This is a genomic window from Methanomassiliicoccales archaeon (genome assembly GCA_036504055.1).
In the GTDB taxonomy this organism is placed as follows: Archaea; Thermoplasmatota; Thermoplasmata; order Methanomassiliicoccales; family UBA472; genus DASXVU01.
The window spans coordinates 1-56892 of sequence record DASXVU010000047.1 but is presented as its reverse complement, the minus strand read 5'-3'; the positions used below and the strand labels follow the sequence as shown (position 1 = coordinate 56892).

60 protein-coding genes and 2 tRNA genes (1 of these 62 only partly in view) are annotated in these 56892 nt (G+C 52.5%); 22 read left to right on the top strand and 40 right to left on the bottom strand.

From position 1 onward, the window contains the following. Positions 1-1087, bottom strand: the 5' portion of a protein-coding gene (locus VGK23_11720) for a CHAD domain-containing protein (GenBank protein HEY3421208.1). It extends 425 nt beyond the left edge of the window; only the first 1087 of its 1512 coding nucleotides appear in the window; it begins with the start codon at positions 1085-1087; its stop codon lies off the left edge, out of view. Continuing rightward, positions 1074-3227, bottom strand: coding sequence for a polyphosphate kinase 1 (gene ppk1 / locus VGK23_11715; GenBank protein ID HEY3421207.1), 2154 nt, complete (start codon positions 3225-3227; stop codon positions 1074-1076). Before ppk1 ends, VGK23_11720 begins: the two co-directional genes overlap by 14 nt. 136 nt (positions 3228-3363) lie before the next feature. Here ppk1 and VGK23_11710 point away from each other — a divergent pair. Together VGK23_11710 and VGK23_11705 are read left to right on the top strand one after the other, a co-directional pair. After that, positions 3364-3450, top strand: a tRNA-Leu gene (locus VGK23_11710). Positions 3451-3518: 68 nt separating this feature from the next. Continuing rightward, entirely contained in the window at positions 3519-3971 is a 453-nt protein-coding gene (locus tag VGK23_11705) for a flavodoxin family protein (protein HEY3421206.1), read from the top strand. A gap of 11 nt (positions 3972-3982) precedes the next feature. Here VGK23_11705 and VGK23_11700 read toward each other — a convergent pair whose 3' ends face one another. Genes VGK23_11700 through VGK23_11690 form a run of 3 tightly spaced genes read right to left on the bottom strand, consistent with a single transcriptional unit; the run spans position 3983 to position 6549 of the window. Continuing rightward, positions 3983-5314: an MFS transporter gene (locus VGK23_11700; GenBank protein HEY3421205.1), complete on the bottom strand. Its 1332-nt coding sequence runs from the start codon at positions 5312-5314 to the stop codon at positions 3983-3985. 60 nt (positions 5315-5374) lie between these two features. Then, positions 5375-5704 carry a DUF1634 domain-containing protein gene (locus VGK23_11695; GenBank protein HEY3421204.1) on the bottom strand — a complete coding sequence of 110 codons (330 nt, stop codon included), beginning with the start codon at positions 5702-5704 and terminating at the stop codon, positions 5375-5377. Next, on the bottom strand, positions 5704-6549 hold the full coding sequence (locus VGK23_11690) for a sulfite exporter TauE/SafE family protein (GenBank protein ID HEY3421203.1): 846 nt from the start codon (positions 6547-6549) through the stop codon (positions 5704-5706). Before VGK23_11690 ends, VGK23_11695 begins: the two co-directional genes overlap by 1 nt. Before the next feature lie 113 nt (positions 6550-6662). Here VGK23_11690 and VGK23_11685 point away from each other — a divergent pair, with 113 nt between their 5' ends. Continuing rightward, entirely contained in the window at positions 6663-7529 is an 867-nt protein-coding gene (locus VGK23_11685) for a THUMP domain-containing protein (protein ID HEY3421202.1), read from the top strand. A 124-nt stretch (positions 7530-7653) separates the two neighbouring features. Here the strand turns inward: VGK23_11685 and VGK23_11680 are convergent, their stop codons facing one another. From VGK23_11680 to VGK23_11665, 4 genes are all read right to left on the bottom strand, one after another. After that, entirely contained in the window at positions 7654-8304 is a 651-nt protein-coding gene (locus VGK23_11680; protein ID HEY3421201.1) for a 50S ribosomal protein L15e, read from the bottom strand. A 198-nt stretch (positions 8305-8502) separates the two neighbouring features. Beyond that, a complete protein-coding gene (locus VGK23_11675) occupies positions 8503-10920 on the bottom strand; it encodes a DNA polymerase domain-containing protein (protein ID HEY3421200.1) in 2418 nt (805 codons plus the stop codon). Between the two features lie 4 nt (positions 10921-10924). Next, the gene (locus VGK23_11670; GenBank protein HEY3421199.1) at positions 10925-12115 is read right to left on the bottom strand and encodes a redox-regulated ATPase YchF; all 1191 of its coding nucleotides are present in this window, start codon (positions 12113-12115) and stop codon (positions 10925-10927) included. Positions 12116-12168: 53 nt separating this feature from the next. Further along, complete coding sequence (locus tag VGK23_11665) at positions 12169-12927, bottom strand: DUF169 domain-containing protein (GenBank protein ID HEY3421198.1); 759 nt, start codon at positions 12925-12927, stop codon at positions 12169-12171. Between the two features lie 169 nt (positions 12928-13096). Here VGK23_11665 and VGK23_11660 point away from each other — a divergent pair, with 169 nt between their 5' ends. Beyond that, positions 13097-13543 carry a phosphate-starvation-inducible PsiE family protein gene (locus tag VGK23_11660; protein ID HEY3421197.1) on the top strand — a complete coding sequence of 149 codons (447 nt, stop codon included), beginning with the start codon at positions 13097-13099 and terminating at the stop codon, positions 13541-13543. Here the strand turns inward: VGK23_11660 and rsmA are convergent. The 10 genes from rsmA to VGK23_11610 all read right to left on the bottom strand — a co-directional run bounded on the left by rsmA (position 13527) and on the right by VGK23_11610 (position 20613). Further along, on the bottom strand, positions 13527-14333 hold the full coding sequence (gene rsmA, locus VGK23_11655) for a 16S rRNA (adenine(1518)-N(6)/adenine(1519)-N(6))-dimethyltransferase RsmA (protein HEY3421196.1): 807 nt from the start codon (positions 14331-14333) through the stop codon (positions 13527-13529). The two genes, VGK23_11660 and rsmA, sit on opposite strands and share 17 nt — an antisense overlap. Positions 14334-14337: 4 nt before the next feature. Next, positions 14338-14886 (bottom strand): DUF655 domain-containing protein, encoded by a 549-nt coding sequence (locus tag VGK23_11650; protein HEY3421195.1) that lies wholly within the window; start codon positions 14884-14886, stop codon positions 14338-14340. 14 nt (positions 14887-14900) lie between these two features. Further along, entirely contained in the window at positions 14901-15221 is a 321-nt protein-coding gene (locus VGK23_11645; protein ID HEY3421194.1) for an RNA polymerase Rpb4 family protein, read from the bottom strand. Between the two features lie 13 nt (positions 15222-15234). Next, positions 15235-15528: a 50S ribosomal protein L21e gene (locus VGK23_11640; GenBank protein ID HEY3421193.1), complete on the bottom strand. Its 294-nt coding sequence runs from the start codon at positions 15526-15528 to the stop codon at positions 15235-15237. Positions 15529-15531: 3 nt separating this feature from the next. After that, entirely contained in the window at positions 15532-16767 is a 1236-nt protein-coding gene (locus VGK23_11635) for a tRNA pseudouridine(54/55) synthase Pus10 (GenBank protein ID HEY3421192.1), read from the bottom strand. A 14-nt stretch (positions 16768-16781) separates the two neighbouring features. Next, positions 16782-17321 carry a KH domain-containing protein gene (locus VGK23_11630; GenBank protein HEY3421191.1) on the bottom strand — a complete coding sequence of 180 codons (540 nt, stop codon included), beginning with the start codon at positions 17319-17321 and terminating at the stop codon, positions 16782-16784. Next, a complete protein-coding gene (locus VGK23_11625; GenBank protein ID HEY3421190.1) occupies positions 17318-18109 on the bottom strand; it encodes a serine protein kinase RIO in 792 nt (263 codons plus the stop codon). The genes VGK23_11630 and VGK23_11625 overlap by 4 nt, the downstream gene beginning before the upstream one ends. Positions 18110-18123: 14 nt before the next feature. Further along, complete coding sequence (gene eif1A, locus VGK23_11620) at positions 18124-18450, bottom strand: translation initiation factor eIF-1A (GenBank protein HEY3421189.1); 327 nt, start codon at positions 18448-18450, stop codon at positions 18124-18126. Positions 18451-18578: 128 nt separating this feature from the next. Beyond that, complete coding sequence (locus VGK23_11615) at positions 18579-19391, bottom strand: hypothetical protein (protein HEY3421188.1); 813 nt, start codon at positions 19389-19391, stop codon at positions 18579-18581. 163 nt (positions 19392-19554) lie between these two features. Further along, positions 19555-20613: a hypothetical protein gene (locus VGK23_11610; GenBank protein HEY3421187.1), complete on the bottom strand. Its 1059-nt coding sequence runs from the start codon at positions 20611-20613 to the stop codon at positions 19555-19557. A gap of 460 nt (positions 20614-21073) precedes the next feature. On the opposite strand from VGK23_11610, the gene VGK23_11605 reads away from it, so the two are divergent. Beyond that, positions 21074-21174 (top strand) — tRNA-Glu (locus VGK23_11605). Positions 21175-21617: 443 nt separating this feature from the next. Here VGK23_11605 and VGK23_11600 read toward each other — a convergent pair. Together VGK23_11600 and VGK23_11595 are read right to left on the bottom strand one after the other, a co-directional pair. Continuing rightward, positions 21618-21950 carry a hypothetical protein gene (locus tag VGK23_11600; protein ID HEY3421186.1) on the bottom strand — a complete coding sequence of 111 codons (333 nt, stop codon included), beginning with the start codon at positions 21948-21950 and terminating at the stop codon, positions 21618-21620. A gap of 212 nt (positions 21951-22162) precedes the next feature. Continuing rightward, the gene (locus VGK23_11595; GenBank protein ID HEY3421185.1) at positions 22163-22369 is read right to left on the bottom strand and encodes a carboxymuconolactone decarboxylase family protein; all 207 of its coding nucleotides are present in this window, start codon (positions 22367-22369) and stop codon (positions 22163-22165) included. Between the two features lie 243 nt (positions 22370-22612). Between VGK23_11595 and VGK23_11590 the strand changes: the two genes are divergently transcribed. Further along, complete coding sequence (locus VGK23_11590) at positions 22613-22990, top strand: winged helix-turn-helix domain-containing protein (protein HEY3421184.1); 378 nt, start codon at positions 22613-22615, stop codon at positions 22988-22990. A gap of 29 nt (positions 22991-23019) precedes the next feature. Here the strand turns inward: VGK23_11590 and VGK23_11585 are convergent, their stop codons facing one another. From VGK23_11585 to VGK23_11555, 7 genes are all read right to left on the bottom strand, one after another. Beyond that, complete coding sequence (locus tag VGK23_11585) at positions 23020-23277, bottom strand: heavy metal-associated domain-containing protein (GenBank protein ID HEY3421183.1); 258 nt, start codon at positions 23275-23277, stop codon at positions 23020-23022. A gap of 52 nt (positions 23278-23329) precedes the next feature. Further along, positions 23330-25546, bottom strand: a complete 2217-nt coding sequence (locus VGK23_11580; GenBank protein ID HEY3421182.1) for a cation-translocating P-type ATPase — start codon at positions 25544-25546, stop codon at positions 23330-23332. A 165-nt stretch (positions 25547-25711) separates the two neighbouring features. Beyond that, positions 25712-27262, bottom strand: a complete 1551-nt coding sequence (locus VGK23_11575; GenBank protein ID HEY3421181.1) for an IS1634 family transposase — start codon at positions 27260-27262, stop codon at positions 25712-25714. A 95-nt stretch (positions 27263-27357) separates the two neighbouring features. Beyond that, positions 27358-28995, bottom strand: coding sequence for a methylamine methyltransferase corrinoid protein reductive activase (locus VGK23_11570; GenBank protein HEY3421180.1), 1638 nt, complete (start codon positions 28993-28995; stop codon positions 27358-27360). Between the two features lie 179 nt (positions 28996-29174). After that, the gene (locus VGK23_11565) at positions 29175-30137 is read right to left on the bottom strand and encodes a hypothetical protein (GenBank protein ID HEY3421179.1); all 963 of its coding nucleotides are present in this window, start codon (positions 30135-30137) and stop codon (positions 29175-29177) included. After that, the gene (locus VGK23_11560; GenBank protein ID HEY3421178.1) at positions 30124-31254 is read right to left on the bottom strand and encodes a uroporphyrinogen decarboxylase family protein; all 1131 of its coding nucleotides are present in this window, start codon (positions 31252-31254) and stop codon (positions 30124-30126) included. The genes VGK23_11565 and VGK23_11560 overlap by 14 nt, the downstream gene beginning before the upstream one ends. 21 nt (positions 31255-31275) lie before the next feature. Continuing rightward, on the bottom strand, positions 31276-31947 hold the full coding sequence (locus VGK23_11555; GenBank protein ID HEY3421177.1) for a cobalamin-dependent protein: 672 nt from the start codon (positions 31945-31947) through the stop codon (positions 31276-31278). Positions 31948-32197: 250 nt separating this feature from the next. On the opposite strand from VGK23_11555, the gene VGK23_11550 reads away from it, so the two are divergent. After that, the gene (locus VGK23_11550) at positions 32198-32671 is read left to right on the top strand and encodes a hypothetical protein (protein HEY3421176.1); all 474 of its coding nucleotides are present in this window, start codon (positions 32198-32200) and stop codon (positions 32669-32671) included. A 739-nt stretch (positions 32672-33410) separates the two neighbouring features. On the opposite strand, the gene VGK23_11545 is transcribed toward VGK23_11550, so the two are convergent. The 4 genes from VGK23_11545 to VGK23_11530 all read right to left on the bottom strand — a co-directional run bounded on the left by VGK23_11545 (position 33411) and on the right by VGK23_11530 (position 36068). Beyond that, positions 33411-34352 carry a hypothetical protein gene (locus VGK23_11545; GenBank protein ID HEY3421175.1) on the bottom strand — a complete coding sequence of 314 codons (942 nt, stop codon included), beginning with the start codon at positions 34350-34352 and terminating at the stop codon, positions 33411-33413. Positions 34353-34802: 450 nt separating this feature from the next. Then, positions 34803-35000 carry a hypothetical protein gene (locus VGK23_11540; GenBank protein HEY3421174.1) on the bottom strand — a complete coding sequence of 66 codons (198 nt, stop codon included), beginning with the start codon at positions 34998-35000 and terminating at the stop codon, positions 34803-34805. Positions 35001-35035: 35 nt separating this feature from the next. After that, positions 35036-35194: a hypothetical protein gene (locus tag VGK23_11535; protein ID HEY3421173.1), complete on the bottom strand. Its 159-nt coding sequence runs from the start codon at positions 35192-35194 to the stop codon at positions 35036-35038. 40 nt (positions 35195-35234) lie between these two features. Further along, the gene (locus tag VGK23_11530) at positions 35235-36068 is read right to left on the bottom strand and encodes a DUF1638 domain-containing protein (protein HEY3421172.1); all 834 of its coding nucleotides are present in this window, start codon (positions 36066-36068) and stop codon (positions 35235-35237) included. 92 nt (positions 36069-36160) lie between these two features. On the opposite strand from VGK23_11530, the gene VGK23_11525 reads away from it, so the two are divergent. From VGK23_11525 to prf1, 5 genes are all read left to right on the top strand, one after another. Next, the gene (locus VGK23_11525) at positions 36161-36913 is read left to right on the top strand and encodes a winged helix-turn-helix domain-containing protein (GenBank protein HEY3421171.1); all 753 of its coding nucleotides are present in this window, start codon (positions 36161-36163) and stop codon (positions 36911-36913) included. Between the two features lie 545 nt (positions 36914-37458). Beyond that, positions 37459-38037, top strand: a complete 579-nt coding sequence (locus tag VGK23_11520; protein HEY3421170.1) for a flavodoxin family protein — start codon at positions 37459-37461, stop codon at positions 38035-38037. A 148-nt stretch (positions 38038-38185) separates the two neighbouring features. After that, positions 38186-39784 (top strand): methylamine methyltransferase corrinoid protein reductive activase, encoded by a 1599-nt coding sequence (locus VGK23_11515; GenBank protein HEY3421169.1) that lies wholly within the window; start codon positions 38186-38188, stop codon positions 39782-39784. 590 nt (positions 39785-40374) lie between these two features. Next, entirely contained in the window at positions 40375-40500 is a 126-nt protein-coding gene (locus tag VGK23_11510) for a hypothetical protein (protein HEY3421168.1), read from the top strand. A 9-nt stretch (positions 40501-40509) separates the two neighbouring features. Next, a complete protein-coding gene (prf1, locus tag VGK23_11505) occupies positions 40510-41439 on the top strand; it encodes a peptide chain release factor aRF-1 (GenBank protein HEY3421167.1) in 930 nt (309 codons plus the stop codon). 363 nt (positions 41440-41802) lie between these two features. On the opposite strand, the gene VGK23_11500 is transcribed toward prf1, so the two are convergent. The 3 genes from VGK23_11500 to VGK23_11490 all read right to left on the bottom strand — a co-directional run bounded on the left by VGK23_11500 (position 41803) and on the right by VGK23_11490 (position 44569). Next, entirely contained in the window at positions 41803-42618 is an 816-nt protein-coding gene (locus VGK23_11500) for a hypothetical protein (GenBank protein HEY3421166.1), read from the bottom strand. Between the two features lie 287 nt (positions 42619-42905). Then, positions 42906-43766, bottom strand: a complete 861-nt coding sequence (locus tag VGK23_11495; GenBank protein HEY3421165.1) for a hypothetical protein — start codon at positions 43764-43766, stop codon at positions 42906-42908. Positions 43767-43843: 77 nt separating this feature from the next. After that, complete coding sequence (locus VGK23_11490; protein HEY3421164.1) at positions 43844-44569, bottom strand: hypothetical protein; 726 nt, start codon at positions 44567-44569, stop codon at positions 43844-43846. A 31-nt stretch (positions 44570-44600) separates the two neighbouring features. Between VGK23_11490 and VGK23_11485 the strand changes: the two genes are divergently transcribed. Next, positions 44601-44741, top strand: a complete 141-nt coding sequence (locus VGK23_11485) for a hypothetical protein (GenBank protein HEY3421163.1) — start codon at positions 44601-44603, stop codon at positions 44739-44741. A gap of 88 nt (positions 44742-44829) precedes the next feature. On the opposite strand, the gene VGK23_11480 is transcribed toward VGK23_11485, so the two are convergent. Further along, on the bottom strand, positions 44830-47757 hold the full coding sequence (locus tag VGK23_11480) for an MMPL family transporter (protein HEY3421162.1): 2928 nt from the start codon (positions 47755-47757) through the stop codon (positions 44830-44832). An 85-nt stretch (positions 47758-47842) separates the two neighbouring features. On the opposite strand from VGK23_11480, the gene VGK23_11475 reads away from it, so the two are divergent. The 3 genes from VGK23_11475 (at position 47843) to VGK23_11465 (ending at position 49715) form a co-directional block, all read left to right on the top strand. Further along, positions 47843-48640 carry a helix-turn-helix domain-containing protein gene (locus VGK23_11475; protein HEY3421161.1) on the top strand — a complete coding sequence of 266 codons (798 nt, stop codon included), beginning with the start codon at positions 47843-47845 and terminating at the stop codon, positions 48638-48640. Between the two features lie 104 nt (positions 48641-48744). Then, positions 48745-49338 carry a hypothetical protein gene (locus VGK23_11470; protein HEY3421160.1) on the top strand — a complete coding sequence of 198 codons (594 nt, stop codon included), beginning with the start codon at positions 48745-48747 and terminating at the stop codon, positions 49336-49338. Then, positions 49335-49715: a transcriptional regulator gene (locus VGK23_11465; GenBank protein HEY3421159.1), complete on the top strand. Its 381-nt coding sequence runs from the start codon at positions 49335-49337 to the stop codon at positions 49713-49715. The genes VGK23_11470 and VGK23_11465 overlap by 4 nt, the downstream gene beginning before the upstream one ends. 11 nt (positions 49716-49726) lie before the next feature. On the opposite strand, the gene VGK23_11460 is transcribed toward VGK23_11465, so the two are convergent. Beyond that, positions 49727-50500, bottom strand: coding sequence for a formyltransferase family protein (locus tag VGK23_11460; GenBank protein HEY3421158.1), 774 nt, complete (start codon positions 50498-50500; stop codon positions 49727-49729). A gap of 294 nt (positions 50501-50794) precedes the next feature. Here VGK23_11460 and VGK23_11455 point away from each other — a divergent pair, with 294 nt between their 5' ends. Both VGK23_11455 and VGK23_11450 read left to right on the top strand, forming a co-directional pair. Further along, positions 50795-51184, top strand: coding sequence for an S-adenosylmethionine decarboxylase (locus VGK23_11455; protein HEY3421157.1), 390 nt, complete (start codon positions 50795-50797; stop codon positions 51182-51184). A gap of 247 nt (positions 51185-51431) precedes the next feature. Continuing rightward, positions 51432-51812: a dual specificity protein phosphatase gene (locus tag VGK23_11450; GenBank protein ID HEY3421156.1), complete on the top strand. Its 381-nt coding sequence runs from the start codon at positions 51432-51434 to the stop codon at positions 51810-51812. 12 nt (positions 51813-51824) lie between these two features. On the opposite strand, the gene VGK23_11445 is transcribed toward VGK23_11450, so the two are convergent. After that, positions 51825-52931 (bottom strand): hypothetical protein, encoded by a 1107-nt coding sequence (locus VGK23_11445; GenBank protein ID HEY3421155.1) that lies wholly within the window; start codon positions 52929-52931, stop codon positions 51825-51827. A gap of 348 nt (positions 52932-53279) precedes the next feature. Between VGK23_11445 and VGK23_11440 the strand changes: the two genes are divergently transcribed. From VGK23_11440 to VGK23_11430, 3 genes are read left to right on the top strand one after another with little or no spacing between them, the layout of a single operon-like run. Further along, entirely contained in the window at positions 53280-53477 is a 198-nt protein-coding gene (locus VGK23_11440) for a hypothetical protein (GenBank protein HEY3421154.1), read from the top strand. A gap of 9 nt (positions 53478-53486) precedes the next feature. Beyond that, positions 53487-54308 (top strand): hypothetical protein, encoded by an 822-nt coding sequence (locus VGK23_11435; GenBank protein ID HEY3421153.1) that lies wholly within the window; start codon positions 53487-53489, stop codon positions 54306-54308. Beyond that, complete coding sequence (locus VGK23_11430) at positions 54305-55180, top strand: hypothetical protein (protein ID HEY3421152.1); 876 nt, start codon at positions 54305-54307, stop codon at positions 55178-55180. The genes VGK23_11435 and VGK23_11430 overlap by 4 nt, the downstream gene beginning before the upstream one ends. Before the next feature lie 4 nt (positions 55181-55184). On the opposite strand, the gene VGK23_11425 is transcribed toward VGK23_11430, so the two are convergent. Together VGK23_11425 and VGK23_11420 are read right to left on the bottom strand one after the other, a co-directional pair. Next, the gene (locus VGK23_11425; GenBank protein HEY3421151.1) at positions 55185-55358 is read right to left on the bottom strand and encodes a hypothetical protein; all 174 of its coding nucleotides are present in this window, start codon (positions 55356-55358) and stop codon (positions 55185-55187) included. A gap of 237 nt (positions 55359-55595) precedes the next feature. Further along, positions 55596-56237, bottom strand: coding sequence for a dienelactone hydrolase family protein (locus VGK23_11420; protein ID HEY3421150.1), 642 nt, complete (start codon positions 56235-56237; stop codon positions 55596-55598). A 177-nt stretch (positions 56238-56414) separates the two neighbouring features. Here VGK23_11420 and VGK23_11415 point away from each other — a divergent pair. Then, positions 56415-56892, top strand: a 478-nt coding sequence (locus VGK23_11415) for a hypothetical protein (protein ID HEY3421149.1), incomplete at its 3' end; no start/stop codon positions are given.

The window sequence follows — 56892 nt, the reverse complement described above, 5'->3', positions numbered from 1 at the left end:
ACTCGAGCATCTCTCTTTCCGCATCCCCCAGCCGGTGCAGTGATCGGAGATGGTCGAAGAGCTGCAGCGACAATTCCGCCACGTGCAGCGAGTGCTCCTCGTCCGCACCGCAGCCCTTGGCTATTGCCTTCACCTGTTCCAGCTTGCTCATCCCGGCCAATTGGGGAAGGGCCAGAGTGGCATCGGGAACGATGGAGTTCAACAGCTCTGTGAAGAACTCCGACTCGATGAGCGATTCCCATATCTTTACGAACTCATTGTATCCAACGATGCGCGCTTCCATGCGGTCGTGCTGAAGGGTGTCGAGGCCGGGATCATCGACCCCCATGGCGGCCAGCAGGTCGATCCACACGTCGCAATCATGTAGTTCGCCCAACCGGTCCTGCAGGTCCTTGACCACGGCGATCTGGCCCTGCATCATCTCACCGTACAGGGTCACGAAGGCCTCCATGGTGTACCGCAGTCGTTTGGCTGCGATCCTCATCTGGTGCTGCCGTTCCTTCGCGTCCGGTTGGTGGACGCAATCCTGCAGCGACAACAGTTCGTCCAACCGCAGGGAGATGTGATGGAAGGCCCGTTCCATCGTTCCGTAGGGAACCGAGCAGCGCGGGGTGTTCTGGACCTCCTCAAAGGTCCGCCGCATCTGTTCCAAGGCGCCTTTCCGTTCCAGCCTTTCCAGGCCGGAATTGATGCGCGGCTGTGCAGTGGCCCGCCGCCCCTCCAACCCCGCCATCAAGGCCGTAAGCGATGGACGGCCTTCATGGGAATCGACAAAGTCCTTCAGGAACGCAATCTGGACATCGAGGTCCCTGGCCTCTCCCAGGTCCCGGGTGACCGATCGTACCGCCCGGTTCCATCTCCGAACGTCCTCCTCTTCGAAGCATTCGCCGAACAGCCCCAGGGCAGACCTCAGTCTTCTTGAGGCCACGCGCATCCGGTGAACGAACTCGATGTCATCGTCTCCCTTGACGCCCTTGATCTCCGAGGTCAAGGAATCCAGTGAGGCGAGCAGGCGTTCAGCCCCGTACGCCCGGTAGTGCTCCATGTCGCATATCAACATGGGCGGTTCGGTCTTAGGATCCGCCATGCCATTTCCCCCGGTGCTTGATCATCCACAGCTGCGAGTTCATCTTCTTCTCCCCATGCTCCAGCTTCTCCCGGTGATAGGAACCGTCGGAGAAGAGCACCCATGACTTTACATTGTCCGCCAGATGCACTTCGAGTATGTCCTTGACGATGGCGCTCCTCAATTTCTTGTCGCCGACGGGGAACAACACCTCCACGCGTTTCTGCAGGTTGCGGGGCATCATGTCCGATGAGCCCAGCAGGACCTCCTCGTCCCCGCCGTTCCGGAAGTAATAGATCCTGGAGTGTTCCAGGAATCGACCCAGGATGGAGGTGACCCGGATATTGTCGCTCACACCTTTGATGCCCGGACGAAGGCAGCAATGCCCCCGAACGTTGAGGTCTATCTTGACCCCCGCCATCGACGCCTGGTACAGGGCCTGTATGACCTCCTTGTCCACCAGGGCGTTCAACTTCCAGCCGATATATCCATTGCCCTTCTCTTTGTGCCGTTCGATCTCCCGCTCTATGCGGCGGACGATCTCCCTTCGCATGGAGACCGGCGAGACCAGAAGTTTCCGGTAGTCCACCTTCTGGGAGTATCCAGTCAGTGAGTTGAACAGGTCGGAGACGTCCGATCCTATTTCATGATCGGCGGTAAGGTAGCCGATGTCCCCATACACCCGGGCGGTGTTGGCATTGTAGTTGCCTGAGCTGATGTGCGAATAGCGGATGATGCCGCTCTTCTCCTTGCGGACTATCAGGCATAGCTTGGCATGCACCTTGAGGTCCGCCAGTCCGTATACGACATGCACCCCCTTGGTCTCCAGCGCCCTGGCCCATTCGATGTTGTTCTCCTCGTCGAACCGGGCCTTGAGCTCCACGGTGGCCGCCACCGCCTTGCCGTTGTCGCGGGCGTCCATCAACGCCTCGATGATGGGCGAGTTCCGGTCCACCCGGTACAGTGTGATCTTGATCGCCAGCACTTCCGGGTCGACCGCTGCCTGTTTGAGCAGGTTCACCACCGGGACGAACGAGTCGTAGGGATGGTACAAAACGAAGTCATGTTCCTTGATGGCCGCGAATATGTTCTTCTCGTTCTGCAATGCGGGCGGCACATAGGGCAGGAATGGAATGTCCTTCAGGTCCTGCCGGGGCAGGCTCCACAGCTGCCACAGGTCAACGAACCCCAGCGGTGGCGGGGTCTGGTATACCAGGTAGGGAGGGAGCCCGAGCTTGCTGGCGAAAAGGTCGCGCAGGTGCACCGGCATAGAACCGTCGACCTCCAGACGGGTGGGGGCGCCGACCCTCCGGCTCTCGACTCCCTCTTCCACCGCCGTTAAAAGGTCCTCGGCCTCATCCAGTTCGATCTCGATATCCGCGTCCCGAGTGATCCGGAATGTGTAGGAGGTTTCCACCTGCATCCCCGGGAAGAGCATGTCCAGGTTCGATGCCACCAGGTCCTCCAGGAAAACGAAATGGGTTCCCTTTCCGGTTTTGTCAGTGTCGTCGTCGAACTCCACCAGGCGCGGGAACAGCCCGTTCGGCACCTTCACCCGGGCGTACTTTTCCCTTCCGTTCGTGTCCCGGACCACGACGGCCAGGTTGATGGAGAGGTTGGAGATGAACGGGAAAGGGTGCACCAGGTCCAACGCCAGCGGGGTCAGGGTAGGGAAGATGACCTTCTCGAAGTGCTCCCTCAGCTGGCCCCTTTCATCCATCGTCAGCTCCTCCATCCGATGGATGTGGATGCCGTTCTTCTTCAGCTTGGGCAAGATGTCGTCCTGCCAGCACCGAAGATGTTCGTCCAACAGCGGCTTCAGCTCCTCGCGGAGGGCAAGGAGCTGTTCCAGCGGGGTCATTCCATCAGGGGGAGGTTCCAGCGCACCCTTGTTAAGTTGACGTTTGAGCCCGGAGACCCGTATCATGAAGAACTCGTCCAGGTTGCTGCCGCAAATGGCCAGGAACTTCACCCGTTCCAGCAGCGGGTGGGTTTCATCCTTGGCCTCTTCAAGCACACGGGTGTCGAACCTTACCCAGCTGATCTCCCGGTTGATGAACAGGAGAGGGTCATCTAGGACCTGTTCCGCCCCTTCCTTGACGGGCCTTTTGAGGTCGATGACCACTTTCTTTTTCTGGGACTTCTTGGGCTTATCTTTCATCTTGGCGGGTAAAGGCGAGCAATCCGTATTTATCTTGTCCACATGTTTTTGGGTCGATCGTGGAACGGCTTCTGCGCAGTCCGGCCCCATCAATAAGCTTTTTGTACAAAGACCTCGTTCGGTAAATTCCAGCTTTGGAGGGGTAGCCAAGCTTGGCCAACGGCGCTAGATTCAGGGTCTAGTCCCTAGCGGTCCAAGGGTTCAAATCCCTTCTCCTCCACCATCATTTTTCTAAAGTCTTGTCCATCAAATTCCGCAATCCTTATCGTCGACCTCAGCGGTGGCGGGGGCATGAAGGCCCTGGTCTTGTTCGATTCGAAGTACGGGAACACCGAGAAGATCGCCCAAGCTATCGCAACCGGACTGAGAGAGGGAGGTATAGAACCGGTCGAGTGCCGTGCCCTGTCAGCTTCCGGGGAGGAGGACTTCCGGGGCAAGGACCTATGGGTGCTGGGCACGCCGACCCACTATGGCAGCGTTCCGTTCCGCTTTTCTGCCCTACTGAAGAATGCCTTGAAAGAAGATCATCTCGGCGTCCAAACGGCCGTTTTCGACACCCGAATGAAGGATTTTCCCAAAGGGGCCGAATCGAAGCTAAGGAAGATACTGGAGAAAAAAGGGAAACCAGTGATCGCTGACGCCTCGTTCGTCGTCGCAGGGATGCGCGGTCCTTTGGAGGAAGGGGAAGAGGAAAAGGCTAGGCTCTTCGGAAGGCAGATTGCCGACCTGTTGCAGAACAAGTGAGCAGGACCCGTTCAATCGCATTTTATGATGTGGGGGCCTTCATCGTCCCCAGGGACGTTGTCCACATTGGTCAAGAGGAGGAGGACCAGTCCGGCCAGGACGAATCCCGAGGCCATCAGGAATTCCGTCTGATAGCCGTAATACTGGGCGATGAATCCTCCCAGCAACGATCCGAATATGGAGGCCACTCCCTGGATGGAACTGTACATTCCCAGGGACTGGGTGCGGAAGTCCCTGTAGGACATCTTCGAGACCAGGGCGTTGCCGGAAACGCTGATCCCGGCCCAGCACAGGCCTGCCAATGCATGCAATACGAGCATGGCGGCGAACAGGGCTGGGAACGGAAGGTTTAGCATCGTGACTGCGAAGAACGCCGGGAAGATGAAGATGCGCAGAGCGAAAGCGACCGCCTGTATCTTTTTGCCTCCGATACTTCCGATGAGCCTGCCGACCAGTGCATAGGTCAACACCGAAGCGACCGACGAAGCGATGTAGATGATGAATATGTCCGTGTCCTTCAGGCCCACATACTGGCTGAGGAATATCGGGAAGGCGACATAGAAGGAAAGGAAACCGAAGAATGCCAGGAACGTGACGAGGTAATAGCGTTTCAGGTTCGCCGGAAAATTGGCCAACTTGAGGTTCTTCGCGCTGACCTTTGCCACGAACGTCACTCTTTGCGGCAGGTATCTGGCACGTTCTATGATATGCGCATGGGCGTGTTCCAGATCGTCCGGGTCGATGCACTCACGCCTGATCTTGTCCTTCGGTTCCGGCACCCATCGGAAGGCCAGAACGGTGGAGACCAGGCATAGCACTGCCGCCAGCAGGAACAACGCCCGGGTAGAGTTCTCCCCGTCCGAACCGTTGAGCAGCATGAGCCATACTGTACCGATGAGCAATCCAACGACCCAGCCCAATCCTCCCACCTTGCTGAAGTCGCCCAGCCGCTTTGCCCAGTCCTTCTTCTCGAACGATTCAAGGACCAGGACCGTGCCCACCGGAGCGACCGCCGCCGCCAGAAGACCGAGCATGAAGTTCGCCAAGTAATACTGGGGAATGCTGGTCGACAGCCCCATGAGCATGAGCGCCAGACCCATGCCCAGGAAGCCCATGATAACGAACGGCTTCCTCTTCTGCATGGTATCGGACAGATTTCCCCATAGGATATTGGCGGGGACGGCTGCCAATGACGTTATCGCAGAAACTATGCCCACTTGCCCAACCGTGCCCTTCAGTCCTTCGGTGACGAAAAGCGGGATGATCGGATTGGTGCTTCCGCCGGCAATGTTGTATGGAAGGAAGGTGTAGTACCACTTCTCATCCTTCTTGTCGTCGGACATTTCCCATCCCTTTATTAGGTGAATCTGGACGGGGCTAATAACGGTTTGCTTGCATCATCTTCAGAGCCGGATGAAAACCGCCAGGATGATCATCGCCAGCACGAACAGGGAAATGCCGACGAAACGGTAGTCCTTCTCCATGCCGAAGGTGATCCCCGCCGCCAATATCCGGACGAAAGGGGTGGCTATGAGGATGACGATCCCCAGGTCGATGACTGCGATCGGATCGCCGCCGATAACGCCTCCCGGAATTCTATCCAGGGCCATGGTCGTTCCTTCGGCGGGGGCAAATGCATACATCACCAGTCCAATGGTCATGATGGTGAAGCTCAGCATCATTCCGCTGACCAGCACCAGGTGCATGGTCCGGTTCATGCGCTCACTGGCCATCAGACCGCCTCCAGGATGCCGGCGGCCTTCAGGACCATCAGCACGGCGATGATGATCAGGACCATAGAGAAGAACGTGCGGATCCGGTGACCTTCGCTGGTGAAGGTAAGATGGGTTCCAATAAAGGACCCGACGATCACCCCGACCGCCACTGTAGCGGCCAGTACCGGTGATATAAGGCCATAGGAATAGTATACGACCGCACCGGCCAGGGCAGTGACCCCGATCATGAAATTGCTGGTGGCGGTGGCAGCCTTCATGGGCACGCACATGCAGGCGTTCATCACCGGGACCTTGATCACGCCCCCGCCTACCCCAAGCATGCCCGAGGTGGCTCCGGCCAGCAAACCCGCCCCCATGCCCGTCTTGATGCCCTTGACCCCGTAGCAGACCTCCTTGCCGCTTCTGGTATCGGTATATGCGCAGGACAGGTCCAACATCTGGCCGTCCAGTTCGGCGCTCTCTGGGGATATGATACGTTCGGGCCTGCGGAGCATGTAGACCGCACTGTACATCAGCATTACGGCGAAGACCAGTGCCAGGATCTTTTGGTCGGTGTAGATGGCTATGATCGCCCCAACGATCGATCCCACGGTCGTGGTCGTCTCCAGCAGCATTCCCAGCTTGACGTTCACGAAACCTTGCTGCACATATCGTGAAGCAGAGCCCGTGGATGAGGCGATGACCCCGATGAGAGAAGCACCCACTGCCTCCTGCATGTTGAAACCAAGGGCCAGTGTCAACGCCGGAATGATGACGATTCCGCCGCCCAGGCCTAGCAGGGACCCGATCAGGCCGGCGATGATGGCGAAGGCGATGACAATGAGGGCGGTCAAAGGGTCCATTTTGCTCGGGCTCCAATGGTCGCTAGTTGGATATAACGATGAGGGCGGGCAACATTGGCGAAGGCGTTCGGCGATCGGAAATCCTTTTAACCACGGCAGGCTTGCGTCAGCATATGGACCTAATCCTGGTAAGGTACTCAGAGGTCGGGCTCAAGTCCCGGTCCGTCCGCTCGCGGTTCGAGAGGGTGCTGATGGACAACATGATCTCGGCCTTGGCCAGGGAGGGGATCGAGGCACTGGTCAACTGCGATCAGGGCCGGATCTACGTCCGCACCGACAAGGTCCGGATCGATGACGGTATCAAGGTCCTGCAGCGGGTCTTCGGCATAGCCTCCGTGTCTCCTGTGATCGAGACCTCCAGCGACATGGAGTCCCTCAAGGCCACGGCGGTGGAGTACTCAAAGGACATCCTCGCCGATGGTTCAACGTTCAAGATCAAGTCCCGGCGGGTCGGGTCGCACCCATTCACAAGCATGGACATCGCCGTGCAGGTGGGCGAGGCGGTCCTGAACGCCAACCAAGACCGCGGCATCAAGGTCGACATCCACAACCCGACCAAGGAGGTGTATGTCGAGGTGCGTGACAACCAGGCGTTCATCTTTTCCGAGTATTGCGAAGGGACCGGGGGCCTGCCGATGGGCAGCCAGGGGAAGGTCCTCGTGGTGCTCGAAAAGGACACCGATGCTTTGGCGGCCTGGCTCATCATGAAGCGCGGCTGCAGGGCGGTGGCGATGGCCGATGAGGATAACGAGGCGGTGCGGATCGTGAGGAGATGGGACCCCGATCTGAAGGTGCTCCCGAAGGGCGACCTGCAGGCCTATTGTCGGAAGCTCAAGGCGTCAGCGATCGTCTATGGATATCTGGTGGAGGACGAGGCGAGCATCAAGGAGAGCGTCGGACTTCCGGTCCCGGCATTCTATCCCATCATCGGTATGGATGCTCCGACCATCGCTGAGAGGATGGAACGGATCCGCTGCTGACCGAGGGCGTGAAAACCTTTTCGCAACTATTCTGATAGCACTCGACCGAAGCACCAGCTCAAGGTCAAAGGATTGGAAAAATGGATCGCCCTTTCGGGCGAAAGAAATGGTCCGAAGAGGTTTCTTACTTGTTGTGGTGGTCGTGCGCGGCACCGCTGGGGCGCATCTTTTCCGCGCCCTTGCCCTTCCACCTGAGGCCACGTCCCTTGTGACCAGCGGAGGTCAGACCGCGGTATGCCCTGCCCTTGTGCACCGGGCTGCAGATCCAGTTGATCTTCGGGTCCGACATGATGACCGGGTGGTGCTTGTCGACCAGTATGATCTCGAACCAGACGTTCCTGCCGTCCTCTCCGACCCAGTAGGAGTTGAGGACTTCCAGGTTCGGGTAGCGCTTGGAGCATCTTTCCTCGGCCATCCACTTCAGGCTCTTGCCGGCGGTGAGCTTGTTGATACCCTTCCTCTTTGCACGGCGACCCTTCCAGCGCATCTTGCGCCTCTGGAGCGAGCCCTTCCTGACGTGCCCACGGACCATGACGTATCCCTGCTTGGCCTTGAATCCCAATGCACGGGCACGGTCCAGCCTGGTCGGGTGGTCTATGCGGGTGAAGTTGTCCTCCCTGCGCCACAGGATCATCCTGTCGAACATGAGGTCCTTCACGTAAGTCGCGTCCGGCCTGTTCCAGGCCTCGGCGATGTATTTGTACATGCTCTTGCCAGAGATGTTTCTCTTGGCTTCGGGTTCAGCGCCCTCTACGGGCTTCTCGTTCTCTGCCATAGTGTATCACTTCCGCCGCGATAATTAGTGGAAGCGGCGTTTCGGGATTCGCCCTTGTCAGGGTACATTTCCTACGGGATCATATCGGTCCCGTCACTGAGGGAGCAAAAAGAGTAACGATATAAAAGGGTTTTCTAGTCGGAAACACTAGACCGTTTTCTGTCAGAATGATCCGGCTCCATGACCGCCAGGATAGCTTCAGAAGAAATCGTCCAAGGTGAGCTTCTTGTCGGTCTTCTTGACCTCGGCCTTCTTTGCCGCCTCGATGGGGGTCGGCTTCCTTTCCTCGGTGTCGCAGAACGCTGAGTTCAGAAGGTTCATCTGCTGATTGCCTGCCATTAGCGATTTGTCGTCCCAGCCGAACACTTCAGTGGCCCGGCCAAGCGACTGGGCGATGCGTTCGGCATAGTAACGGCTGTCGGGTTGGCCGACGAACTTGCGTCCCGATACGTATGGTTCCGCCTCCTGGGGCGACCTCTTTGAATTGGTAACGATCCACGAGACCTTCATTCCGGGTACGAACTGTTCCCCGGAGGCCATCAGCTTCCTGGCCACCTGGACCGTCAGCTGGGAATCCGGCTTGGCGTACTGGTTGAAGGGACGGCAGCCTTTTGATATGACCAGTTTCTCGATCGGGACCTTTCCGCACAGAGTGTCCTGGACGTACTGTTTGGCGATCTTGACCGCCTCGTCCGTCTTCTCGTCCATGATCTTATCGAAGACCGCCATCAGCGCTTCCGACTGGAGCTCGAATGAATCGGTGCGGCGGATCTCATAGCCGCGGATGACCAGCTCCTCCTTGGGCCAGACCATCCTGCCGACATAACGTTTCTTTTTTCCGTGGGAGAAGAGCGGCTCCATGATCTTCTCGAACTCCAGCGACCCCCCTTCTTTTGAGAAGCGCTCAGCCAGCTCTGTGCCGAACTCTATCGACTCCTTGAGATTGGAATTGGGTGACTGCACGAACACCGAGTCGGTATCGGAATAGATGACGTGCCGGCCTTCGCTTTCGAGCTCCTGGATGATCCCCTTGGTCCTTTCCCGGGCGTAAGCGGTGATCGATGAACCTATGGAACGGTCGGTGAACCGATAGAACGAGGAGGCGAACACCCCGTAGAAGGAGTTCATCAGGACCTTGATGGCCGCCTGCAGTCCGTCATAATAACGCACCTCCTCCGGAGTCTTGGCCGCCTTCATCTTGGCCTTGGTCTCGTCCCTGGCCTTCATCAGGTTGGACATCATGGTGGGCAGTATGCCGGGCTTCTGCTCCCTGCTGAGGAAATGGACTCCGGTCGGCGATACATTGGTGCCCGTGTCCTCCCTGGTGGTGAAGCATATGTTCTTGCTTATGATCAGCGAAGGGTACATCGATTTGAAGTCCAGCACGCACACCCAGTGATACAGGCCAGGTTCGATCTCGTGCACATAGCCCCCCTCGATGGCCTCGTCCTCGGTATCGAAATCCCCGGTCAGCGGGACGCCGACGCGCGGTACCGCCCGGTCCGCCGCCCGGATCAGGATGGAATCGACCAGCATCGAACTGCCAGAGTTCAGGACGTCGTCCACCGGCAGCCGCGAAACCGCCGCCAGGTCCAGGTTCTTGCGGATGCGGCCGACCTTCTCCAGCACCTTCAGTGCCAGGCTGGCGTCCTGACGGCAGTAGCGGAGCACCTTGTCCTTGTCCTTCATCCACTCCTCGTCCATGTTCTTGGCCGAGACGTCCATCTTCTCTTCGTTGAGCAACAGCTTCGAGACGGCGTTCAGCGTTTCCTGTTTTGGCCGCAGTTCCGTGCGTACCGCCCACCAGGCGTCGACGATCAGCCTGCCGGTCAGTCTCCAGAATTTCTGTATCGAACGCGGGTCGGAGCGGTCCCGTCCCCAATTGAGGGTCTTCACGCCCACCTTCTGTGCCCGTTCCAGGATCTTTGGGATATCGTATCCGTCGATGTTGTAGCCGGTGATGACGTCTGGATCCTCTTTCTGGATGATCTCCGAGAATCGTTGTATGATGTGCTTTTCGGTGCCCTCGATCATCTCCCCGTCACGGATCTCGCCCTTGTCCCTGACGACATAGCAGATGGTGAGGATGTTGCCGTTCGTGATGGAGTTCTCCAGGTCGAACGAGAGGATGCGGAGGTCGGGGGTGAACGGCTCGATCTCCTCGAAATGGTCCATGTCCACGATCAGGTCGGTGGTGTAGTCCCCTTTCGCCGGTGTTCCAAAGACCCGGATGCAGGAGCTCATGTCCTTGTCGTAGATGAAGCGGTGGTGGAACGGGATGTCCGCCGCCAGCACCTCGAAGTTCTGGCGCTTGATGTCCTGCCGGAAGCTGGGCACCGTCCAAGGGTACTTCACCGTGACCTGGGCTGCGGGACGGACACGACCCTTGTAATACAGTTCCAGGTCCTTGATCTCCAGTACGTCCGAGTTCTGCTTCAGGCGGGCCAGCAGATCTGGCCTGGGCTCCATGATATGAAAATAGGGTCTGAATCCGAAGTTGCGCACCACTATCGAACGGCCATCCCGGGTCTTGCCGTAGATCTCGACCATGACCTCGTCACGGTCCATCATTTTGCGGTAGGACGCGGTCAGCAGCCGTAGCTCGTACGATTCCATTGCCTCACTTTCTCGATATGATGGTGATCACGTCGCCGTCCTGAAGGACATAATCGTGACCGACGATGCGTTTCGTCTTGGCGTTTATGGCGCGGATGAACCCCTCTCCCAGGTCTGTATGGATCTTGTATGCCAGGTCCTTGGCGGTGCTGCCCCGTCGGATGAGGTGGGCGTCGGGCAGTATGTTGCCGCCGTGGTCCGTGAGCCTGGTCTCGTCCTCCACCGGGTATACCACGATCAGGTCGAGCAGCTGGAAGGCCGCCTTCTCCAGGCACATCTGGACCCCGGTCCCGCCCATTTTCTTCATGGTGTGGCCTATGACATCGATGGCCTTCATCTGGCCGGCGGTCAGTTTGGCCGGGTCCGGTATGGTGAACGTCGGTTCGCCGGGGGTGTAGTTCACCAGTTTGGCCTTCGCCGCTTTCTTCAACGCCAATTCCGTCTCGGCGCAGGTGGATATGGTGATGTAGTCAGGGAGGTTCGCCAGGCGCTTCAGGTTCTCGTCGCTGGCCACATCGGACTTGTTGTAGGCTATGAGGATCGGTTTCGAGAGCCTTCGGATGTTGTCCGCCAGGCGCAGCATCTCCCCGTCCTTCCAGTTCATCGGGTTGGTCGGCAGGTTCGATTCCCTCAGGGCCGTGCATATCGCCGGCATAGGCACTCCCAGTCCGGTCAGGCGGTCATGGATGACGTCCTCCATCTTCTGACCCTCCAGGTGTGCCATGCGCGCGGATTTCTCAAAGCCTTTCTCGATGATGCCCTTCATCCAGTGGGCGATCTCGTTCTCCAGGAACTTGATGTCGACCATAGGGTCATGGGTACCGGCCGGTACCGGGTTTCCGTCCGAATCGGTGGAACCTGAGGCGTCGATGATGTGTATGAAAGCGTCCGCCTGCCTCAGGTCATCGAGGAACTGATTGCCCAGTCCCTTGCCCTGCCAGGCATCGGGGACCAAACCGGCGACGTCCAGAAGCTCGACCGGGACCAGCCTGATACCGTTGTCGCAGGCGGAGTTCCTGGGTTGGCACTTCACACCGAAATGCTTCTCCGGGCACGGCGCCCTCAGGTAACCGACCCCCTTGTTCGGCTTGATGGTGGTGAAAGGATAAGCGGCGATCTCTGCGCTGGCCATGGTGGCGGCGGAGAAGAAGGTGGACTTACCGACGTTCGGTTTGCCGACTATACCGATTAACATGATGATCGTCATTGGTAAGTGGTCGGCCGTAGAAAAATGATTGCCTGAACGGTTCAGGCTATCCTTTTTTCCGGGTAGGCCACTTTAGGCCGCTTAAAGATGAACGAGTTATCCGCATCCTTGGCCATCCTTTCCGCCACCGCGATCGGTATCGATAGTGTCATCATGTCCGGCGGTAGCCATTCGTTCACGGTAGGATCTGTGGTACCGGCTATCAAGGACCCTCTCGGTGCATTCTCCGCCATTCCCGCGGCATAGGTGATCATGGAGGCGCAGGCTGGCCCCCAGGGAGCGATGCATGTCGCAAAGGTATCGTTGCTCCCGAATTCGGCCAGTCCGATCAGGTTGCGGATGTTCTCCGCCCGGCCAAAGCACAGCACGCTCAGGACGTTCCCTCCCTCAACCGTCCTGGTGAACGGGGCGATGACGATGAACTTCCCTGGAGGGGTTAGCTTCCCCACTCGGGCCATGCTCTCCATCGTGATCTCAGGGTCTCGTTTGTAGTGCTCCGCCGCCCCATTCCTATAGGTGAGCGAGCCGGTGGAAATGAAGAACTCGATCCCCTTTGGCATGGGAATGTATCCGAGCCAGAACTGGCCTCCAGGACAGCAACCTCCCAGATGCTCCTCTCCGAGGTACACGGCCGGCCCGTCCTCCCGTGCGATCGTGAATATGGCATGTGCTACGCACCGGTCCACCTTGGAAATGTGAACGGCATCCTGCGGTATGGAATCCGAACCATAGACGATCAGGGGATGTCTTTTCAGGCGTCCGGCCGTCATGATGATCGATCCGATCAGCTTATTATCCATGGCACTTCAGCAAATATATCAGGGGTTCTGTTATTTAATAGGTCATCTCTCTCGCATTAGGTCACGATGATCTTACATCATCCTATGAATGGCTGTCTCCATATGGACATTATCAGACAGTAGAGTCATGCCCAACCATTTATTAGGCGCCTCGGCGAGTCCGAAGGAGATGAATGATCAAGTGAAAGAAGATTACATGTTCACATTCAAGAGGATGGCGATCTATTTCGTCATGCTTCTGGTCGCGGTCGTCGTGATCGCCCTCCTGAGCACGCTCTCTTATGACATCTATCGCATGATCTTCGACTCGGACTTTCTCATCACCACCAAGGCAGAGGTCCTGGCGTTCATAGGCATGTTCCTGCTGGTCATCATCGCCTTCGAGCTGATGGACATCCTTTACCTGTATTCGAAGACACAGAAGATCCACGTGGAGGTCGTGCTGTTGGTCGGCCTTACCGCGGTTTCCAGGGAACTGATAGTGTTCAACTATGAAGCGAACGACGGAGTCCTGATCGCTGGCCTGGGAGTGCTGATAGCGTCCCTTTCGGTGGCGTACTTCCTGATACGCAAGGTGTATCACGAATACGGGGTGAACATCAACGGGAATTCTTAGGTCGGCCAATCTCATGGACGGCATCCACCAGTTCTCCGATCTGCTCCGGTGTGAGGGCCTCCACCCTCATGTCCATATATGGCAGGTGGGGGACGTCGACCGGGGCGATCATCCTCTTGGCCTTCAGTATGGTGGATATCTTCTTGCGCCTCTGCTGGAAGAGCAATTCCACCATCCTATGGAAAAGCCGTTCGTCCTTGACGGTGAACGGAGGCGGCCGAGGCGTAAGCCTGACCACCGCTGAATCCACCTCCGGCTCGGGCCAGAACCGGTTCCTTCCCACCTTTTCCATCATCTCGGCCTTGGCCCGGTAGTAGACGCTCACTGAGAGGCGGGAATAATCGTCGGTGTCCGCTTTCGCCACCATCCGGTCGGCGAACTCCTTCTGCACCATGATGACCGCCATCTTGAAATCCTGGTCCAGGAGCTTGAATATCAGCGGTGACGAGATGCTGTAGGGGATGTTGGAGATGAACCTGTCGAAACGGGGCCATTTGGCATCCAGGGCATCTGCCTCGATGAGCTCCACCGTCCTGAACGTCGATCGGACATACGAAGCGATCCCATGGTCCAGCTCAACCGCGATGACCTTACCCGCTTCCGGGATGAGGCGAGAAGTAAGAACGCCCAGTCCCGGACCGACCTCGAGCACCGTGTCTTCCTTTGAGATCTGAAGGTAATCCACTTCACGTTCCGCGACCGTGTCGTCGACCAAGAAGTTCTGACCCCTCGATTTCGAGGGGCTTACCCCGATCTGGGCCAGGACGCTCTTGACCTCGGTCGGGCGCACCGCATCACTTCGACACGAAAAGATGGTATTTCTCGGCCGGGTTGGATAGCTCCATCTCGATTCGCTTGGCCACGACCTTTTCCGGGTGCTTCAGGGACGGTACCCTTGCGGAGAGTTCGGTGAAGTCCTTGAACTTGCCCTTCTTCCGCTCCTCCAGGACCGCCCACATGGTCTTCTTGCCCAGACCGGGCAGGAGTTCCAGCATGTGATAGCGGGTGGTGATCGGCTGGGCCTCGTTGAAGAAGTTGACGAAACGGGTCTCCTCCAGCTTGACGATCTCCAGGACGACGAACGGAAGTTCGCTCTGGGCGCCGCCGGTGAGCTCCTCATAGGAAACGCGCCTCTTGACGTGGAGGATCTTGTCCCTTTTCTCGGCCTCCTTGCCGATGTAGACTCTCTCTCCCATGTTTATGATGGCGTTAGGCTTCGGCACCAACTCGAAGAGCTTAAACTCCTGGCTACCTATTGCGTATGCGAGCGGTTCCCGGGAGAATCCCTTTTCGGAGGGGAGTCCCTGAGGTAGATAGTCGAGAATGTGCGCGTAGTCTTCCAAAGGTTACACCAACATCATAGATACTTTTCCACTAATTTAAGAATCTGCTCTATCTGCTTCTTCTCGAGCACGATCCTCTCCTTAGCGAAAAGAACACGGACGTCCTCTGGATGGGTCGGGATGATGTCGGCGATCTTGACCGCGACGGTGTCCGGTACGAAGGAGATGCCCTTGAGCTCGGCGATCAGCTCCCTTGCCTTGTCCGCGGACAGCTTGGCGATCTTCGAGGCGTGATCGTACGATATCCTCTGCTCAGGCGTGAATTCCCGGCCCTTGCTCTCTTGCTCCAAGTATTCCTTTACTTCGGCAAGAGCGATGTAGCGCTCCTCTGGCATCGAGGTCACTTCCTCAGTTGACCTTTCTCAGGTGCTCTGGCCTGCAGATGACGGTCTTTACCTTGTCGCCATCTTTTACGTGGAGCACGAATGAATGTCCCTGGGGTCCGACGACGGTGCCGGTCTTTCCGTGGAAACGGAGATGGGGTGCGCCCTTGTGGATGTTGGAGTCGATGAAGATGTTGGCCTTCTCACCGCTCTCGAACACCTGGAATTCGTGGGTGATCGGGGATAGTCCCCTGTTCCTCGGGGTCTTCCTTAGGATGTTCCTGCCCCTTCGCCTCAGTCCGTGTGACGGTCTAACCATGTATTACACCTCAGTGATATCGATTATTTCAACCACATCGAGCGCGGTGACCTGGCAGGGTACTCCGAGTTCCTCCGCGAGGTTCGGCTTGGTCCTGCCCCCGTCCCCTGAGACCAGTTCTTTCACGTAGGTCCCGGATTGGGTGCGCAGACGGAGCACCAGGACGTCGTCGTCGAAGGATTCGACGGAGGCATCGATGATCTCCTTTTCCCGGTCGAGGTCCGCCCTTCTGTGGACCACCCGAACGGGAGTCTGCTGGCTAATGCGCCTGTGTTTGAACGTGTGAACAACCTCATTTACTTTTTCCTTATTAACTTTGCCGTGCAGGGCGACATGGGCGAGATACACCTTCTCCGGGTCGTCCATCTTGACCCGGCGTACCTCCTCCCGGCTGGAGAAACGCAGGTCCACGGCATCGGCCAGACCGGCCCCGTTCTCCGCGATGATTCTCTGCATCTTGGCCAGGTCTATGTCCCTGATCCTGGGTTCGGCGATCTCCAGTACGAACGGTCGTCCGGTGCCGAGCATCCGCGCGTCGATGTCCTCCCGGCCCATGCCATGGAAGAAATGTTCCCGCCCTTCGGCCTCCTTCAGGATCGGGTCGCCGATGACCTCCTGCACGGATACCTGGTACATCTTGCCGGTGCCCTTGCAGCGGGGGCAACCCTTGCCCCGGCACTCACGACAGGGCCACTTGGTCTGAGGTATCTCCCGTGAATACTTGTGATAACGACCATAGATGAACAGCGGGGCGACGCTCAGCTCCACATGGCAGAACCGGGTGTCGATCAGGGCCACCACCTCCGGGGTCTCAAAGCAGACCTCCTTGTTGGTCTTGGCCTGGATAAGCTTCCCGATCTCCTGGTTCAGCTCAGCCTTGATCGGCTCGGCCTTGTCCTGTCCGACCTCCGACCAGACCCTCTCCTCACGTTCCTGTATGGTCGGGTCCACCCGGCACCCGATGAGGAAGTTGTGGTACTCGACACGCGACATGGCATCGATGGCGGCGTCCGCATATCGTTCCACGTTTTCGAATATGTCCTCGCACACCCAGCATTTCTGGTGCTCCAGTTTGGGCTTGCCGTCCAGTATGCGCTGGAAGTTCAGGGTCATTCGCACCGACCGACCCCGTTCATGATTGCTCAGGCCGGTGTCGACATGCGCGAATATCCTTCCCAGGCAATGATCGCAAAGGTCATGCTCCAGTGCCTTCTCGGCCTGCTCTAGTATTTGAGGCACTTGTTTCAACTCCGTTACTGGAAACCCATCTCCATGATCTTCAGCGTGGCCCGCTTGCGTTCCAGGAAGCGATACACCGTGGAGTGCTCGCTGCCCGACAGGACCATGTCCACCGCCGTGCGGCCGATGGGCAGCTGGATGGAATTGCCGATGATGGCTACGGTGTCGCCATACACCGACAGGTCAACCCCGCTCATGTCCTCTATGATGCGGCGCGTCTTGCCGCCGGTGCCGATGACCCGGGCCCGCATACGCTGCAGCTGGTCATGGCCTTTGCCGACGTAATCGTCGATGTCCATGATCTCCAGGTACTCATCCTCGCCCATCAGTCTGAGCGCCCGTTCCGGGGAGAAGCCCCGGCCGATGGCCTTGATGATGTCAACGGCCTTCAGGGGCATGATCGGATCTGTGACGCTCTCGTCCTCGATCATCACCTCTCCCTCGGTGTCGACCCTGATGGTCATCTGCATCCTTTCCTGGAGCATCCTCTTGCTCGCTCCGTCCTTGCCGATAAGGGCCCCTACTCTTTCCTTCGGGATGCGTACTGCCTTCATTTTGTCTTGGCCCCCTGTATTGACTTGAGAACTTCCGCGTCTGTCTTGATCTTGATGTCCAGAGACCTGAAGTAATGGTTGATGTTGGCGATGTCCCGCTTCAGGAACTCGAGAGAGTTGACGTGATCCACCAGCATCGCCTGACCGACGTCGATGATGACCGGTTCGCCGTTCTCCATCAGTATGTTGTACTCGCTCAGGTCCCCATGGACCAGTTCCGCTTTCTGGTACATCAGCTTCATGTACTTCAGGATCTTCCTGTAGATCTCATCTGGGTCTTCCAGCTGCGAGTTCTTCAGGCTCGGGGCAGGTTGTTCCTCTGTGCCGATATACTCCATGAACAGGATGTTCTTATGGAACCTGACCGGCTCCGGGACCCGGATCTTCGCCTCGGTCATCCGGCAGAGGTTCTTGAACTCCTTGGCTGCCCAGGCGAATATTATCTTGCGGTGCGACCCCTGCAGGCCCTTGAACCTGGGATCGCCCTCTATGTATTTTGCGATGTTATGGAAGGTCGAGTTCGAGGTGCGATAGACCTTCATCGCCAGGATCTCGTTCTCGGGCGTGGTGACACGAAAAACGTTGCCCTCTTTGCCAGTGGAGATGGGAAAATCAACGGTCTCTAGCACGCCCATGTTCATGAGCTTGTCCAGAGCGTACATTGTCTGCCGGTCGAAGACCTCGTCCAGGGTCTTGCGGGCATCATCCTCGGCATTCTCGGACCGCCTCAGGCGGAGGCTCTCCACCTTGCGATCGAGGTCGGAAAAAGTATTGTCGTTTTTGGGCATTGCGATGCCCTCCTCTAAAAGACGTCCAAATTCTTCGGCAATACCTTCTTGCGGCTCATGTAGGTAGCCTGGGTCTTGGTGTAACGGTAAAGGATGTCTGCTTTGTCGTCCTGGAATTCCCAGGGACGGAGGATGAGCAGATCTCCCTCCCGGATCCACATGCGCTTGCGGATCTTGCCTGGTATACGGCCCATGCGGGACTTGCCGTCCGCGCACATGATCTTGATCCTGGAGGCTCCGAGAAGCTGGTCGGCTATGCCGAACATTTCTCCCTCCTTCCTGTTTGGATAGGGGCAGCGCAGGATTTCGTCGCTCTGCTCCACATCAACCTGATTATTCAATCAAAGCCTCCGATTAGTGCGTCTCTCATAAACTAAACTAGTATATAACGTTGTTTCAGGGAACGACGGCTTCACCAGCCATTGCCAACATCGATCAATCAAGAAAGATAGGGCAGCCGCCTTGGCCCTCATCGGAAGAGCTCGTCCACGAGCCAGTCATCGCGGTCCTGGCGGGCCTGTTCATTGAGCGCGTGACCGGCGTCGTACCATCTCACTGCCTTCGGTTCGCTCGCCGCGTCCGCCAAGGCCTGCATCCTTCGGTGATCGAAGTATTCCTCTTTGTTGCCCGTTTGGAACATTATGCTGGCCGGCGCTGCGTTGCGCACAAATCGGACCGGGTCAATGTCCTCCATGGTGTCACGGTATGTTGTCATCTCCTCCCGGGTCATGTTCGGCATATTCGCCGCCGCAAAGTCCGCGAAGCTGGTGGTCCCTGACATGAGGACATACGCAACGGCCCTCCGGTCGATGCCGGATAGGACCGCTCCGCACAGGGCTCCCAGGCTGTGACCGACATATCCGATCCGCTGGTCGTTCACCATCGACTCCGAGGTCAGCACATCGAAGGTCCTCCTGATGTCCCTGACGGCATCGATGAACTCCTTCCGATCATGGTTCGGTTCCCCCATCAACTTGGCCCATTCCAAACCTGACGACCAGACCGCATCCACCACAATTGAGCAGATTCTCCGGTCAGCCAGCCTAAGGGCCTCATCCAAGAACGTCTTTCTGGAACCGGGCAAAGGATGGACGAACACAATGCCTGGGAAACCATGGCCGACGATCGGTGTCACCAGGTAAGCATTGATCCTCTTTCCTGTGGCGCCCCGGAAGCTAACGTCGTGCACAACTTTACCGTCGAAGACCTCCTCGCCGACCTCTTCAATGTCAAGATTTTCGTTCGGATCATAAGCAAATCGGGGGTCAGTACTCCCTATCATCTTGATGCTGGATGACTGGCTCATAGATATCATTTTTACATTATGAGGAACAGATATATATTGATAGTGACCAACTCTGGCGCAATTTTCATGCAAACGGCTCCCAACCGTCAGCTGAAAGCCCTCTGGCTGACTCAAGGTGCGAAAGGTAATGAGGCCGTTCTCAGCCCTTATCCTTGAAGATATTTTCTATCATAGATCTGTCAGAGATACCTGCTATATCGAACACTTCCTCGATATATCGGCGATGCGTGCTTGGGTCGACCACATTTTTTTCCAGTTTCTCCATTGCCTCAGCTCTTGTAATCAGCCCTTCTCGGATCTCTTTGGAATAGAACTCCTCTTTCTCATTCTGCTTGATCATCGATGCGTACAATACCTCTTTCAAGGATCCCACCGAACAATCGAAACGCCATGTGCCCAATTCTTTGGGATAGTCCCAACCTACCTCCGACTGGATCCGGGACAGACATTCCTTCTCGATCCAGGGTATGTATTGGAATATGCACAAGCTCGGGATCTTTCGTGCATACATGCGCGCACCCAGAGCATGCGGATCGCCATACAGGTATCCTCTTACCATGGTAGGCATGTACCAGGGCCGGAGGTAGGAGGGATTCTTCAGCACTCCTTTGGCAATTCCGGTCCAGGCTTTGGAATAGGTCTCTTGGATCTCAGTATCTCCGTCCAGTCCGAGCAATTCCTTCTTGAATGTCGTTTCCTCAAGAACATTACCGCCGGAAACCAGAATGGGGACCTTGTTCTCGCTCGCGATCTTGAGACCATGATAAATGAACTGTTTACATCCTACGCATATCATCGGTAACATTGCCAGGTCAGGATGTTTGTTCCAGGACTGCAAATTGCTTTTGAACGTCCGTTCATGGATGTTGTTCTTCAGCTTGAACGATATCAGATCGACACCGAGGGCTTTCACGGCATTCTTGATATTGGCCCTTGCTTGGGGGTGTGTGAAAGGATTGTCATAGTTGATCGCCAAAACCTTCTTGTCATAGTCCTTTGCGAGCTTCAGAAGAGCATAGGTGCTATCCCTTCCTCCACTATACATGACAGCACAATCGTACTTGCTATCGCTTGTCCTGGCCGCGTCCAGGATCCTAAGGAACTCTTCCTCGCCTTTATATTTGAACGTCTTGTATGTATGACACTGGTTGCATATGCCGTCATCTTCTATCGTGAGGAAAGGTTCACATTCTTTCATCACACATTTCTTACACATCCGGTCTTCTAAAATTCTATTAGGTGCCACAGCCCTTATGGAACTGATTTCTTGGATTTCTTGTAGCATACTAGCTCCTCCTCATGCTTACTTCCCACCACACCCTTAGCAATAGTTTAGGATAATCAAATAGTAAGATATTAATAGTTTAGTTGGTCCTGATATATAACGTATATAGTCCTATATGTTCTTCGAATGAATGATTTTTCGAAGACCATTCTAACTTTTTACGAGTGCAATACAAATGATGGACTAGCTCAAGTCGCTTGTCGGGCAAGGTTCATGATTTCGTTTCGGTTAAGTGTGTTGTTCGACATGAAATTGTAGGTCTCTCGGTCTTTTCGTGAAGAAAATGGAGCGGTAAGGCTGCCAAATCATCATTGGTTTTCCCGCACCCCTACCTAAGGTTTAAGTATGGTTTCCAATATGAACGCATAAATTCGCTCCCGTAGTGTAGTCCGGTCAATCATGTTGGCCTTTCGGCGCGGAGAGTTGCTTCGCGGAAGCAAGTCAACGACTCGGGTTCAAATCCCGGCGGGAGCACTTTACTTTTATCCATTCCACCGATTATGAAAGGTTAATATGGGGGGTTATTGTACATTGAGTCATCTGGCCGATAAAAACCTTCTTCATTCTCCTATGCCGATCTTCATGTTAATCGACTTTGGTGTAGCCTGATGCCATTCATTATTTTTGCAGCTCGACCATCAAGCATGCATTCTGATTCTACCAGCCAATGCTTGGTCTTGAGCCACGCCTCCCTTGTCAAAATGGAGTGACCCTTGGATTGACTTATGTTTTAGGTTGAGAATCCGACCTAATTGTTCCGAGTTTTTCCGACATTGCTCAGAACATCCGATTCCTGTGTCGATGAACAGGCATCGAGAAAGCCATCGAACATGATTTCAGAAATTATTCAGGAGATAACCTCATTGCACAAAGCAAGAAGGTTTGACATTTCCGATTTCCGACCAGATCATGTTGTGTCAGCCATCGATGAACTCAATACTTAACGGGACTCTTTTCTTCGCCATGGACCGGGCGATCATCCCAGCCTCTACCCATGCAGCAGTGAGCACTCCAGGGAGTATCAGGCAATTAGCGCTCATATCCGATTCGATGAAGTCACGGAAGATTTTGCTTTCCTTTTTGTCTGTGAGATCGGTCAGAGAAATAAATCCCAACCCTTCAATGAACCTCTCTGCTTTCTTGCAGGTACTGGTAACCTTGACGACATAGTTCCCATCATCCGTAGATTGTACCTCGATTTCCGATTTGTTCTCGCAAGGAAACATGTTAACCCGAACTTTAGATGTCATGATGTCGCCTAATATTCTCAAAACGATAATTCAGGTAGATATGCATTTTTGCTATTTTAAATAATTTTGTAATACTATAATTGAGAGCCTGGGTCGCATAGTATGTTAATAGGCTTAGCGTCATACAACCGCCTTTCTCGATAGGTGTTAAGGTTATTGGGTTTCGCCCCGGGCCCTCAATTGTCTCACATCTTCTCATCTTTGATCAGTGACTAAAATCCCGGCTCAACATTGGAGAAGATTGTCGACGCCATAGCGAAGCGGGCAGCAAGAACTGCCTCGCCGATCTCCTTATCGGTCAATCCCATGTGTTTCCCAACTTTGATGAAGTATTCCGCACATTGCCTATTCTGTAAGGCGGCGGCAACCGAGATCATGATTAGTTGCTTGTACTTCACAGGAATATCCGGCAAGCTCATCACGAATTTTCCCTCTTCCGCTTGACGAGGGATTCATTCTGGCATTATTTTGGAAATGAGTATCAAAGGGTTACAAACCTCGCCGCTGTTCTTTTCCATTTCCCATAAGATCTTTTCTGCGTCTATGGATTATGGACGGTTGTTTAGAATAATAGTACTATGTGCAGACAGTGATTGATATCAATCTGACACCAAACAATCCAAAATATCAATTTAAAATAGCTAAAGGTATAATGCTTTGACATGGTCAGAGCTCCTGGTGCCAATGGGAAAAGGAAAAAGGACAGGGACTTACCAGATGAGGTCTCGGAGGCTATCCTTGAAATTGGCGGGTTGGAAAAACTATCCTACAGTATGCCATCAGAAGCCGATCTGGAACGCCAGATAAATATTCATCATTCACTGTCAGATAAAACACGCCTCAAGATTCTCTGGGCCTTGAGGAGTTGTGACCTCTGCCCCTGCGTCCTAAAAGAATTCTTAAAGGTCTCCGATTCCAAGCTTTCCTATCATCTAAATTCCCTCGAGGAAGCTGGCCTGGTTAAATCATATCAGAAAAAGAATTGGAAGATATTTTCGATAACCAAGCTTGGAAGGGACACCTTGGGTCATGATCATTGAAAGATGAATCAAATGATAAGGTTAAGATATCAGAATATCTGGTCTGACTTCATCTGGGTGGCCTTCCCGCCAGCCTTTGAAACAGCCTTTTGGATCCCTTCGATGGTCATCAAGGACTTATTGTAAGTGACCTTCAATTGGTTGGTGATCGGGTTTAAACTATAGTTATCGACCCCATCAAGGTTCTTCAATTTCTTCTCGATAATCTTGAATTCGCAAGAACATAGTCCAGTTATCTTGAAAATGGCCGTCTCTAACCCTTCTACCGCCTTTCTGTCGTTTTGCATTCTATTCCACCTTCAAATTCCACGCATCGTTTTTCATTCATCTGCAATGTCTCTAATTCCTTCCTTTAACTGAAATTCCTTCTATTCCGCTGATGGTTAATGCAGGAGGCTCATCGTTAATCACCGCTCTACTTTCTGTCTTGCTCTTCCATTTTAACAATCTCAATGCGTTTAAGATCACCAGGACTGCGCTTGCTTCATTCAGCAACAGGCCGCTGACCAATCCCAGCCAGCCTATCAATGCCGCCCCAATCATGAATCCGATGTTGATCAACGAGAACCAAATGTTCTGCTTGATAGTGGTCACCGACCTGCTGCTCAATTCGCGAAGGTAGACTAGTTTAGAGAGGTCATCAGACATGAGAACCACATCCCCAGCCTCGATGGCAATGTCCGTCCCGGCAGCGCCCATCGCAATGCCGACATCTGATGCTGCCATGGCTGGAGCATCGTTGATACCATCTCCGACCATTGCTACTGTGCCATATCTTTCCTTCAATTTCTTGATCACTTCAACCTTGTCCACTGGCAGCAGTTGACAATAGTATTCGTCGACCCCAACCTGGAGGGCGATGGATTTTGCGCTGCGTTCGTTATCACCGGTTAGCATGACCGTCCTGATGCCGGACTGCTTAATTCTCTGAAGCGTCTCTTTCGCTCCAGGCCTGACGTTATCAGCGATAGCAATCAGACCCAACAGGTTTCCTTCCGAGCTGATTGATACGACCGTCTTCCCCGAGCTCTCTAACTCCTCCAGGGTCTTATGGGACTGTTCCATTGAGACGCCGTTACTGTTCTGCAGTCTTTGGTTTCCGATGAGGAACCTCTTACCGTTTACAATTGCAGAAATCCCAAGCCCCGCGATCTCTTGGAAGTCACCTGGGGGAATATTGGAGTAGGCATTGTTTTCCTTCGCCTTTCTGACTATAGCGGCTGCGAGCGGATGTCCAGACCTCGATTCGATGCTTCCTGCTAGGTCAAGAAGGTCATTTTCTGAAAGCCCGTTGTAGACTATGATATCTGTTACTTCCGGTCTGCCTATAGTAAGGGTGCCAGTCTTGTCAAACGCAATGACCTTTAATTTGTCGACGGCCTCAAGATACGCCCCACCCTTGTAGACCGTACCATTGCGGGCCGCATTCGCCATTGCCCCTACGACCGCAACCGGGACGGAAAGAGCAAGGCCGCAAGAGCATGATACAACGAACACGACCAATCCTCGGAGGATAAATGTATGCCAGTCAGAACCAATGAATAGGGGTGGCACGATGGCTACGAGTATACCCAGCACGAACATTGCGGGGGTATAGTACTGGGCGAAGCTGTCGGAGAACCTCTGGTACGATGTCCTATTGGCCTGCGCCTCCTCGACAGAACAGATTATCTTGGAAAGCATGGTCTCGGATGCCAGCTTATTCACATTGACCTCTAATGATCCATTTTGATTGATGGTTCCAGCAAAAACCTCGTCGCCGATCTTTTTTCCCACGGGAATTGGCTCGCCGGTCACGGCGGCCTGGTCGACATGGGAGACACCATTGGAAACTACACCATCCACAGGGATCCTTTCACCCGGTCTGACGATAACGATGTCACCGACCACAATATCCTCGGTGGACATTACAACCTCGTTGCCATCCTTTCGTACCAGCGCTTTTTTCGGGACCAGCTCTATCAGTGATCTGATCGCGCCCCTCGCTTTGTCCACGGCGTAGGATTCCAGCACATCGCCGAGTGAATAGACGAAGATGAGTATTGCGGCTTCATACCACATTCCGAGCAAGACGGCGCCGGTGGCGCCTATCAGCATTAGCAGATGAATCGTAGCCACGAGGTTGAGTAGAGCGATTATTGCTTTTCGGGCTGGATGGTATACACCCACAAGCACCGCCACTCCAAAAAATGCGTTTGTTACGATTTCTTGGACCCCCAAGAACATAAGGACGAACGTGAACAGCGTTATCATTCCGCTGCAGTAAAGCGCTAGTTGCTGTTTGTCCCTCCACCAGCTGCTTCGGAGTTTTCGGTCTTTGATCTGAGAACAGCTCATCCCCGTCTCCGATATGGACTGGACAATATCCTTTACGGATGCCACCGATGGGTCGTAATAGGCAAGGACTTTTTTGGAAACCAGATCGATATCAAAGTTCTCCACACCGGCTAACGATCTCAATTTCTTTTCAATTATTTGGACGTCACAGGAACAATCCAATCCTTCGATGTTCAGAACGACCGTTTCGAGTTCTTTGCCATCCTTCTGATTGTTCATCTAATGCCTCATTTCTATTTCAATTACTGTTGAAATAGCAACGAGTCCTTCGATATTAATAATTTCCTCCAATGGTGTGACCCTTTGCATTACCAGAAGGAACGGCATTCGTTAAAACAGGTTGTCATTACTAGTTCGATCACTTTTAACCTGACTTCCCGGGTTTTAGGCACATAGTCGGTCAAGATCGAGCTCCAACGCCTCGATGATCTTCCTTTGTTTCTTCGTCACCTCGCTGGTGACGAAGCTGCCATCTGGCAGCTCCATTCTACGGATCTTCGAAAGCTCCAGCATGACCGAGGGAAGCGAATGGTCCCGGCAGAGCTTGGTCGACCGCATCAAAGCCAGCAGCCTGGATCGTATGATCAGCGCCACGAAGTTCACGAAGATCATGCCCTTGACCACATCGACCTTCTGAGCCCTCAACGGCAGACCTGCCAGATCGTTCTTCAGCGAGTAGAACATCTTCTCGATGACGTCCCGCTCCCGAGACCACGACAGACACTCCTGCCAGCTGTGCTGGCCAGAGTGCAGTATGATCATCTTCCCGGCCCGGTTCAGCCGGGCGGCGACGGCCTTCTTCTTGACCTCGATGATGAACTTTCGTCCATCCAACTTCCAGCCGAAGTACTGGACCAGTGCACCGGCCTCCTCCTCGAAGACCCTGGCAGGGTTCTGCCAGGACTTGACCTCTCTTGCCTCCAGCTTTACTTTCACGCGATCCAGCCATTCGTAGAAAGAGGTCTTTTCCTCCTGCTCCCGGCGCAGGTCATAGTAAAGGTAGCCAGCTACCTCCAGCTCACCGAGCTGGAGAGTTACGTCCTTCACAAAGAACGTCTCGCCCTCCAGCTTCCTCAGGTAAGCTGGGTCCTCGATCTCGGTATGACTTTTGGAGATGATCGACTTGGCCTCGTCCAGCCTCATCGGCGTGGGTATGATGAAATCATACCCGGCCAAGACGATGTCGGTCAAATTGGCTAGGGAGTAGAATCCCCGGTCCATGACCAGTACCGGGGCCTCCAGGCCAAGTGACCTGAGCCTGGCCACGGTGTTCTTGATGGTGCTGACGTCCGAGATGGAGCCTGGATAGGTCTGGAATCCGAGCGGTATCCCGAGCGTTTTGTGGGCGATCAGAGAGAGATTCATCTGCGGGAGGCCATCGCTATCCCGGTTGTGACCGTATTCGAGCAGTTCCAGCAGCTTCGACGAGCTGCTGAACGAGGTGATGTCGTAGATCAGCGGTCCGGTCCTGCCGATCCTGTCCAGGAGCAGTTCGGTGAACTGCTCCGGTATCGAGCTTCCGCCCAGAGCAGCCAGGAAGTCGCTGAGCGTCTGGGAGGAGAGCGGCAGCTCTCCCCAGAGCGAGGAAAGGATGGTGCGTTCATACCAGGTCCGGGCATTGCTGACGGAACAGGGATCGACCACCCGGTTCACCGCCAAGGCCAGGACAGTCCTGGCCTTGTCATCCGGCAGCAACTTATCAAGCATCGAGTCGAGTTCAAGTTCCTGGATGATCTTGAAGGCGGGCAGCAGGTCGCCGAAGTCGTAGGCGTTGCGGGGCAACGCCTTTCTCATCCGCTTCGTCTCGCCGTCGACCAGCTTACCCAGATACTTTGATTTCTGCTTGGTCATTTTCGTGTCTGGATCGTAGTATGGCGTGATCTCGTAAACGTAGTCGATGCCGTTGATGTTCTTGACACGGGTGAATGGCTTCATTTACTATGCCTATATAGGCATAGTATTATTAAAGGATTTTGATGCATACTGGCTACGTGAATATCAATGGAGTTCAGTGCCTAAAAGTCGGGAGGTCAGGTTTTAACGATTCTAAGATCACTAAAACGAAATGCTTTTTGAGGGCATATCTGTTCGCATCTCCTGCAAGCGGTTCCCAGGCAGAGGTCGGTCTCTACCTCAATATCGAATTCCAGTCTTCCCTGAGGAACTAACTTCAACGCTTGTTCCGGGCATCCCCTTTCGCATTTCCCGCAACCACGGCAGTCGATGAAGTTGCCAACTAAGTACACTCCAATGTGTTCAAGGATCTTAAGCCCCTTATCCCCAATGACTGGAATATCTCCATTTACTAATCTCAGAGTTCTCTTAGGAGGCGTAATTTCCGGCAATGGTCTTAGGCCTTCTTTTTTGATCAAGCGATTGTACAATTCGATTGGCATTCCCTCGGTCCAAAATGCTAGTTCATTGGCAAAGTAGGATTCGAAGGTCTTAGACGACGCAAACATGATGTGTTTGGAGGCAATGGAGTCAGCCACAGATTGCATCATGTCCAAGGTATCGGGGTTAGTAACCAGATCATAAGCCATCATCAGCGAGGTGTTACCAACCTGAACGGTCTCCTCGATCACCTGCGGTATCATGCCAACAATTTGCGCCTTTATCGGATCGACGTACGTTCCGGATGCACCAGCGAGATACATCGTCCCTATTTCCTGATCTGGTGTCCCAACTTCTTCGATTAACGTTCTATGTCCTGCCCTGATTGCTCCCATTGCTTTTCCTGCCTCCATGAGATCCTCTCGATTGAAGGTAATCCCATCTTGGAAATGCAAAACTCCATCCATCGTCTGAATATTGGGCAATTTAATTATTCCTGACTGAAGACCGAGGGCAACTGCCCCAACAACACCAGTTCCTGTGATGCCTCTAGCCCTTATTCCATTTCCTCGTTTCGAATATCCACTAGTTGGATCAATGAGGGAACCCAACTCTGATTCTAGCCCAGCATTCAATACCATATTGCTCCAGTATCTACCATAACAACGGGAAAAATCACATATCGCGTTAGGTGCCGCCAGCATGCCGAAAGATATGGCCTGCCCCTCCATGGCGGGGCCAGCTGCAGCCGAGCCAGTGTACAGCTCTCCTTCGTGGAATAGACCCATTTCGGCGTTAGTACCATAGTCAGTGACCATGCAGGTTTCATTTTTCTCAAGAATTCCTGTTTTTATTATCATGGCCAGGGCGTCTGCACCGATCTCGTGACGAATTGAAGGAGGGATAACTACTTCTGCTTCCGAGCATACGCTCGTTAATCCGATTTCCCCTGCCGAAGTAACATTTCCCCTTCGGTCAGGAGGTTCGACATTGAGACGCTTGAGGGCATTCTGACCGGCTCGAGCAAGATCTCTAATTTCAATATTCTGGAACATTGACACTTGCGCGGGGTTACCACAAACTGCGATACGTTCGATTTCATTCGGCTCGGCAGAATGCATTTCGATCAGTTCATCCACACTATCGGTTATTATCTTATGACCAATCTCACTTCCATTTTCGATCCAGAAGTGCAGATGATCCATTATGTTCGCCCCAGGTAAAGGATGGCGCATCGTGATTGCCGTGGAGACGATCTTGCCATTTCTAGACAAATCCACAAGATGCGTTCTATAGCCACTAGTTCCCAAATCAAGAGCTATTCCAAATCTCATTAGAGTCTCCAAATCACCTTAGAAAAATTCTGGATATTTACCATTTGACTCAGCATTAAAATTTTTTTTAATCCAGATTTTGGAATCATATCGAGCCTGTGAGCCAAGGATTGATATTAAAAAAAGCGGGAGGAGACTCCCGCGTAATGGATTAGGGGGAAATGCATGAGCTTAGTAACTTATTTTCCACCTCCGACAGAACCAGTTGTTTTCTCGGTTGCAATTGTCTCGCCTTGCTTGACGGAAATTTTTTCGGCACGCTCCGCTGGCCACTTCCCAAAGACAATATCCCAGGTATATAGCCAGGAAACAAACACCCAAACATACATGCCAGCTGCGCCGAGGCCAATCCCTATCACGTCCACGATGACATAGTAGGAAACAAAGGTCAAAGTCGCTGAGATAATTAGGCCGCCGAGAGCCTTTCCAGGCTGTTTCACATTCTTCAATGGCCAAGTTTCTAGCTGCCATGATGTTAGCACTAGCCACCAAACAAAGAGGACAAACCATAGCCCGGCATCTGGATTGAAGAAGGTCGTCCCAGCCTGCTCGAATGCGTACTCAAGCAATAAGGCGAAGAAGCCCATCACTACGAACAAAGAGATACCCTTCGCCGGCTGTTTCGTTGCTGCAAATGGCCATGTCTCCATCCAGAAGAATACGAATACGAACATCGCAAACCAAATGGCTGGTACAAAACCGAACCATAGCAACCCGACTACTGCGAAGACGTACATGAAGAGCGCATTGCTAAACACTGATTTGGGTTGCTTGAACCCAGCCACCAGGCCGTTACTGAATGCGATGACCAGACCTACAGCCAGGAATAGATTCGAGATCAGCGGCCAGGACCACTCAGGGCCAAATCCAAGCCATTCCATGATCAGGGGGTGCAGGATACCTAATACTAAAGCAATGGTCACGAAACCCAATCCAACGGCAGGTTGCTTCCATTTGCCCATCGGCCACTTCTCAGCCAAAGATATAACGAATGCCACCCAAACAAAGAAGAGGGCATATACAGCTATGTCTCCCGAAGCCATCTTGAATATTTGCTCTCCTAAAAAAATGAAAATAAAGGAGGCAATTATTACAAAAAGGGCGGGAATAAGCCCCCGAAGGGGCTGTTTAAGCGTTGGCATGCTTTATCACCTGGTTTTGCAAGGGATATTTTCCATACGTGTGGGTGACCTGAACCCATTTCTTGAAATTCTCAATCGGTGTGTCCGGCGGGACCTCGCAGGAAGGCGCTAGCATGAGACCTCCTCCGACGCCGGCCTTATCAATGATATTTTTGGTCACCCTCTCGATCTCTTCAGCAGGCCCATTCAGGAGCGGTCCAGGCCCATGAATGATCCCGGCCACCGATATATGGTACTTTTCTTTAACGTTCTCCTGTAGCCACTCTGGAGGGTGCTTCTCGTCAGGGTGGAAACCGGCGATCTTCGCGTCATTCACATATTCACCGATGATGGGAGCCGTGTCTGGTTTCTTGTAATCGCCATGCGTGTGCAGCCAGGTTTTCTGCCCCCAATCCTTATAGATCCTCCGGGAGAGTTCCTTGACGTATGGGACGACAAACTCATGACACTGGTCTGCACTTAGCAGCTCTACACCATATATTTCTCCCGTATGAGAGACGGAGTTAGCCCCATTCTCGTACATGCCCTCCAAGAAATCGATGGCAAATTCGTTAGCCGCCTTTATCATCTCGTGGGCAAAGCTCGGGTCCAAAGCCATGTCCATTGAAAGCATCTCTGGACCTCGGAACATGCACATTGCTGCAGTTGGCCCTGGCCACCAGCATGGTATGACTGGTGTCGTCTTCCCAACTTTGTCAGAGACGATCTTATATGATTCCAAGACTGATTTGGCCCTCCCCTCCTTCCTAGGGTCGTATGGGAGAAGCTTTTTCACTCGATCCCATGCGGTTGCATCTGTAACTGGTGGTTCTTTCATCGACACTGCCGATCCGAACTTGTTGGGGATCTTGATCTTTCCGCCAAGTTCTGTGACCCCCATGTACAAGTCTTGATAGGAACCGATGACCATATCATAGTCGTAGAGCTCCAGGGTCTTCAGTGTGCATTGAGCACATTTCTTGGCATCAAGGGTTGTCTCAGTGGTTATGTCCGATAATTTCCACCCTTCAGCATAGACACCGTGGGTCAGAATATATGGATACACTGGCACTCGGTCCGGCTCCCTGACCTCCATAACGGCATTTACTCTTTCGAATTTTGTCATTTCTTCTGTCATATTCTCTCCTCCTCAGTTATTTCAAACGACCTTTCTTGTCTGTATCCTGACTGAAAGCTCCTCGGCAACCCGCACCGCATCGGCCGAGGTCTTCCCGTAGCCTTCTGCACCAATGGTATCTGCGAATTGAGGTGTGGCCGAGCCACCCCCGATCATGACCATGATTTTAGACTTGATCCCATCTTCTTTGGCCATGTCCATGAAATTCTTCATTTCAGTTATCGACGTCGACATAAGGGCTGACAAAGCGACAACATCAGCTGATTTTTCTTTAGCCGATTTGATGAAATCCTCATTGGGAACATCTCGTCCAAGATCATGAACCTCGAAGCCTCCACCTCTGAGCATGGCAACGACGATCTTTTTGCCAATGTCATGGATGTCTCCCTCACACACACCGATAATGACCCTACCCTTGGTGCTCTTCCCTTCAGCATTCTTCAATAATAGGGGTTGAATCAGCTGGAATGCTTTTTCGAAGGCATTGGCTGAAGTTAACACCTGAGGCAAGTAGTACTTCTGTGCTGCGTAGTAGTCTCCAACAATCATCATGGCATCCGTCGCAACGGTCAGAGTCTCTGGTACTGATGCGCCATTCTCCAGGCACTTATTTGCGAAAGAAAATGCATCCTCGGCTTTTCCCTCCACTATGCTTTTTTTGAGTCCTTCTAGATTCAGTTGTGTATCCCCCAAAGGGCCACCTCCTTGATATTTTGAACATCGCGATTTGGCGGTTAAATACATAATGAGAGGTTTATAATATATTTTATTTATAATAAAATAGAATAGCCAGCCATCGATTATTGAATAAGATAAACAACTGCTGGTGAGCAATATAAATTATTATGTTATAATATAAATAGGAAAGTAATTAATATAGTATATGATTCTGTAGTGAATATAATGGGCGTATAGGAATCAGGTTTTCAGAGAGGTTGTCCACATGCTTTATGATGCCGCAAGGAAAATCGATACAGATTGTTGCATTCATAATGCGATAAGGGTCGCGGAATCTAAGGAATCAGAATTGGCAGATATCATTTTAGATCCATACTCATTAAAAGTGGTTGCGATGACGATCGGTAGAAGTCTATCAGTCAAGGAAATCACTGATCACCTTGGGGTCTCAATCGTCACAAGCTACAGTATTGTTCAAAGGCTAACAGAAATTGGTCTCCTCGTGCCAACCGAAAAACTTAGGACTTCTACACATGGCAGACCGATCGGGTATACATCAACGGTAAAATCTGGAAGCATAGAGCTTAGAGATGGCTGTCTTGAAATTCGGTGTAATTCCAAAGAAGGCAGAGAGTGTTTTGCGAAAAATATTATTGATGAATATCGCCCTGAAAATATGGAAAAGCATACAAAAGGATGTACCATTTGGATTGCTTCAAATCCGAACGTTATGGTGTAAGGCTTGAAAATAACAATAACTAAACAATTTCCTCATGCTTGATAAATAATCTTGATGTGAAATTCAAAGGCACTAAAAATGGCGGGTTCTCTCAAGCAGATACAGGGTTGATTCGAAATGATTGCCTTATTGTATCATTTGGGGCAAAACGATTTTGTTAGCAGCTATCAAAGCAAAAGTAATGCGTGGTGAAAAACATTGCATTTCGGTCACCACGCATTGGGGGGTCTCAACGATTATCATCTTATTGCGATAATATCTCCGCTACCTTAGGCGTCCATACAACTGCGCTAGGCCCTGCCATGTACATGGCGACTATCATAGCTTCCCTCAGTTCGTCTCTGGTAGCCCCTGAATCTATAGCAAGCCGCGAATTCACTTCGATACAAGTATTGCATTTTAACGCGCAACCAAGGGCTAGGGCAATAAGCGCTTTATCTTTGACACTTAGGGCTCCATCCACGAACACACGGTCTTTGAACTGTACTAGGGCCTGTACAACATCAGGTTGTTGCTGTCCGATCTTTTCAAGACTGGCAAGACTCATGTCGAGGAAATCACATATTTTAGTTCTTGAATCTATTCAAACTTATTCAAAAAAACATAAAGCCTAAGACGCCAATGATTGCTAGACAGAAATCTTTCTTTGCAAAAGATAGTAGAATGGCTCATTATTTTTAGAATTGAACGGGTCACAGCCGAACAATGCTCACCGTCGTTATTGGAGAAGCTCTTCGAATTATTTACCTGGTACGGCAACCTCCTTTGGATCCTTTACCGTATCGAGGTGTGATGTCCGTTCTGCAGGCCATTTGCCAAAAATGAGGTCCCAAGAATAGACCCAAGCGACGAATATCCAGACATACATCCCGGCATTTCCAAGAGGGAGATTCAAGATATTGACTATGACAAAGTACGAGGCAAAGGTGAGAGGAACGGTAATCAAGAATCCGCCAAGTCCTTTCAGGGGTTGCCTTATATTCTTCAAAGGCCAGGTCTCTAGTTCCCATGACGTGAGCACCAACCACCAGGTCCAAAGAACGAACCAAAGCCCGGCATCGGGATTAAAGAAAGTTGTTCCTGCTTTCTCAAATGCGAATTCAAAAAGCAAGGCTAAGAATCCCATGACGGTGAAAAGGAGAATTCCTTTTGCTGGCTGCTTGGTACTGGCGAACGGCCACGTTTCGAACCAGAAGATATAAAGAACGAAAATGGCAAACCAAATTGCTGGTACAAAACCGAACCATAATAAACACACAATCGCGAACACATACATGAAAAGGGCATTGCTAAAGACCGATTTCGGTTGTTTGAATCCTCCCACGAGACCATTGCCGAAAGCTATTACGATGCCTACTCCAAGGAATAAGTTAGAGATCATGGGCCAATACCATTCGCTCCCGAAGCCCAACAAACCCATTATCAAGGGGTGCAAGGCGCCGATAATCAGGGCTGCGGTCAAGAAGAAAAGCCCTATAGCAGGTTGTTTCCATTTGCATACTGGCCATTTCTCGCACAAGGATATCACGAAGGCAACCCAAACAAAAAATAATGCATAAACCGCCAGTGCTCCCGGATCCAGACTAAATATATTTTCTCCTACATATATGAAAATAACGGATCCCAGGATGACCATTATGGCAGGTACAAATCCTCTTATTGGTTGCTTCATTTGAGTCATTTTAGATATCCCCCAATGTCGGGATGGGCATTTTCATAAATTCCACAACAAATCGATGCCAAGAAATCCGGTTCTGTCCTATCATACGAAATCACGTCAATCCAAACAATATTTTGGTGATTCGAGGTGGATAAGCGAAGATAAAACGGTTATGAGGGATTTTAAATATTATTTAATCCGGATTTAATCATTTCTTGTCTTTGGGTAAGATAACTGTCATCTTCTTTTCTTTTAATCTTCACTCTCATCATAAGAAAGAATATTTTCAAATAATTTCTGCTTGACACAAAGGTTGAGCTAAAATATTAAATACTAATTACTCGATATTTTTACGCAAAGTTCATATATTTATTAAAAATTAATAACGGCGTTAAATAATGTGGCTGGCTAAGAAATAATACCGGTAAAAAAACCGGTAATCAATAGGGGTGAATCCCGGCGGGAGCACCATCAACAATATCCAGTGATATATTCTCTAGGCTTTATCAAAACGTTTTTCTCTTTTTCGGCATCCAGTGCCTTTTTCGGCTCATCGTTTGAATGACGAACAAGATCGTCCGGTTTCTGCCCCCAATCCTCAGTGAGCCTCTGCCCGGCATCGTTCGCGTCGATGGCGGCATAGAACTGCTGAGGGGACATCCTTTCCATCGAGGCTCGAGATATACTGAGTTCATCCCTTCGGCCTAAGGAATGCCCGCGTTCTGCGACGTAATATAAATCGCTTCCCGGAACGATAGCATGACCGTTACGATTCTCCCAGCCCCGAATTTGTTCTTTCCTTTCGGATCGCGGACCTTCAAGGTCCACTTCTTTGTGTCCAGGTCATAGGGGAGGCTGACCATAGTTTGCCAAAATATATAATAATACAATTATATATACGTATCATTCCCCGAGGAAAGATTTTGCCTCGGCATACATGCGGTCCGCGACTTCTGTGGACACCCACCCGCCTTCGAGCTCGATCAGTTCCAACTCCAGCTCTTTGGCATACTCTTCGCACTTTTCCTGGAAGATTGCCTGGTCCCCGAGATTGGTCTGGATCTTCAGGCACTGCTTGTAGTGCGCCATATCGAGCATGAGCTTCATGAACTCCTTACGGCTCATATCTATGGTATCGAGGCCTTTGAACAGCTCGGTATGGTAGAGGAACTCCTTCCAGTTGCATGCGACGGCGGGCGTGAGGTACATCACCCCGCAATGCTTCTTCATGAGATTCAAGTATCTTTCGCTGCTACCGAGTGGCACACATATGCAGTCGTCGCACAGCTTACCTTCCCTATCGGTGAAGAGCGTCATCGGTATCGGCAGGTTCTCCCTGCCCCATTCCCGGATCCCTTCGAGCCCGTTTCCACATAGCCCATAGTAAAGCGCTATACCATCGGCATGACCTGGGACTGTAAGCATCAGCCTGCGGATTTCCGCTGCGAGGGTCTTGGGCTCCGAGTGGAGTCCGAGACTCATCATCCAGATGATGATGTTGTACCCTTCCCTAGGCACATTCGCATTCTCGTTGAAAAAATCATCCTCAGAGATTTGCTCGAACTCGACATTATTTGACTTAAGCTTGGGGAGCAGCGTCTCAATATTCTTGTTCGTAACGAGGAATATCCTTTTCTCATCTGGGTCGGTGGTCAGATTATGAATCATCTCATCCTCCAGCATGGGGCAGGCCATCATCATAAGCCTCCCCGATCCATTCCTGCCCTTAGAATTCATATCAATTACTCCTCTTGATTTCTTAGCATATGATAGACTTCCAAAATATTAAAGTATTATGATGTAATATTATTCTATTACGGTAGTTCGCAATGCAGAACGATGATATTCGAGAGCAGATCAAGGCGTTACGGCAGGAGGTGCGCGGATTGAGCACATCGATCCTCAACCTCAGGCAGGACGACATGCGCAAGGTGTTCGGCGATCAGATAGAGACAGTGCTAAAGGACCGGATCGCACGGCACTATTCCCGGGTTCCGGATGGATCGGTTAAGGAACGGCAGGAAGAGATTTCGAAGGAAACACTTCAGGACATTGTAGACCGGACGGTCACCATATTCCAGAGCGACGGGAAACAAAGGGCACTAACTTTCTTGAATGCTTTCGAAACTGGCATCGTCACCAACGGAATGAGTAGCTCCGACCGGATTAACAGCTTCGAGCTACAGCTTGTCGACCAGATCAAGGAGTATCTCAATGGCTCCGACCATATCTTCAACCAGACCGCCCCAGGCATCCCCGTTATCCCTCCAATCATAACGAAACGGGAAAAGGGAAAGCTGTCGCCGGAGACGGCGGAGAGATTGCTGGCTCCTTTATCCAACGCAAAAAGGGTCCAGGTCATGCTGATACTGACTAGGGAAAGCAACAGTCTAGCCGAATTATGCAAGGAACTAGGCCTGAAGAAAGGACATCTCCAATTTCATCTAAAGGCGCTTCTCGAGGTGGAATACATACACTACGACCGGAAGAGCCACCTCTATTCTGTTACGTCCCGAGGGTTGCGAGTTCTAGACGGCATTACGATGCTATTGGAAGACATTAGCAGTAACTTGGTGGAGTAGGATCGCAGGATTCCCCATGGGAATGGTTTAAAGACCAATCCACAAAACACCGTATCAGATTCTTGGGTCGATATGAGCTGATTGATCGCCCACTGCGCCGTTTTCCCTTACTGCCTCGTAATTTGTTGTTAGCCAGAAAAAAAAGACAAATTCTGGCGATGTAATAGGATTTTAGTCAATATTGATGTAAGGTCTTGATTGGTAGCCGCGGTGATGCCCAATACTTCTGTTTTAACACTAATGAAGATAGACAAATAACCAGACGACTTGCAAGGGCGAGTTTGAAGGTGTGGCCGAAGACTGTGAGACCGCTCAATTCAAGAGTTATTCATTGTCCGTTTGGTTCCTAGATTAAGAGTGTGTTTGGGTTAGCAATATTAATCAAGTCCAACAATAAAGGAATAGGTATGGGTGGAGATAATGAATTAGGCCATCCAATAAACGCTGCTAGTGCGGATGTTTTTTACAGTAATAGAATAATATGACTTCATAATATATTTATAATCTTTACTGTTTACGTTTTTTGACCTCACGGAGGGTATTAAATGAGCACTTCGGTGGCTAATTTGTCAGTAACAGGGAACACGAAGATGATCTCAGAATCCATCTTTGAGGAAGTCAAAGGGAAGAAAGACATCCGACCAATAGCTGAAATTGAAAGTCTGGATGGAAATGATTTGATATTCCCGGGCTTCCCTGTGAATATGGTGGGAGCTCCGAAGGAGATAAAGAACTTCCTCGAATATAATGGTCGAGGCAAAACATTTACGCCGTTTATTGCCCACGCAATGGTCCCCAATTCTCCGCCACTCGGAGCGGTATTTGAGAATTGCAAAGAGGCGGCAAATGGAACGAGGGTAATTGGTATGTTTAGTTGTCAGGGAGAACCCGACAGAGATCTAGCAGAGGCCCTTATGAAATCTCCAGATACTAAAATGAGGGGCTTCGGTGAAACGCGTATTCTGAGCGTAGGGCATTCTAATGCACATGATCGGACCAAGGCACGGAACTTCGCACGGGAAATAACGCATAAAGCAGAGATCTCTGAGATGAGGGGAACGGGGGCTTTCTGGCTCCCTTCCCAGTTTTTCTTCATTGATCTTTGCCCAAAGGCGCGTGAATGAGTAAGAGTGAGAAACTTCAGGTGATTATCAAACCCAATGGCACTGAAATCAGCCTGATCTAAGGATTGATTCTGCTATAAGAATTGAAAAATGAGGTTGTTACAATGGGATATGGAATATCAATCGATGTGGCACGAGCGGAACAAGAGTGCATGCAATAGATCTGAGCACCAAAAAGATCATCTCGACGGCCATGACCGTAAGGCATCCGGTCCCCGGAGCGAACGTGATGGACCACCTGACCTACTGCATAGAAGTGGACCAGAACTTGGCCAATGAGCTGATGATCGAGACGGTCAATCGCCTCGTCCGGCTCTTGGAGATCGATCTTACCAAAGTTGAGAGGATGGCCGTATGTGGAAACCCGATCCAGCTCTCGATATTCCAGAACATGGAATTGAGGGACCTTGCGTATGTGGGAGAGAAATCTCTGAAATCGAAGGGAGTAACGCCACAGAAGCGGGACGCTAAGGTCATGTCCTCCGAGGCGCTAGGAATCGATCTGGGCGGACCGAACGCCGAGGTGTACGTACCACCATCGATTGCGCACGAGATTGGTGCCGACGCATTGGCCATGATGTTCAAGACCGGACTGCTCGACCGAAAGGAGCCGTGCTTGGTCACCGACTACGGAACCAACGCCGAGATGGCGCTCAAAGTAGGCGACGAGATATACACTGGTTCCGCTGCTGCCGGTCCGGCCATGGAAGGACAGGCCATCCGCTTTGGCATGCTGGCCTCGCCAGGTGCCATATCTGACATAGACTTTGAGGGCCACTGGCGCTGCAGGGTGCTGGATGACCAACTGATGCCGGTCGATGGGGACAAGGTCGACCCGACATCGGGGGACATAGTCGAAGAGGGGAACATGCACGGCAGATCCAGGGGAGTGACCGGCACTGGCGTCATCGCTGCCATCGCCACTGCCATGGACACCGGTCTGATTAAGGCACCGCACATATTGACAGCGGACGGCAAGCTGCACCTTCAGGATGGCGTTTACATTGACGACCATGACTTCCAAGAGGCGGCAAAGGCGTTCGGCGCCATGAGGGCAGGTCACTTCACCCTGCTGGAGAAGGCAGGGATCACATTCGACGATTTGGACAGCATGTACATGAGCGGCGCGTCCGGAACGTATGTTGACGCGTTAAAGGCGCAAAGGGTCGGACTGATCCCGCCCACGCCGAAGAACATCTACCAGGTCGGCAACACTTCGCTGGCGATGGCTACTGACATAGTCATGGACCCTAATCTGATGGAGGAGCTGCAGGACATGGCGCACGGCATCCGGTCCAACCACATCATGTTCGCCACCGATAAGGTGTTCGAGACCCTATACATCCAGGAGCTGGCGCTTTGGCAGGAAGGAATGCCGCTCTCGTCATACAACTTCTTCATACAGAGCATGGGCATCCAGCCTTTACCAGAGAAGTTCCGTGAGGCGAATGTGTACAAGATCGTGCAGCGAGACATACCGGTCCTGGGCGACAAGGGATTGAAGATCCTCACTGACATCGGGACCAAGCTTGTGGGAACTTTCGACGGATGCATATCGTGCATGAAGTGCGCTGAGAATTGCCCGGAGAAAGCATTGACGGTCGAAAAGAATGCGAGCGGAGAACCGGAGATAACGGTGGCTTCCGATCTGTGCAATGGTACGGCCTGTCTGCGCTGCGAACGCGGATGCCCTGAAAAGGTATTCAAGTTCAAGGGCCTGCAGAGCACGAGGAAAGCAAAGAAATGATCATAGTGGAGATAGACCTGCACCAGTTGAGAGTGGAGTCAAGGATCTGGATTGGTAAACCTTTTGTTGTCTTTTTTCCTTGAGATTTAGAACAATCAAGATTGGTCGTTCTTTTCAATTACAGGCTTGAGGACTCTTTGTGGGTTGTAAGAAGACATAGATTAGTCATTCCGACTTATTTGATGGGGTAGTATATGGACTGTAAAAGAAGACCACCAGCCAGATTTAATTCGGCTTCCTTCCCCCCACATGACAGTGAGATGGCAAATCCTTGAAAAACGAACCCTCAACATCACATGATCCGGTGTGCGTTGTTACTTCGGAACGGTGAAGTAAATGTCGATATTTCCCTCCTCAGACTCGGCCCAATCCGTCTACTATGGCGTTCCACGATCTTCTTGGTGACCGGCAGACCAATTCCAGTGCCGGGTCCTCTTATTGGTGTGGAGCTGCTGGAACGTCTGGAGTATCTTCTTCTATAACTGTTTTCATTTTCTCCGTGTCTGACGCTGGCGACCTACTTCATATCTGTTCTAGTGTGGGTATGAAAATCGCTATCTATTTCAATAAGGTGTTTCGATTGCAAGGACATGGAGTTCAATCTTTGCCTTTTCCGGAAACAACTGGACCATGTCAGCAATATCATTGCACCGCACGCAGTATTGATCTCCCTGTATGTTCCCCCAGGGAAGCCGATCGGTGAGGTCATCGAATAGCTCCAAGGTATCAATGAACGGAGCCACGATGAATCGTCTGACCAAATAGCTAGATCGACAAGGCTCACCGTCTCCGCGATCCTGAATCAAATGGGCACCATGGACCCGGTTGCGAAAAGAAATGGAATCGTTCTTTTGTTCGGGGAGGTCAATGGCAGGCTGCATCGCCAGGCGCTGGAACCGCCCTATCCTGTACTGTCTTTCATCTACAAATGCGAGCGGGGATTCTACCTTGATCCACTTTACCAAATGATAGCTGTCGAAGAGACATATGGCATCCTGGTATTGGACCTGGCAGATGCGACCATCGGTTATCTCAAGGGATCGAATGTCCGGGTCTACAAGGAAATCAAATCTCAGGTGTCGAACAAGCACCATCACGGCGGCATGTCCAGCCTGAGATTCGAACGTTTGAGGGATGACGCTATCAATGAATACTTCAAGAAGACCTCTGAAAGATGCACCGAGGCATTCCTGGGAAAAGGACTCAGGGGAGTGATCATTGGCGGACCGGCGATGACGAAGAACGATTTCATGGCCGGGGACTATCTTCATCATGAGCTCAGGAAGATGGTGACAGGGGTCTTTGATGTTGAACACACAAACGAAAATGGCCTGAAGGAAGCCGTGGCCGCGGCAGAAGGACAACTGACCACTTGCCATTATGTTCAGGAGAAGAGAATACTGGACCGCTTCTGGTCGGAGGCCGGAAGCGACGGTCTGCAGGTGTCCGGAATGGACGAAACCTTGAAAAGACTGAAGGTTGGGCAGATGCAGACCCTGATCTTGAGCGATTCCCTGGATATCGAAACGATCGAGGGCCTGAAAAATATCTCGGACCAATACGATACGGATGTGCTCATGATCGGTGAGGACGAGGATTTTGGCAAGACGTTTACCTCAACGGTCAAGATCGGTGGGATATTGCGCTACAAATAAAAGTATCAGGCATTAGGATCATGACGGTGATGGACAAGGGGATATCTTTCAATTTCACCGTTTTTGGTACGACTGTATGCAGATCTTAACCATTCCATTATCCTGGACCTCATTCCCTCCTACGCTAAAGGACCGGAGGCATCCTGCTTCCTCGCCGTAGATTGCCCTCGCTCCTCCATGCGGTGTAGTCTCGATGGTCCGCCCCTTCGGAAACAGGAATTGTTTGGAAATGGATAGTGGATGCGATGAATTCATTTCTTCGGAAGAACGCGGAAGAAATAGTTCGCATTCAGTTCTAATGATCCATGGAGAACGCAATCGAATTCGGCATAAAAAGAAAGGAAAAGGGTTTATTGGTCTGGGTCAGGCCATCGACATCTTCTTGATCATCGCATACGTCACCGGTATCAGCATTATCGCCAGCGCTATGGCGAAGGCCCATGAGATGTTCGCCACGATGGTGGTGACATTGGAGAACGTGGCAAAGATCGCACCTGCACCGATTACCAGGAATATCGCATAGAGCACGAACTTGGCAAATCCCGCGACGTCCTTGAATTCGGCATGATCGTCGGTGATGGATTTGATGAGGGCGTCCGTCAAGGTGATGCCCGCGCCAATTATCACGAATCCGAGTATGAGCGGATAGACGGTCTGCCCAGAGAGAAGCATCGTGTCAAGAGAAAGTAGGATCACGAACGCGATCAGGCCTATGAACAACAGGTTCTTGAGCATGTCAGCGATCTCAGACTTCGTCGCTGGGAACATCGGGCGGATCACCTTTCCGATGAACGTTGCCAGGAAATCCACGAAGACCGCCCCAAAGATCAGGATCAAGATCCCACCGAGCAGTCTCGGCAGGTAATTGGCGATGGTAGTCAGGTAGTTGCCAATCGTCCCCCCGAAATTGAGGATCTGGATCGCTAATATTATGGCTAGGATGAGTATGAACGCTTTGACCACTCCTCCTATGAAATCTGACAGATCCAAGCCTGAAGCCCTGAAGGCCTTTCCGGTCACGCTCTGATCGAAGGTCTTTTCGATCCCTACCTTCTCCACGATCTTATTTACCGCATTGCCGACCAATATGGCTATGATGTAGCCGATGATCAGCACGACGATTGCGGCCAAGATCAATGGTATTTCATCCAATATGCTTTGCACTAGATTGTCCAACATTGCATTTACGTCAGCCAAATTATTCCCCTAAGAAAACACTTTGTTGGCGAGTATATATTTTCTATTGCTAAGAATAATCCCATAATTAACTTACGAATTGAAAATTTAATTCACAAATGATGCTTTTCTTGCTAGTGAAATCTATTCTCTACCCCGCGTATGCAAGTGGATGACTCAAAGGATACACGATGCAATATTGCCGCGATATTTTTCTTCCATCAATATCTTGGTATGATTGCCAACCTGATTCAGAGCCGATTCGTTCTGCCAGGTAGATATCCAATTCTCTATAGGTGGTGAGCGATCGCCAACCGCCATTCGATGCCATATGCTCCGACGGTCGTCCAGAAGCACTCTTTCTCAACCATCTTTTGTGTGCTCAGGCTGACGAAGTAGGAATAGGTGATGTAGCCGGACGTCTCGTTGACCACTTTGCTGCCCATCGCTTGTGCTCCCGGATAGTCCTGATAGTCGGAGCCGTTGATGAGGTTCATACCTATCTGCGCCGGATCGGTATCGTATATCTCCTGGCCATCCAATTGGATGCACCAGAAGGTGAAGTCCATCCCGGTCGCTAGTTGCGGGAGGGTATTGTTCATCATGGCCGAGACGGAGAACAGGGCGCTGACCGCTCCGATGAACATTCCCACGCTGTCGAAGACCGGGGCCGCGATCACCGCTCCGGGAAGGCCCTCGATCGGCGGTATGACATTGCTCATCACCGGCATCTTGGTGCCCAGCATCTGTGCGACATTGTCCGCGGTGCTGAGGTTCATCCCTTCCAAGTAATCATAGCTCGCCGGCTCAGCGGCCACTACCACGCCATGCCTGTCATAGGTGATTATGTCCAGGATGTATGGATCAGATGCCAATGCGAGGATGAGCTCCGACCGGACCAATGTACCGTTCAAGCCTAGAGGTCCCAGGCTCGCGCTGGTGTTCTTCATCAGACCGTCGAGCCTGCCGATCTCCCCTTGAGCGGACATGTGGGCTTTGCTTAGGACGCTGTTCATCTGCAAACGGGTGGAAGTTGCCGAACCCTGTCGGTCTATCTCTGAGTTGTCGGAAACCAACGTTCCTACCGCAGTGACCGAGATGAGGAGGGCCACCATCAAAACAGCGATGAGCCAATTTGCCCGCTTCAGCATGCACGGCCAATGACCTGGGGGTATACAGTCTTGATGTTTCCGATATCATTCTTCGAACTCATCTGGGTCGGGATCGATCACATAGGATGGACCAGGAACAGCCTCCATTGGATGGTCTCAGCCCCCACCGTGGTCCAGAAGCATTCCTTGCTCACGACCTGCTTTGTGCCCAGATCCGTGACGAAGGAGTATGTGCCATAGCCGTTCGTCTCGTTCACCGATCTCCATCCCAGGGCAACCAACTGGGTAAAGTTAACGTAGTTTGGATCCGTGAGGGTATTCATGCCGATCTGCGACACGTCCGTGTCATAGATCTCCGTCCCGTCGAGCTGAATCGCGAACCATGTGAACTCAGTTCCCGCGGTCAAGGAGGGCAGAGTGGCATTCATAAGCGCCCCCACGTCGTACAACATGCTCACCGCCCCGATGAACGTTCCATTGGCACCGAATACCGGACAGGCATATCCGGAACCGCGAGTGATTCCTCGGGAGGAGAAGGTGTTGCTCATGGTCGATACTTTGTACTTCAAAAGCTCGGAGGTCTTGTTGCCTCCGCTCAGGTCCACTCCTTCCAGATAACGGAAACGTTCCGGTTCGATCGCCTGGACGATACCCTTCTTGTTGAACGTGAGGATGTCGACAGCATAGGGATTCATTGTAAGGGTACGGTTGATCTCGTCCCTGACGATCGAGCCGTTCAGTCCGGCCGACCCAAGGCGAAGCGCAAGGTCATATGTCTGGTTCCTGACCTTTTCGATCTCCTTTGCCACCACCGTCTGCCCTTTCTCCAATATGGAGCTCATCTGTATTTTCATGTTTGAAGCGGAGTTGTCTTTGGTCAACTTTGAGTTCGAATCGATCAATGCGATCGAGATCGAAGAGATTACTAGGAGCGCTGCCGCCATCATGACAAATAACGCTCTGGACCGGATCGACATGGGTGCCTCGAACCATGTCATCGATATTCAAGGTTGAGCTTTGGATCACAGAACGAGAAATGAGAAAGGGTTTGGAAGACGTTTCAGCTTCGACCGCGCCCAAAATGGGCGCATCGCTTCGGGGGTCACTGTTTCTTTGCCGCCTTCTCCTTCCGCCCTTCGCGTTGCAGCCACCCCGGTGCCCACCAGGCCTTCTTGCCCATCAGGGTCAGGGCTGCCGGGACGATATACGTCCTGACCACCATCGCATCGAGCAGCACAGCCACGGTCAACGCGAACCCGAACTCCTGAAGCATCGAGTTGCTGGAGATCATCATGGCACCGAACGCGCCGGCCATGATCAGGGCCAGGGCGGTGATTATGCCGCCGGTCCAGTCCACCGCGTCCACCACGGCCTGCTCGGTGTCCTTTCCCTTGTGGATCTCTTCCCTGATACGGGTCAGGATGAACACGTTATAGTCCATCCCGATGCCCATCAGCAGGACGAAGAGGATCAGGGGGACGAGCCAAAGTACTGGCTTGTCCAATACCGATCCGAACAGGAACGAGGTCAGTGTGAAAGACCAGGTAATGCTCATCGCGATCGATATGACCGCAAAGGCCGGCAGCAGCAGCGATCCCAGCACGACCATGAGCACTATGAATATTCCCACGACCACCATGATCTCGATGTTCGTGAACTCCTTCGAAGTGCTCTGGCTCATATCATAGAGAGAGGCCGTCGAACCGCCGACCTGGATGGTCGAGCTCGACAGGGCCACCTGGGATAATTTGGCGTTGTTTATGTCATTCCTCAATGTCGGTATGAACCCGACCGAATCAGCGCTCTGCGGCTGCTCCTTGAGGACGATCGTCAGCATCACGCTGGAATTGTCCTTGCCCAGGCCTTGCAGCATGCCCGATACGATCTGGGCGCGCTCTTCCTCGGGCAACGCCGACAGGTGATAATAGTCGATCTTGTCGCCATAGGGCCGGGTTATACTGGTCACCTTTTGCACCATCGATTCGCTGGCTATGCTCGCGGTGATATTGTCCACCGCATCCAGATAGGTCAGGTTGAAATTGGTGCCGTCATAGATGACAGTGGTTCCGGAGATCACGACCTGGGTAGGCTGGATGCTGCCGGCGCCGAAATCATTGCTCATCGCCTTCATTCCGTTGATGCTCTCGGAATCCCCCATGGCCCCGATGAAATCGAAGCTGGTGTCCGCCGTGATGAACAGGTAGGTGGTGGGGAGCGTGACCAGCACCGCAGCGATCACGATGACCTTGGCATGGCGCACCGAGAATGTCGCCGCCCGGTGGAAATACCCATGGTTTCCCGCCTTCTTCCTCTCCATCAGGTTGGTCGCGAACCTCTTCCACCGTTCGCCGGTCGTCGGCCAGAATATCCGGTTGCCGACGAGCATCAGTATCGAGGGGACAAGGGTCAGCGCGATCAACAGGGCGATGACGATGGCCCCGCAAAGGACGATGCCCATGGATTGGACGAACGAGAAGTTCGCGGTGGCCATGGCCAGCAGGGCGATGACGACCGTTGCCGCGCTGGTGACGATGGACTCTCCGGCCCAGACGACCGAGGTGTGCACTGCCTGTTCCCGGGTGGCCCCCTTGATGCGTTCTTCACGATAACGGGTGATGATGAATATCGAATAGTCCGTCCCCACGCCCATCAGTATGGCGAACAATATCGTGGAGATCATGTAGTTGATGTCCAATAGCGTCGTGCCGAGCACATAGATCAGTGCCTGGCTCAGACCGATGGCCACTCCCACGGCACCCAAAGGCAGGAACTGCCCCAGGACCGTACGGAACAGATAACCCATGAGCACGATGATTATTATGATGGTGATCGGCTCGATCAGCGCCATGTCGTTTTTGGAGCTGATCGACATGTCCTGGGAGATAGCTCCGGTGCCGGTGACGTAGGTCGTTATCTTGGAACCGGAACTGGACTTAAGGTCGCTGATGATGCCCCTTACCTTGTCCACATCCTCCAATATGGGCTTGTTGCCCTTCTCGTCGGTATAGTTATCCGCCTTGCTGAAGCTCATCATCACCAGCATGGTCTGGTTGCTGGGAGAGACAAAACTGGTCAGGAGCTTCTGAGGCATGGCTACCGGATAGGTGGCCAGCGTTCCGTTGCTGACGATCGAGCTCGCCTTTTCCGCGACCTTTTGCGGGTCATAGATGGGGCCCAGGTCATACACTTGCTGCAGGAAGGCCATGTCGGTGATGCCGGCCGCAGTGCCAATCGCGTTCAGCGTAAAGGCACGGATGACGGTCGGGTTGGAGAAGGTGGTCAGGTCGATCTTGGACACCACGCCGAACATGATCTTCTTCTGGGCAGCCTCGACCGGCAGTTCCTTGATGAACATCGGCGCCGTGTTGTTCACGCAGAACGTGGCCCGGACCATCGGGTTCGCCAGGGACGAATCTGAGGCGGTGCTGTTCCAGGTCGCCGCGAACATCCCATAATAGCCGAGCGCCATGGCCGAGATGTTGGCATCGTAGTTGCTCAGCATGACCCGCAGTTGCGCGATGGTGATGTTGTACGCTTCTGAATCGGATCCAGTGGCGGCCCAGTTGGAAGCGTGCAGTGCTGGGATGCCCCAGATCATGAACGCGCTCTGATTGATCTGTGATTCGACCGGCCTCATCTGTGCCCCAAGCTGGGTGATGTATGTCTGGAGCACCGTTTCAGAATAGGTGTAGATGGACGAGGTGCCCTCTAGATACAGGATGTTCGGTGATGTCTCCAGCCTTTTCTGCAGTTCCAGGACGAAGTCCCTGGATTGGGCATCGGTCATGTTGTTCGACTGCAGCACGATGATCAAGGTGCTGTTCGCTACCGAGTTCTGAAAGTCCTTTTCGACGATCTGAGCGACCCGGAGGGACTCATTGTCCTGACCTGCCGTCATGTCGGTATTGTATGAGACCGCATTGCTGACGTTCAACATCGCAGGTATGGCGACCAGGAGCGCCACGATCCAGATCGCGATGATCAATTTGTAACGCCTGGTAACGACGTTTGCTAGCTTATCGAATATCATTCTATGTCATGCTCCTATGAAACGTTGGAGGTCTCACTGGGCATGAAGACAACATTTATAGCCATTTTGTCACTACAGTAGTGACATGACAGACGTCGTCGACCATCTTCTCCGGCTCGGTCTGAACGAGTACGAGGCCAAGGCGTACATTGCGGCCGTGGCTCTGGGAGAAGGCACGATCAAGGAGATCAGCGATGAGAGCGGGGTTCCGCGCTCGCGGGCCTATGACGTCATGCAGCGATTGGCCGAGAAGGGGCTGGTCGAGGTGGGGAACTCGACGCCGCTCTATTACCGGGCGAACGAGCCGACCAAGGCATCGAACCATCTGATGGAGGAGATCAAGTTCGCCAGCGATGAGGCGACAAGGTATCTTAACGAGATCGGCCGGAAGGCGGAGAAGCGTGACAATCCGATCTGGACCCTGAAGGGGGACTGGGCGATCAACCACAAGGTGTGCGAGATGATCGAGTCAGCCAAGGACCATGTCGATGTGGTCTGCGCCAACAACAAGCACATCGTCCGTTATGCAAAATGCATCGCCGAGGCGTCAAAGACCAAGTCGGTGACCGTGGTGATCTCGCATCACCCGGAGAGCTTCGTGGGATCGCTGGGTAATGCCAAGATCATGAAGTTGAACGAGTTCTGGGACAAGGGCAAGGCCCCGACGGGCGGGGAGATGAGCGAAAGGGGATTCACCACCAAGGATGGAAAGTACAATCTTGAGCTGTCGGTGGTCAGCGATCACGCAGATTCGATGATATTGACGAGAGAGGGTGATGGATACCGGGCGATCATCTGCAGCGGCACCGTAATCAGCTACTTCTTCAGGTTGATGGTGGACCAGATCATCGAACATGCCGATCTGGTCAGTGGGGAGAGCTAGATATCGGTTCCGCCTCCCGCTCGAGGCGGCTGTCCGTTTCGAATAATTACACAAAGTACTTTGCATCGAAAAGTAAATATTCGGAGACATTCCTACAAATGACGATGACAACGGGGAATAAAAGCCTGGCTGCATACCGGCGGAACGTCTACACCGTGTACCATCGGGACGGTCTGATAGATATCGCATTCGGGGTGATCTTCCTACTGCTGGCGCTTACGATCCTAACAGATTCCTTTCTTTTTTCCGGCCTTTCTGGCATGGTGATATTCGGATATATGTTTTCAAAAAATGCCGTCATATCGCCGAGGGTCGGATATGTCAAATTCCACAATCTGACCAGGGGCGCCCTGCTCTTCGTACTGATCACGGTGATGATCGTCGTCCTGGGGCTCACTCTATCATTTATCTATCCCGAATTCCCGACCGTGGTCAGATCGTCCTTTCAGTCAATAGGCGAATTGATAGTGGGATCGGTCCTGATGGCCTCGTTCGCTGCAATAGGCTACATGTACGGTCTTGTCCGGTTCTATCTGTACGCCGTTCTAATGTTCTCGATCTTTGGGATCGCCCAGTTCTTTGGTGGAGAGGTTTGGGTCGATCTTGCTCTCATCGGCTTAGCGCTCACAATCTCGGGAGGCATCTTGTTGGAACGCTTTCTCAAAGTATATCCACCGATCGCGGAGGTAATGGCATGAAAGGGGACCCGACGAAGTCAGACAGCGAAAGGAAAGAGGACGACCTCTATTCGTCGTTCAGTGGCATCGACCGCGTCATTCATGAGCCTTCCAGGATGCATATAATGGTGGTTCTTTCAGAGGTCGATACTGCGGACTATGCATTCCTCATGAACCAGACCGGAATGACCTGGGGCAACATCTCCTCCCATCTCAGCAAGTTGGAGACCGCAGGATATGTCAGGATCGATAAGGAGTTCGTTGGAAAGAAACCGCATACCCTGGTGTCCATAACGGACGAAGGCAAGAACCAGCTGAGGCGATACCGCTTCGAGATGGATGGATTGCTCAAAGCCATCGAAATGAAGGGACGGCCTGTCCATCCTCATGGAGACTAGGAAGGGCCAAATCATGCCCCGATCGAATTCCCGTCCTTGCCATGGATCTCTTCATCGATCCGATCCGCCAGACAAGCGTTCGCACCGATGCTTTTTCCTTCCCGGTCGAAGACCTTGCCATCTTTGATGACGATGTCTCCGTCGACCATCATCTTGATGGCTCCCATTAGCAGATGGGCCTCCCTCTTCAATTCTTCCGCCCTCACCTGCTTTATCTGTTCATCTTTGCTCGAGTAGGCCGCCCTGATATTGTCCAGGAAGAAAGAATCGTAGCAGATGGTCCCTCCCCGGTCCAGTTCTGGCGTGCACACATGGATCGTGGCTCCATATCTCAGGTCGCCGTTTTCCACCACCTGGGCGACTATCTCCTCCCATGTCCCTTTGTATGTGTCCGGTAAGGCCGGATGAAGATTGATTATGGTGTATCGGCGGCATGTCTCTGGATCGAGTATGAGCATGTATCCGGCCAAGGCGCCGAAGTCCATGGGGTATTCGGATATCCTCTCCCGCATCGCCTTTCCATAGGCGTCTCTCCAGAGGGTCAGGTCCTTCTCCTTCAATTCCGGTTCAAAGGAATCGGAAGGGAGAATGATCACAGGAATGTCCGCCTCCTCGGCCATGCCGACAAGCTTCATCCGGAATTGATTCCCCTTGATCTCGCGGTTGATGAAAACAAAGGATATCTTTGCATCGATGGACCCATTCATGATGCTGTCCATCATTGTCTTGAAGAGATTGAAAGAGCCTGGACCTCGCGCCGTTGTGAACCAACCTATCCGTTTCATTATCGTTCATCCCTTCTCGATTCTTGTATCGTATTCGTCCCTTCATCAGTGCTTTTACACTATCATTATTTCGACCTAGAGGGTCACAGCGTCATCAAAATGCGTTAGATTCCTAGTCATGGTGAGACATGGCACGGGGGGTCAATTCCAATATGCAGGTACATTTCTGGCCTTTTTCATGCCCATGCTTAAATCCTAGAATGTTTTTGACCTTCCCTAATAATTACGGGCTATAGTATGCCCAGATGGTGATAGCAAGAGATGTATAGCATGGGTCCGTGGTCTGGAAAAATGATGAGCGACGAAGAGATTGAGGAAAGATTCAAGAAAGGCGAAGAATGGGGCCTTCTTACATCCATCGATCTGAAAGACTGCGACCCTAAAAAGATCTGCAGCGGGGAGTGCATCAAACAGTTCTCTATCGACCTGTGTGAGCATATTCACATGAAGCGCTTTGGAGAGCCGATTGTGGTCCGCTTCGGTGCAGATCCTCGTGTTCAGGGGTATTCATTGGCTCAATTGATTGAAACCTCGTTGATCTCGGGACACTTTGCCGAGAACACCAACAGAGCGTTCATCGACGTTTTCAGCTGTAAGGAATATCCACCGGAGCATGTAGCAGAGTACTGCAAGAAGTATTTCGGCGCCAAGGACGTGCAGTACTCCGTGTCATTCAGGACCTAAATCTCTTCAAACATTGATCTTTTGAGCCAGCCTGATCGGGGACCGAGGTATTCGCCCCGATCCGAGCATATTTTCCTGGCTCATTTTCTCTTCACAATTCTTGATTGTTATTTCCGCTCCCAGGACCACATCACTTTGGTCTGACCTTGAAGGGACAGCGGAATCATTACATAATCCCCAATGGAATAGAAATCGCAAGCCTCGTACAGAACGATTGCTCAGGCTAACGAACCTTGGAAGCGAACAAATGGATTGGATCGATGACACCGTGGCCGTGGGCGATTGGTTCGACGGTTTCTTTGCTCAGCGCCGTCGCCATGAAGGCATCGAGCTGATCATCGATTCCAGGGTCATGTTCACAAAGAGCATACTCCCTTCCAGGAGGTCTCCGCTGATGGAGGAGGTGCTGAAGGCCAGGGACCAGATAATCGCATTGCTCCCGCTCGATCCTAAGGTTCTCATATACTGCAACAGGGGAATGGACAGGTCCGTGTTCGTGGCGATTATGTACATGATGACAAGGTATGGGGTAGGCTACCGAGAAGCCTACGAAATGGTCAGATCCAAGCGCAAGCAGGCAGCATTTCACCGGGATTGGGAACAAGCGGTCGGCCTGCGCTTAGATTGACGTTTTCCTCCATCAGAAGTGCTCGATCACGCCCTCATCCAAAACATACCGGAGTCGGGGGCCCACCAGATAGACAGGGGAGTATCCGAACAGGTCCTGCCGGATGACGTCATATATCGCGATGGAGTAGTACTTCTTCTTCAGATCCTTCAGTCTCGCCCCCTTGTCCTCGTTCTCGGGCATATCTTCCAGGACATCCAGTTTGTCAAGTACGTCCGTGTGCAAGTCTTCCAACCGGGTGTTGAGCAGGTTGACCGCCATCCATCTGCTCATGATGCCCTGGAAATGCCTCATGATAACGAGCTGACTCACGAAAACGATCGCGATAAGGGGGAGATCGACGTTAGGGAACATGTTCAGGTCCGCGAAGAACGAGGGCAATATGAGTCCCGGAAGTAGCATCGCCCCGATGACCAGGACGCCCGCCACGGTAATCACCCCGATCATCGCCAGCACTATGACGAAGTACGCCTTCCTGCCCTTTGAACGGGCATCGTCGAAATGCCTCTTGAATGAGATCGCTATCTTGGTGATGCCCTGAGCCTGCGGCTCGATGAGCAGCATCAGGACATAGAAGAGGATGATGAAGGCGATCTGAACCACGATCAGAAGCACTGCCTGGCCGGCGATCACATGGGCCAAGAATCCGAGGTATATGGCGAAGAACATCGCTAGACCAAATATTATGGAGAATCCAAGCGAGAGCGGGACCAGTCCTCCAAGTAGAACGGTAAGCCCTATCTCGATGGCCAGCTTCTTCTTCTTCAACAACAGGCGCAGGGCCAGCCATTTCCGTTCCCTGTCGATGACCGGGGCCAGCTCCTTGTCGTCCGGACGTATCCGCTCCGTGGTGGTCGGTATCAGCATGATCACGAAGTTGTACGAATAGAGCAGGATCGCGATGATAAGCCAGAGGATGAAGACGGAGTTCTGGAAGAAGATGAGGACTATGACTAGGGATGTGAGAAAGAATGAGGCTAGATGGCCATACTTCTCGTTGGTACGGGGCTCCTGCAGTTTTTGGAGCATCTCCTCCTCGCAGGCCACCTCCGCCGCGACCTCCTGACGGAATGCGGCCACTCCTTCCCCGAAGTTCGCCGTGTCACCGCACATCCTCATTTTTTAGAGACCCCGTGTTGGTTGCTATGGGAGCTTCAAGTATTCTAAGGGTTTCGGTTATAGTCATCGGAAAATCGAACAGACTGCGGTCCTTCGGCGGCAAAATGACGAATAGGATGTTTCCTCGATGGTTTGACGCGCTGTTTGCGGCTAAATCAGCGTAGAAAGGCGTTGTGTGATCATATGGCCGTCGAACTGACCTTTCCTTCTGGATCACAAAAAAAAGCGACTAGTTCCGTCATTCACACCAAAGATCGAAGGTGCTCATCACAACATTAGCTCAATCCAGTGGTAGAAATGCAAAAACATAATAACACCGGGGCTCGAATGGTAAGCCGGTCATAACTGATGGACAAGAGAGACAAGATGGCATCGGTCCTGCACCTGGTCGGCGGGAAACCAGAGAATGTCGAGAAGATAGTGGATGAGATCGATCAGTTCATGAACACATTGAACGCGGAACTTGAGGATTGGAAAGTGTCCATGGAGGAATTCCAGGACGGGACCAGGATCTTCGCCAGGTTCCAGGTTCTGGTAAAGAAGTAGGTGCTTTCCGTGACCGATCAAAAGGAGAAAAAACGAGAGGTGAGCTTCGGTCCCGATGGAGAGGTCTGCCGCGATCTGATATGCCCGGAGGATTGGAAGGATCCTCAGAGTCGGAAGGTCATCACTGAGTTCCATAAGGAAGGGCTGCCCAAGAACCTCGTGGGAGTCGATGCAGACCTTGAGACTTTCGAGCAATACTGGAAGAAAAAGGGTGGCACGGTCAAGGTCAAGGGGGAGTACCACAAGAACGGGGCCCCATTCCTCGATCGGGAAAAGGGAAGTAACATCGCCATCGGATCGGTAGAACAAGCAGGGGTCACCGAGGCCAAATCGGTGGAAGTAGAGAGTGAAATGCCATCGGCGGAAGGAGAGCCCGAGGAATCCCCGCGGATGGAAGGCGCCGCCGGCACATCGCCCCCGCAGGAACAATCTACACAGAACAAGATCCAGCGGCCGATCGACCTGGGGCTTATCGAGATGGTCAGCTACACCCTGTTCCGGGTCGTGTTCAGCAAGGGATTGAGCATCCCGATAAAGCGTGACGGGACGGTCGACATGGACGTCACGGTCAAAGGAAAGGAGATCACCATCAATACCAACCAGCTCTTCTTCTCCGTTCCAGAATTGAACGTGTGGCATGTGGTGTACCAGCACAAAGGGAAGCCAGTAGTAGAACTTGGGCGTGGCGTCAAGAACGGGATGTCCATTCATCGCGTTCAGGCATTGAAGCTCGCTCTGGAGATGTGGAACGGATCGAGGAAGATGAACAAGCTGAAGCTCAAACAGATGAAGGAAGCAGACAAGAAGGCGCACATCGAGGCCGCAAAATGAATGAGGTTTCCGAGGTCGAGCGGCATCAAACCCACCGGGAATTCTTCCGGGACGTTCTTCAGGACATCCATAGGATCATGATGACCGAGTTCCACTTGACCAACGTCTCGGTCAAGCCGGTCGGGGCTGAGGTTGCCAGACTTTCCATCCCCATCAAGATAGAGGGTACGGACAAGGATGGTAGGCGGGTCCGCTATTTCGGCAAGATCCTTGGCGGGACCGACAACATGACCGCAAGGGCCATCCAGCTGGTCAAGAACCTTTACCTGCACATGAACTCCATGGCTCCGATGTTCCGGATCACCGAGTCGCCGGAGGAACTGGCAAGACATCAGTATGAGATGATGAATGCGATCAGCCAGCTTGGCATCCCGACCGCCACGCCCAGGGGGATATACCCTTTGAGAGCAAAATTGTGGCTGTTGGTGGCCGACTTCCTCGACGCCAAGCCCATCGGTGACGTGCCCGAACTGACCGACGAGCACCTTGACACGGTGTTCAGCTACCTGAGAAGGATGCACGACAACGGGATCTACCACGGGGACATCAAGCCGGACAATCTGATGTTCGGTGACGAGGTCTATATCGTCGATGTCGGGAACTTCATGAACGAAGCGCCCCCCTCGCAGAAGCTGGCCTATGATCTCGCTTCACAGATCACATCATTCCTGGAGTACAGAGCTGCGTCGAAGATAGTGGAAATCGCCAGGAAGTATTATCCCTGCGAGGAGATGGTGGCTGCGGCCAAATACCTGGACATGATCCAGAGGCGTCCGGACATAGTCCTAACGAACGAGAATAAGGAAGAGTTATCGCGCCTCATGAACTTGAAAATAAGGCGCAGATTGTTTGGTAGGTACAGGAAGGTCTGAGAGCTCACTCCTTCTTACGCTTGATCAGGGCGGTGGCGTGGATCTCTACCCTGGTGCCCTCCTTCGTGTCCTCGATGGAGAACTTCCACTGCTCCAGCGTCGCGGACATGTCCTTGAACATCTTCTTGATCTCCAAGCTCTTTTCCGTTATTACGTCCTTGATGTCAGTTTCGGGCATTGTTTATCACCTTCACTGACGATTCGATTGGGAGCAGGAATTATAAAAAACTGGCCATCAGCGGTTCCTTTTCCGGGCTCTGCGTTGGCGACGCAGTATCACCGCACATCCAGGACTCATCCGCGTCGACATCGGATCCGTAACCTAGCTTCGGTATCGAGTACCTTTTCTCCGGATCGATGAGGACGTCCCCGCAACTCGGTCATTCCCGAGAACATTGACGAAGGCTAATTCGGATCATTCAAGCCGCTCCCGGATGAACAGAAGCGTTTTCCTCCAGGCGTCCTTGGCGGCGATCGGTTCGTGGCCTGGCCAATCCGGTCTATGGAAGGCATGACCTGCGTTCGGATAGAGATGGACGTCCAATCGCTTTCGGTGCTCCACCATGGCAGGCAACATGTTCGCCAAGGCCCAAGGGGTCACATGCTTGTCTTCTGAACCAAGCATAAGCTGGACCGGCCCAACGAGCCCCACTAGATCTTTTGCATCTTCTAACATCCCGTAGTAGTCCACGCAGAAGTCGATCTCCATATTACACGCACCCAGTAACGCGAATCCCCCGCCCATGCAAAATCCCATTGTGCCGATCCTGCGGTCTCCTATCCTTTTCTTCAGTAATTCCCTGCCGCCGGACATGGCTTCGAGCACCTGCTCTTTGGTCAGAGCATCACGGATCTTCCTGCCCTCCTCGAGAGTTGAGGCGGTCTTGCCCCTGAACAGATCCGGCAGTATTGTCCAGTAACCTTCATTGGAGAGCTTCTTTCCCACCGAGAGCGCGTATTCATCGATACCCTTTATCTCGTGTATCAGGATGATCCCCAAAGGCAGGCGTCCCTGGAAGATCGTGTAGTTCCATCCGCCGGATTCGAGTTGGTCCATATTTTTCCCTTACGGAAGGCTCCCATTCCCGGATACTTATCCTTTGTCCGACCTTTGGTCGCCAGACCAACGTTGGTAGGGCCGATCATCATTTGGTGGCCCGTCCGTAGATAAAGAACTCGTTTTGGTTCTCATCTCGACGAAAATAAAATGCCGATGGAACGTGTTCATTTCTTGATGTCATATTCTTCGTCTCTGGAAGCCTCACTTGCATTGTATCAGCAGGCCAGATACAAAGAGGCATATGACCTGATCACACAGGAAGCATCATCACCAGATTCGATTCCGGCATTGGTCTACTATCTTCGATATTCTTTCGCCTGCAGGGCGGGGATGAATGATCTGGCTATGGGCCTCCTGCGCGAGGCGGTCATCGATAATGGGTTTTGGTACTCTCCTGACCATCTAGGCGATGATGATCTGGAACCCTTGCGGGGGCTCATGGAGTTCAAAAAGTTGGTTAAGATATGCGCGGATCGGCAGAAGATAGCAGTGAACAGCTCGAGATCAGAGATCGAGATCGTTCCACCTTCGAGTAGAGTTAGCGGTTCGAGGGCATCGATCGTTGCGCTGCATGGAAACCAGCTCAACATCCGGACGACCAAACACATCTGGTGTGGCCAAGCCCTCTCTGATTGCCTGGTCGCCCTCCCAC

What these genes read in the sequence shown, in the direction of transcription:
- ppk1 (HEY3421207.1), bottom strand. Translation starts at nt 3,227, where the DNA reads ATGAAAGATAAGCCCAAGAAGTCCCAGAAAAAGAAAGTGGTCATCGAC.
- VGK23_11705 (HEY3421206.1), top strand. Translation starts at nt 3,519, where the DNA reads ATGAAGGCCCTGGTCTTGTTCGATTCGAAGTACGGGAACACCGAGAAG.
- VGK23_11700 (HEY3421205.1), bottom strand. Translation starts at nt 5,314, where the DNA reads ATGTCCGACGACAAGAAGGATGAGAAGTGGTACTACACCTTCCTTCCA.
- VGK23_11695 (HEY3421204.1), bottom strand. Translation starts at nt 5,704, where the DNA reads ATGGCCAGTGAGCGCATGAACCGGACCATGCACCTGGTGCTGGTCAGC.
- VGK23_11690 (HEY3421203.1), bottom strand. Translation starts at nt 6,549, where the DNA reads ATGGACCCTTTGACCGCCCTCATTGTCATCGCCTTCGCCATCATCGCC.
- VGK23_11685 (HEY3421202.1), top strand. Translation starts at nt 6,663, where the DNA reads ATGGACCTAATCCTGGTAAGGTACTCAGAGGTCGGGCTCAAGTCCCGG.
- VGK23_11680 (HEY3421201.1), bottom strand. Translation starts at nt 8,304, where the DNA reads ATGGCAGAGAACGAGAAGCCCGTAGAGGGCGCTGAACCCGAAGCCAAG.
- VGK23_11675 (HEY3421200.1), bottom strand. Translation starts at nt 10,920, where the DNA reads ATGGAATCGTACGAGCTACGGCTGCTGACCGCGTCCTACCGCAAAATG.
- VGK23_11670 (HEY3421199.1), bottom strand. Translation starts at nt 12,115, where the DNA reads ATGTTAATCGGTATAGTCGGCAAACCGAACGTCGGTAAGTCCACCTTC.
- VGK23_11665 (HEY3421198.1), bottom strand. Translation starts at nt 12,927, where the DNA reads ATGGATAATAAGCTGATCGGATCGATCATCATGACGGCCGGACGCCTG.
- VGK23_11660 (HEY3421197.1), top strand. Translation starts at nt 13,097, where the DNA reads ATGAATGATCAAGTGAAAGAAGATTACATGTTCACATTCAAGAGGATG.
- VGK23_11645 (HEY3421194.1), bottom strand. Translation starts at nt 15,221, where the DNA reads ATGCCAGAGGAGCGCTACATCGCTCTTGCCGAAGTAAAGGAATACTTG.
- VGK23_11640 (HEY3421193.1), bottom strand. Translation starts at nt 15,528, where the DNA reads ATGGTTAGACCGTCACACGGACTGAGGCGAAGGGGCAGGAACATCCTA.
- VGK23_11630 (HEY3421191.1), bottom strand. Translation starts at nt 17,321, where the DNA reads ATGAAGGCAGTACGCATCCCGAAGGAAAGAGTAGGGGCCCTTATCGGC.
- VGK23_11625 (HEY3421190.1), bottom strand. Translation starts at nt 18,109, where the DNA reads ATGCCCAAAAACGACAATACTTTTTCCGACCTCGATCGCAAGGTGGAG.
- VGK23_11615 (HEY3421188.1), bottom strand. Translation starts at nt 19,391, where the DNA reads ATGATAGGGAGTACTGACCCCCGATTTGCTTATGATCCGAACGAAAAT.
- VGK23_11610 (HEY3421187.1), bottom strand. Translation starts at nt 20,613, where the DNA reads ATGAAAGAATGTGAACCTTTCCTCACGATAGAAGATGACGGCATATGC.
- VGK23_11600 (HEY3421186.1), bottom strand. Translation starts at nt 21,950, where the DNA reads ATGACATCTAAAGTTCGGGTTAACATGTTTCCTTGCGAGAACAAATCG.
- VGK23_11595 (HEY3421185.1), bottom strand. Translation starts at nt 22,369, where the DNA reads ATGAGCTTGCCGGATATTCCTGTGAAGTACAAGCAACTAATCATGATC.
- VGK23_11590 (HEY3421184.1), top strand. Translation starts at nt 22,613, where the DNA reads ATGGTCAGAGCTCCTGGTGCCAATGGGAAAAGGAAAAAGGACAGGGAC.
- VGK23_11585 (HEY3421183.1), bottom strand. Translation starts at nt 23,277, where the DNA reads ATGCAAAACGACAGAAAGGCGGTAGAAGGGTTAGAGACGGCCATTTTC.
- VGK23_11580 (HEY3421182.1), bottom strand. Translation starts at nt 25,546, where the DNA reads ATGAACAATCAGAAGGATGGCAAAGAACTCGAAACGGTCGTTCTGAAC.
- VGK23_11575 (HEY3421181.1), bottom strand. Translation starts at nt 27,262, where the DNA reads ATGAAGCCATTCACCCGTGTCAAGAACATCAACGGCATCGACTACGTT.
- VGK23_11570 (HEY3421180.1), bottom strand. Translation starts at nt 28,995, where the DNA reads ATGAGATTTGGAATAGCTCTTGATTTGGGAACTAGTGGCTATAGAACG.
- VGK23_11565 (HEY3421179.1), bottom strand. Translation starts at nt 30,137, where the DNA reads ATGCCAACGCTTAAACAGCCCCTTCGGGGGCTTATTCCCGCCCTTTTT.
- VGK23_11560 (HEY3421178.1), bottom strand. Translation starts at nt 31,254, where the DNA reads ATGACAGAAGAAATGACAAAATTCGAAAGAGTAAATGCCGTTATGGAG.
- VGK23_11550 (HEY3421176.1), top strand. Translation starts at nt 32,198, where the DNA reads ATGCTTTATGATGCCGCAAGGAAAATCGATACAGATTGTTGCATTCAT.
- VGK23_11545 (HEY3421175.1), bottom strand. Translation starts at nt 34,352, where the DNA reads ATGACTCAAATGAAGCAACCAATAAGAGGATTTGTACCTGCCATAATG.
- VGK23_11540 (HEY3421174.1), bottom strand. Translation starts at nt 35,000, where the DNA reads ATGGAAAGGATGTCCCCTCAGCAGTTCTATGCCGCCATCGACGCGAAC.
- VGK23_11535 (HEY3421173.1), bottom strand. Translation starts at nt 35,194, where the DNA reads ATGGTCAGCCTCCCCTATGACCTGGACACAAAGAAGTGGACCTTGAAG.
- VGK23_11530 (HEY3421172.1), bottom strand. Translation starts at nt 36,068, where the DNA reads ATGAATTCTAAGGGCAGGAATGGATCGGGGAGGCTTATGATGATGGCC.
- VGK23_11525 (HEY3421171.1), top strand. Translation starts at nt 36,161, where the DNA reads ATGCAGAACGATGATATTCGAGAGCAGATCAAGGCGTTACGGCAGGAG.
- VGK23_11520 (HEY3421170.1), top strand. Translation starts at nt 37,459, where the DNA reads ATGAGCACTTCGGTGGCTAATTTGTCAGTAACAGGGAACACGAAGATG.
- VGK23_11510 (HEY3421168.1), top strand. Translation starts at nt 40,375, where the DNA reads ATGGAGTTCAATCTTTGCCTTTTCCGGAAACAACTGGACCATGTCAGC.
- VGK23_11500 (HEY3421166.1), bottom strand. Translation starts at nt 42,618, where the DNA reads ATGTTGGACAATCTAGTGCAAAGCATATTGGATGAAATACCATTGATC.
- VGK23_11495 (HEY3421165.1), bottom strand. Translation starts at nt 43,766, where the DNA reads ATGCTGAAGCGGGCAAATTGGCTCATCGCTGTTTTGATGGTGGCCCTC.
- VGK23_11490 (HEY3421164.1), bottom strand. Translation starts at nt 44,569, where the DNA reads ATGAGCTCCATATTGGAGAAAGGGCAGACGGTGGTGGCAAAGGAGATC.
- VGK23_11480 (HEY3421162.1), bottom strand. Translation starts at nt 47,757, where the DNA reads ATGATATTCGATAAGCTAGCAAACGTCGTTACCAGGCGTTACAAATTG.
- VGK23_11475 (HEY3421161.1), top strand. Translation starts at nt 47,843, where the DNA reads ATGACAGACGTCGTCGACCATCTTCTCCGGCTCGGTCTGAACGAGTAC.
- VGK23_11470 (HEY3421160.1), top strand. Translation starts at nt 48,745, where the DNA reads ATGACAACGGGGAATAAAAGCCTGGCTGCATACCGGCGGAACGTCTAC.
- VGK23_11465 (HEY3421159.1), top strand. Translation starts at nt 49,335, where the DNA reads ATGAAAGGGGACCCGACGAAGTCAGACAGCGAAAGGAAAGAGGACGAC.
- VGK23_11460 (HEY3421158.1), bottom strand. Translation starts at nt 50,500, where the DNA reads ATGAAACGGATAGGTTGGTTCACAACGGCGCGAGGTCCAGGCTCTTTC.
- VGK23_11455 (HEY3421157.1), top strand. Translation starts at nt 50,795, where the DNA reads ATGAGCGACGAAGAGATTGAGGAAAGATTCAAGAAAGGCGAAGAATGG.
- VGK23_11450 (HEY3421156.1), top strand. Translation starts at nt 51,432, where the DNA reads ATGGATTGGATCGATGACACCGTGGCCGTGGGCGATTGGTTCGACGGT.
- VGK23_11445 (HEY3421155.1), bottom strand. Translation starts at nt 52,931, where the DNA reads ATGAGGATGTGCGGTGACACGGCGAACTTCGGGGAAGGAGTGGCCGCA.
- VGK23_11440 (HEY3421154.1), top strand. Translation starts at nt 53,280, where the DNA reads ATGGACAAGAGAGACAAGATGGCATCGGTCCTGCACCTGGTCGGCGGG.
- VGK23_11430 (HEY3421152.1), top strand. Translation starts at nt 54,305, where the DNA reads ATGAATGAGGTTTCCGAGGTCGAGCGGCATCAAACCCACCGGGAATTC.
- VGK23_11425 (HEY3421151.1), bottom strand. Translation starts at nt 55,358, where the DNA reads ATGCCCGAAACTGACATCAAGGACGTAATAACGGAAAAGAGCTTGGAG.
- VGK23_11420 (HEY3421150.1), bottom strand. Translation starts at nt 56,237, where the DNA reads ATGGACCAACTCGAATCCGGCGGATGGAACTACACGATCTTCCAGGGA.